The following is a 56257-nucleotide window of genomic DNA, read 5'->3' as shown; positions in this document are numbered from 1 at the left end:
CCCGCCCCCGGCCGCGTCCCGCCCGCACCGCTCCCCCGGGCCGGGCACCCCGGCTCCTGGGCGAGGATCGCCGCTTGTCCCCGCCCGAACCCGGCTGCCGGAGGCCGAGCCCGGCCAGGACGCGGCTGACGTGCGTCTCGGCGGTGTGCGCCCGGGCGGCGGCCTCGGCGTTGGACAGGCCCGCCCCCGAGGCAGCCCAGCACCTCCCGCTCCCGGGGCGCCGGCTCCGCAGCACCCGCCGGAGCCGCCGGGGGCCGCACGGGGCGAGCACCCCGCCGCCACGGGCCACCGCCCGGACGCCGTCGGCCAGCGCCTCGGCCGCCAGGTCCTTGAGCAGGGACCCGGCGGCGCCGACCCGCAGCGCGCCCCACCGGCACTCGTCCAGGTCGAAGGTGGTGAGCAGCAGCACCCGGATCACGCCCGCTCCCCCGCCCGCCGCCCGCCGCCCTCGCCCGCCGTCCGCCGTCCGCGGCAGCACCGGCCGGCCCGCCCCGGCCCGGTGCGCGGACTCCACCGGGATCGCCAACTCCCGCTCGCCGTACCGGATCTCCAGCCGCACCGGACCGGGCGCGGCGGGCTTGACCGCGTCGGTCAGCGGCTCCTGGACGCGGCGAGCTCCAGCGGCGCGGACAGCTCGCCGCGCCGGTCCGACTCGGCCGACAGCGGGGCCCGTTCGGCCCGCAGCCCTTCGGCCTCGGCGCGGTCCCGGCGGCGGCGCAGCGGGTCGGCCGTCCGGACCGGGGCCAGGAGGACCAGCCCGGAGAGCACCAACATGGCTGCGGCGAAGGCCGGTTGCCGCACCTCGCTCATCCGGACCGGACCCCACAGGGTCGCCGCGCACAGCAGGCCGGTGTACATCGGCAGAGTGGCCGTCAGCGAGCCCCGGTACGCCCCGGCGCCGAACAGCGCGCCGCCCTGGCAGACCGTCCGGGCCGTCCGGGCCGTCCGCCGCCTGGTCCGCTGCTGGTGGTCGGCGCCGACCTGCTGATCGCCGCCGGGCGGGTCAGCGGTTCTCGCCGGGCACCCAGAGCACGTCGCCGCGCTCCTTGTTGGCGGTGCGGGCCAGGATGAACAGCAGGTCGGACAGCCGGTTGAGGTACTTCGCGGTCAGCGGGTTGACGCCCTCGCCGTACGCCTCGATCGCCGCCCAGGTCGACCGCTCGGCCCGCCGCACCACGGTGCACGCCAGGTGCAGGTGGGCCGCGCCGGGCGTACCGCCGGGGAGGATGAAGCTGCGCAGCTTCTCCAACTCGGCGAGGAAGCGGTCGCAGTCGGCCTCCAGCCGGTCGACGTACGACTGCTCGACCCGCAGCGGCGGGTACTTCGGGTCCTCGACGACCGGGGTGGCCAGGTCCGCGCCGACGTCGAACAGGTCGTTCTGGACCCGGGTCAGCACCGTGACCAGTTCCTCGTCCAACTGCCCGGCGGCCAGCGCCACGCCGAGCGCCGCGTTGGCCTCGTTGGTGTCCGCGTACGCGATCAGCCGGGGGTCGGTCTTGGTGGTGCGGCTCATGTCGCCGAGCGCGGTCGTGCCGTCGTCCCCGGTCCGGGTGTAGATGCGCGTCAGGTTCACCATGCCCGCAGCCTAGCGCGCGGGTTCACCACCGTTAACAGCGCCTCACCAGGCCGACGTTGACCCGTCCCCCGCCAGCGGGTCCGTCGCTACGCGACGTTGACCCATCCCCCAGCCTTCGGCCGGGGGTGCCCCCACCAGCGGGCCCGTCGCTACGCGACGTTGACCCGCTGTCCGGGCGGCGCCGCCTCCAGCCAGGCCAGGAAGCCGGTCAGCGCGTCGTCGCTCATCGCCAGCTCCAGCGGGGCGCCCTTGTGCAGGCAGCGCAGCACCACCGAGCCCGAGAGCAGGGCGAGTTCCTCCTGGCCCTGCGGGTAGCGCCGGCCCAGCACCTCGATCTCGGTGCGCGGCAGCACCCGGCGCGGTCGGGGGGCGTAGGAGAAGACCCGGAACCACTCGATCGAGTCGCCGCTGTAGCGGCCGATACCAAAAACCCACCCCTTGCCGTCGGTCTGCGGGACCGGGGCGGAGGTGGGTTGGCCGTTCTCGTCGAGATCCGGCTGCGTGGAGGCGTCGGCCGGCATTTTCAACCGGTAGGAGCAGTCGAAGGTGCCGCCCACCCGCTGGATGAGGCGGCGGCGCACCGCGAAGCCGACCAGCCCGGCGATGGCCAGGACCACCACCACCGCGCACACCACAAGGGCGAGGACCACGCTCACCTACCTCCTCGCTGCTTCCCCGTGGCGGCCGACCCACGGCCGCTCATTCCTACCAACTGATACGACAGTCCCGGGGTCACGCTCCAGGCGTCCCCGGGACCGTCGCTGAGACCAGGCTCAGTGGTGCGCCTTCAACCCGCCGGCGGCGAGCAGGCGGACCTCGGCGCGGCGCTCGGCGTGCGAGTCGGCCTCGGTCTTGGCGTTCTCCAGCGCCCGCTCGGCCCGGGCGACGTCGATCTCGTCGGCCAGCTCGGCGATCTCGGCGAGGATCGACAGCTTGTTGTCGGCGAACGAGATGAAGCCGCCGTGCACCGCGGCCACGACAGTGCCCTGGTCGGCGGTGCGGATGGTGACCGGGCCGGTCTCCAGCACGCTCAGCACCGGGGTGTGGCCGGGCATGATGCCGGTGTCACCGGAGGCCGTACGGGCGACGACGATGGTGGCCGCACCGGACCACACCTTGCGGTCGGCTGCGACCAGCTCGACGTGCAGCTCAGCCAACGTGGGCTCCTTGGCTCTTGCCGGCCATCGGACGCCCGGGCGAACGGGCGGCGATCTCGGCAGTTTCGGTAAGAATAACGGTCACGCGTCCCCGGAACGAAACCAGGGGCCCGTAGATGACCGGGATCACAGCAGATCCAGCGGTGAGGGGTGGCCCCCGACGAGAGCCGGGGACCACCCCTCAACGGTTCGGTCTGCCGTGCAGCCGGCCTGCGGTTACTTCTTCAGCAGCTCGGCGGCGTTGCGCTCGAGGTCGTCGATGCCACCGCACATGAAGAACGCCTGCTCCGGGACGTGGTCGTACTTGCCGTCCGCGATCGCGTTGAAGGCCTCGATGGTCTCCGACAGCGGCACGGTCGAACCGTCCACACCGGTGAACTGCTTCGCCACGTAGGTGTTCTGCGAGAGGAAGCGCTCGATGCGGCGGGCCCGCTGCACCGTGATCTTGTCCTCCTCGGACAGCTCGTCGATGCCGAGGATCGCGATGATGTCCTGGAGGTCCTTGTACTTCTGCAGGATCCCCTTGATGCGGACGGCCGTGTCGTAGTGGAGCTGCGTGATGTACCGCGGGTCGAGGATGCGGGACGTGGAGTCCAGCGGGTCGACGGCCGGGTAGATGCCCTTCTCCGAGATCGGGCGCGACAGCACGGTGGTCGCGTCCAGGTGGGCGAAGGTGGTGGCCGGCGCCGGGTCGGTCAGGTCGTCCGCGGGGACGTAGATCGCCTGCATCGAGGTGATCGAGTGTCCGCGGGTCGAGGTGATGCGCTCCTGGAGGAGGCCCATCTCGTCGGCCAGGTTCGGCTGGTAGCCCACCGCGGAGGGCATGCGGCCGAGCAGGGTCGACACCTCGGAACCGGCCTGGGTGAACCGGAAGATGTTGTCGATGAAGAGGAGCACGTCCTGCTTCTCGACGTCGCGGAAGTACTCCGCCATGGTCAGCGCGGAGAGCGCGACCCGCAGGCGGGTGCCCGGCGGCTCGTCCATCTGGCCGAAGACCAGCGCGGTCTTGTCCAGGACGCCCGAGTCGACCATCTCGTCGATGAGGTCGTTGCCCTCACGGGTGCGCTCGCCGACACCGGCGAACACCGACACACCACCGAAGTTCTCGGCGACGCGGTAGATCATCTCCTGGATGAGCACGGTCTTGCCGACGCCGGCGCCACCGAACAGGCCGATCTTGCCACCGGTGACGTACGGGGTGAGCAGGTCGATGACCTTGATGCCGGTCTCGAACATCTCGGTCTTGGACTCGAGCTCGGAGAAGTTCGGGGCCTTGCGGTGGATCGGCCACTTGACCTCGACCTGGGCGTCGAACTCGGCCTTGTCGACGTTCAGCACCTCACCGAGGGCGTTGAACACCTTGCCCTTGGTGATCTGGCCGACCGGGACGGAGATCGCCGAACCGGTGTCGGTGACCTGCGAACCGCGGACCAGGCCGTCGGTCGGCTGCATCGAGATGCCGCGGACCAGGCCGTCGCCGAGGTGCTGGGCGACCTCGAGGGTCAGGGTCTTGCGGCCCGTGCCGTCGGGGTTGTCCACCTCGACGTGCAGGGCGTTGAACATGTCGGGAATCGCGTCGACGGGGAACTCCACGTCGACGACCGGGCCGATGACCCGGGCGACGCGGCCCGTGGCCAGTCCGGCGCCCGTCGGCTCAACAGTGGTGGTCATACTCATTCGCTCCCGCGGCTAGCGTCGGCGAGGGCGTTGGCACCGCCGACGATCTCGCTGATTTCCTGGGTGATCTCGGCCTGTCGGGCCGAGTTGGCAAGCCGCGTGAGCGACTTGATGAGCTCGCCGGCGTTGTCCGTCGCGCTCTTCATCGCGCGGCGGCGGGCGGCGTGCTCGGAAGCGGCCGACTGCAGCAGCGCGTTGTAGATCCGGCTCTCGACGTACCGCGGCAGCAGCGCGTCGAGGACGCCCTCCGCCGACGGTTCGAAGTCGTAGAGCGGGAAGATCTGGTCCTTGGCCGGCGTCGCGTCGCTGAGCTCGACCTCGTCGAGCCGCAGCGGCAGCAGGCGCCGGTCGATGGCGTTCTGCGTCAGCATCGACACGAACTCGGTCGACACCAGGTGCAGCTCGTCCACGCCGCCGGTCTCCGCGGTGAAGGCCTCGATCAGGTCCGCCGCGACCGTCTTGGCGTCCCCGTAGGTCGGCTTGTCGGAGAAGCCGGTCCAGGAGTTCGCCACCGCCAGGTTGCGGAAGCCGTAGTAGCCCACGCCCTTGCGGCCGACGATGTACGTGACCACCTCCTTGCCCTCTTCGCGGAGGCGGGCGGCGAGCGCCAGCGACTGCTTGATGGCGTTGGTCGAGTAGCCGCCCGCCAGGCCGCGGTCCGCCGTGATCAGCAGGACCGCCGCGCGCTGCGCGTTCGGGTTCTCGGTGGTCAGCGGGTGCTTCGCGGTGGACCGGGTGGCCACCGCGGTCACCGCGCGGGTGAGCTCGTCGGCGTACGGAGTGGAGGCGGCCACCGCGCGCTGCGCCTTGACGATGCGCGACGCGGAGATCATCTCCATCGCCTTGGTGATCTTCTTCGTCGCGGTGACGGAGCGGATGCGGCGCTTGTAGACCCGAAGCTGTGCTCCCATTGGGTCGTTACGTCCTTTCCCTCGCTACCGGACTCAGGCCTGCTCGGAGAGCAGCTTGCCGTCAGCCGTGGTGAAGCCCTGCTTGAAGGACGTGATCGCGGCGGTCAGCGCGTCGATCGTGCCGTCCTCGAGCTTCTGGGTCTCGGCGATGCCGGTCAGGATGCCCTTGTGCTCCAGGCGCAGGTTGTCCAGGAACTCGCGCTCGAAGCGGCGGATCTCCGCCACCGGGACGTCGTCCAGCTGACCGGTGGTGCCGGCCCAGATGGAGACGACCTGCTCCTCGACCGGGAACGGCTGGTACTGGCCCTGCTTCAGCAGCTCGACCATGCGCGCACCGCGCTCCAGCTGGGCCTTGGAGGCCGCGTCCAGGTCGGAACCGAAGGCGGCGAACGCCTCCAGCTCGCGGTACTGGGCGAGGTCCAGGCGCAGGCGGCCGGCGACCGACTTCATGGCCTTGATCTGGGCGGAGCCACCGACGCGGGAGACCGAGATGCCGACGTTCACGGCCGGGCGGATGCCGGCGTTGAACAGGTCGGACTCCAGGAAGCACTGGCCGTCGGTGATCGAGATGACGTTGGTCGGGATGTACGCCGAGACGTCGTTGGCCTTGGTCTCGATGATCGGCAGACCGGTCATCGAGCCGCCGCCGAGGGCGTCGTTCAGCTTGGCGCAGCGCTCCAGCAGGCGGGAGTGCAGGTAGAAGACGTCGCCCGGGTACGCCTCGCGGCCCGGCGGGCGGCGCAGCAGCAGGGAGACGGAGCGGTAGGCCTCGGCCTGCTTCGACAGGTCGTCGAAGACGATGAGGACGTGCTTGCCGTCGTACATCCACTCCTGGCCGATGGCCGAACCGGTGTACGGGGCGAGGTACTTGAAGCCGGCCGGGTCGGAGGCGGGAGCGGCCACGATGGTGGTGTACTCCAGCGCGCCGGCCTCCTCCAGGGCGCCGCGGACGGACGCGATGGTGGAGCCCTTCTGGCCCACGGCGACGTAGATGCAGCGGACCTGCTTCTCCGGGTCGCCCGAGCGCCAGTTGTCGCGCTGGTTGATGATCGTGTCGACGGCGACGGCGGTCTTGCCGGTCTGACGGTCACCGATGATCAGCTGGCGCTGGCCGCGGCCGATCGGGGTCATGGCGTCGATCGCCTTGATGCCGGTCTGCAGCGGCTGCTTGACCGACTTGCGGGCCATGACGCCGGGGGCCTGCAGCTCCAGGGCGCGGCGGCCGGTGGACGCGATCTCGCCCAGGCCGTCGATCGGGTTGCCCAGCGGGTCCACGACACGGCCGAGGTAGCCGTCGCCGACCGGGACGGAGAGGACCTCGCCGGTGCGCTGCACCGTCTGGCCCTCCTCGATGCCCGAGAACTCACCGAGGACGACGACACCGATCTCGCGGGTGTCGAGGTTCAGCGCGAGGCCGAGGGTGCCGTCCTCGAACTTCAGCAGCTCGTTGGCCATGACCGAGGGCAGGCCCTCGACCTTGGCGATACCGTCCATGGCCTCGGTGACCGTGCCGACCTCTTCACGCGAGGCCGCGTCCGGCTGGTACGACTGGACAAAGTCGGCCAGCGCGTCCCGGATCTCCTCCGGACGGATCGTAAGCTCCGCCATCAGGCTTCCCTGCTCTCCTAGTTTGCGATCCTCGGCCCGCCATTGAGGGCCGCAAGTGCTCGACTCTCGGCCGGGTCGGGTGAACCGGCCGTACGTTTTGCCGGCCCACCTGGTGTGGACCGACGCCCGACCGAGGGTCGGATAGTGCTGGTGCTCAGCCTTCGAGGCCCTGGCGAGCGCCTTCCAGGCGGCTCGACACGGTGCCGTCGATGATCTCGTCGCCGATCTGCACCCGGACACCGCCCTGGACCGAGGGGTCCACGTCGATGTTCAGGTGGACCTGCCGCCCGTAGAGACCGGCCAGCGCGGCGGCGAGGCGGTCCTTCTGGCGGTCGGAGAGCGGGATCGCGGTGGTGACCAGGGCCACCACGCGGCCCCGCCGGGAGGCGGCGAGCTTGGAGTAGGTCTCCAGGCCACCTTCCAGGCTACGGCCCCGGGGGGCGGTGACCAGGCTGGTGACCAGGCGGACGGTGCCCGCGTTGGCGCGGCCGCCGAGGAGCTTGCGCACCAGCGCGGCCTTGGCGGCGGCGTCGGCCTTCGGCTCGGTCAGCGCGGCGCGCAGCTCGTGCGAGCCCGCCACCACCCGGCCGAACCGGAACAGCTCGTCCTCGACGTCGTCCAGCGCGCCCGCCCGGTCGGCGGCGATGACCTCGGCGTACGCGGCGAGCTGCTCGACCGCGTCGACCAGGTCGCGCGGGCCGGACCAGCGCGAGCGGACCAGGCCGGAGACCAGGTCGACGCTCTCGCCGGAGACCTGGCCGTTCAGCAGCGAGGCGGCCAGCCGGGCCTTGTCCTGACCGGACCGGGACGGATCGGTCAGCACCCGGCGCAGCGAGACCTCGCGGTCCAGCAGCGCGGTGACGGCGGTGAGTTCCCCGGCGAGCTTGGCCGCGTCCACCGAAGTGTTGTCGGTCAGGCTCTCCAGGTTCTCGCGGCCGGCGGCGAGTGCCTCACGGCTCGCGCCGATCACTTGGACGCACCCTGGGCAGCGGTGGCCTTGGACTCCAGCTCGTCCAGGAAGCGGTCGATGACCCCGCTCTGGCGGGCGTGGTCCTCCAGGGACTCGCCGACGATGCGGGAGGCCAGCTGGGAGGCCAGCGAACCGACGTCCTGGCGCAGGACCGCGGTGGCCTGCTTCTTGTCGGCCTCGATCTGGGCGTGGCCGGCGGCGACGATGGCCTCGCGCTGGCGCTGGCCCTCCTCGCGCATCTCGTTGATCAGGGCGGCGCCCTGCTCACGGGCGTGCTCGGTGATCCGCGCGGCCTCGTGGCGCGCCTCGGCGAGCTCGGCGCGGTACTGCTCCAGCAGGGCCTGGGCCTCGGCCTGAGCGGTCTCCGCGCGCTTCATGCCGCCTTCGATGGCGTCGCGGCGCTCTCCCAGCACCTTCTCGATGCTGGGGAGGAGCTTCTTGCCGAGGATGCCGAAGACGATGAAGAAGCAGAGCAGGCCGATGATGACCTCGGGCCACGCGGGGAGAAGAGGGTTCATCTTCTCTTCTGCCGCGAGGAGAACCTCGGGGGCCATATCAGAACCTTTCGTCGGAATTGGCTACCGGAACGTCCGGCTCAGGCGCCGTAGACGAACGGCATGACGATGCCGATCAGGGCGAGGGCCTCGGTCAGCGCGAAGCCGATGAACATGTTCGAGCGGATCAGGCCGGCGGCCTCGGGCTGGCGGGCCATCGCCTGCACGCCGTTACCGAAGATCAGACCGACACCGATGCCGGGGCCGATCGCGGCGAGGCCGTAGCCGATGGAAGCGACGGAACCGGAAACCTCAGCGAGAGCGGACATCTCAGCTAATCCTTTGCGGGGATGGGATACCGGTGGGTGTTGGCCACCGGGAGTTCGGGGCGCGGCCGGGGCCGCGGGGCTCAGTGCGCCTCTTCCAGGGCACCGGCGATGTAGCTGCTGGCGAGCATCACGAAGATGTACGCCTGCAGGAACTGCACCAGCAGCTCGAAGGCGGTCAGGGCCGCGGCCACCACGAAGGACACCGAGCCGTACAGGGCGCCGATGCTGGGGCTCAGCAGGTACCAGGAGGCCACCGAGAAGACGACGATCAGCAGGTGACCGGCGAACATGTTGGCGAAGGCTCGGACCGCGAGGGTGAAGGGGCGCACGAAGATGTTCGAGAAGAACTCGATCGGCACCAGGATGAACATGACCCAGCCCGGGATGCCCGACGGCCAGCAGAGGTTCTTCATGCCGCCGACGAAGCCGTGCTTCTTGAAGGTCAGCGTCATGTAGGTGATCCACACGATCGCCGCGAGCCCGACCGGGAACGCGATCCGCGACATCACCGGGAACTGGGCGAACGGGACGATGGACATGATGTTCATGATCCATACGAAGAAGAACATCGAGACCAGCATCGGGACGTACTTCTCGCCCTTCTTGCCGATCGTCTCCAGCACGATGCTCCGCTTGACGAAGTCGTACCCGATCTCGCCGACCAGCTGGAGCTTGCCCGGGAGCAGCTTCGGCTTGGCGAACGCGGCCCAGAAGAAGCCGACCACCAGCAGCGCACAGATGATCGACAGCAGCATCGGCTTGGTGAAGTCGACGCTCCCGACCGAGAAGATCGGCTTGAACTCGAACTCGTTCAGGCCGGGGGCGGGGAAGCCGCAGCCGGAGAAAAGGTGGCAACCGGCCTCGGAGGCGAGCTGGACGTCAGCACCCACCACAGACTCCTTCGTTCTGACGCATGGTTACGGCAACCTCGGTGTGTCGGCGTGGCCGTCGGCCACGGTGCGGCACTGGGACTAGTTGGATTTCTCGCTGACCCGGCGCGGCGCATATCCCCACCGCGGGATCTTCGAAAGCTTCGTGGAGCCGGGGGGCGATCCGTCCGATTCTCGGAGGGACCTGGCCGCTTCCCGTACTCCGCCGTCGGGACGGACGATAGCAGCCCGTCAGGAGGGCATAAACACCGCCCCCCTCGCGAGGGGGACGGCATGCCCCGCTCACGGTTGACGCCCGGATTTCGGCTTGCCGTCGGGTTCCACGTAGAAGGTCTTGGCCTTGAGCCAGCCCCGCACCTGGAAGCCCATCCAGACGATCACCAGGCCGAGCAGCGAGAGGCCGAAGACCTTGTGGTCGAAGAAGGTGAGGCGCTTGGCCACCGCGAGCAGGACGCCGACCACCAGGATCTGAGTGGTGTAGACCAGCATCGCGACCGGCATCAGCATCTGCGGGTTGTTCCGGCCCAGCCGGTCGAGCGCGATCTGGCCGGCGCCGAAGAACAGGATCACGACCACCGTCGCGAGCAGGGCACCGAGCAGCCCCTTCCCCTGGGCGACGGCGAGGGCGATCGCCATGGCGACCACTCCGGCGACCGCAGTGGGGATTGCGGCGCCACGGAGGATCCGGGCGTCGTGGGACGGCATGTCGGCAACTCCGGCGGCATGTCGGAAACGGGGGGCAGAGAGAACGCGGGGGGTGCGCGGAACGCGCCGCGGACAGCCGCCTGGACGGCGCGTCCGTCGAGGGAGACCGACCAGGGACGGAAGTCCTCCACCTGTCAGGTCTTTCGGCGTGTTCTCGGTACTCGTGAACGGTATCACAAACTATTTGATGAGAGCTTTACCATGAAGGTGTGGTACCTGTCACACCAAGGGCGGACAAGTGCCTCCGAACGGGTGCCGCCGGACGGCCCAACGGGAACTGACCTGCCGTCAGGAGCGCCGCTCGCCGCGCGGCCCGGCCGCCGTGGCGCCCGTCCCGAGCCGTCCCAGCAGGGCCTTGTCCTCGGCCGACAGCTCGGCCATCGCGGCCGGCTCGGCGTCCTCGGCGTTCTGGGCGTCCTCGGCGTCCTGCCCGCGCTCCGCCGACGCGACCGACCCGGCCGACTCCGCCGCCCGGCCCGGCTCGCCGTCCCGGTAGCGGGGCGGCACGAAGGACTGGACGGCCCTGGGCGCGCGCGGCTTGAACCGCGGCATCAGCAGCACCGCGAGGCCGACCAGGCACAGGCCGGCCATGGTGAGCACCACCGCGCGGCCGGTGTGGGTGATCGACACCGCGACGGTGCCGAAGGCGATCAGCGCGGCCCAGAAGTACATGATCAGCACGGCCCGGCTGTGCGAGTGCCCGACCTCCAGCAGCCGGTGGTGCAGGTGCTGCTTGTCCGCCGCGAACGGCGACTTGCCCGCCCAGGTGCGGCGCACCACGGCCAGCAGCAGGTCGGCCAGCGGCAGCGCGATCACGGTCAGCGGCAGCAGCAGCGGGATGTAGATCGGCACCAGGGCGTGCACGGCGGTGGTCTGCGAACCGACCTGCTCGGTGATCAGGTCGGGGTCGACCCGGCCGGTGATCGAGATCGCCGCGACGGCCAGCATCAGGCCCAGCATCATCGAGCCGGAGTCGCCCATGAAGATCCGCGCCGGGTGCAGGTTGTGCGGCAGGAAGCCCAGGCACATGCCGATCAGCACCGCGGTGAACAACGCGGCGGGCGCGGCGTCGTTGATCCCGTAGCCGAGCCAGAGCCGGTACGAGTAGAGGAAGAAGGCCATCGCGGCGATGCAGACCATGCCGGCGGCCAGGCCGTCCAGGCCGTCGATGAAGTTGACCGCGTTGACCATCACGACCACCAGCACGACCGAGATCAGCATGCCCTGGGTCGGGGTGACCGGGACCGAGCCGTAGCCGGGCACCGGGATGGCGATCACCGTGATGCCCTGCCAGACCATCACGCCGGCGGCGATCATCTGTCCGCCGAGCTTCACCAGCGCGTCCACGCCCCACTTGTCGTCCAGGACGCCCAGCACGAACATGATCCCGGCCCCGGAGAGCAGCGCCTTGATGTCCGCGCTCTGCACGAACAGCCGCCCGAGGTTGGTCAGTTGGGACGCCGCCAGCAGGCCGGCCAGCAGGCCGCCGAACATCGCGATGCCGCCGAGCCGCGGCGTGGGCTCGCGGTGCACGTCGCGCGCCCGGACGGCGGGCATCGCGCCGGCCGCGATCGCGAACTTGCGGACCGGGCTGACCAGCAGGTAGGTCACCGCCGCCGAGACGAACATGACCAGCAGATACTCACGCACCACCGGCCTCCAGGGTCGCGCTCGGACGGACGAGTACGCAGGGTACTCCCGCGCTGGTTCGGGATTCGAGGTGCGTCGCCACGGAGCACACCTTATTGACTCCGACGCCCGGGCCCCGCATCGCGGTTCTCCCCGACGGCCCCGAACCCCGTGCCGGGGGGCTCAGCGCCGCCCGGCGAAGGCCCGGGCCAGCTCCCGCACCCGGCCGCGCACCGGCTCCGGGCCGTCCCCGGCGAGCACCCGGCCGAGCAGGGCGCCGACCTCGCCGAGCTCCTCCTCGCCCATCCCCTGGGCCGCGCAGGTGCCGGTGCCCAGCCGGATGCCGGAGGTCTCGGTCGGCGGCGCCGGGTCGTACGGGACGGCGCACCGGCCGAGCAGCAACCCGGCCGCGGCGCAGCGGCGTTCGGCCTCCACGCCGGTCAGGCCGAGGGCCCGGACCGAGGCGGTCACCAGGTGGGTGTCGGTGCCGCCGGTGAGCGGCTGGGCCCCGGCGGCGGCCAGCGCGGCGGCCAGCGCCCGGGCGCCGGAGACCGCCCGCCGGACGTAGCCGGTGTGGGCGGGGGTGGCGGCCTGGGCCAGCGCGACCGCCTTGGCGGCCACCTCGTGCATCGCCGCCCCGCCCTGGGTGAACGGGAAGACCGCGCGGTCGATCCGGTCCGCCAGTTCGGCGGTGCACAGCAGCAGCCCGCCGCGCGGCCCGCGCAGCAGCTTGTGGGTGGTGGCGACGGTGACGTCCGCGTAGGGCACCGGGGAGGGGGCGGCGCCGGCCGCGACCAGGCCGGCGGTCTGTCCGGCGGCGGCGATCAGGTAGGCGTCCACCTCGTCGGCGATCTCCCGGAAGGCGGCCCAGTCGACGTGCCGCGGGTAGGAGATGCCGCCGGCCACGATCGCCTTCGGGCGGTGCTCGCGGGCCAGGGCGCGGACCTGGTCGAGGTCGATCCGGCCGTCCTGCTCGCGCACCCCGTAGCCGTGGAAGCGGAACCAGCGGCCGGAGAAGTTGGCCCGCGAGCCGGCGCTGAGGTGGCCGCCGTGCTCCAGCGACATGGCGAGCACCGCGTCGCCCGGCCGCAGCAGCGCGGCGTAGGCCGCCAGCATCGCCGAAGTCCCGGAGCGGGGCTGGACGTTGGCGTGCGGGGCGGCGAACAGTTCGCGGGCCCGGTCGATCGCCAGCAGTTCCACGGTGTCGGCGGGCGCGCAGCCGGTGTGGTGCCGGCGGCCCGGGTAGCCCTCGGCGTACTTGTCGGCCAGCGGGCCGGAGAGCGCGGCCAGGACGGCGGGGGTGGCCAGGTTCTCCCCGGCGAGCAGTTGCAGCGAGTCCGCCCGGCGCTCGGCCTCGGCGGTGAGCAGGTCGGCGACCAGCGGGTCGGCGGTGCGCAGGGCCTCCGCGGCCTCCCAGTGGACGGATGGGGCGTCGGCGACCGTCATGGTGCGGCTCCAGGCTGCGGTGCGGGCAGGTCCTTCCAGCGTAGGTCGGCCCCCACCGCCCGGCCCGCCCGAACGCGCGGGCTTGCGCCTTTCCGGTTGCCGCCATCGCCTGCGCACGCAGTCTTCACAAATCCCCCACGGAAACTTTAGTGGAGGGCGCTCAACTCAGCGGGCCACGCCCGTCAGGGCGGTCACCACCGGGTCCAGCGCGTCGAATATCTCCTCGCCGCAGTTGCGGAACATCCCGATCGGTGCCCCATAGGGGTCCCTCAGCTCGTCGAACTCGGGTGCGGAGGCCAGCAGCCAGCCGCGCAGGGCGGCGGCCGAGCGGACCAGCGCGCGGGCGCGCTCGGTCAGCCGCGCGCCGTCCCGGGGGTCCGGCAGGGTGCGCGGGTCGACCCTTTGCACCAGACGGGTGAACTCCTTGATGGTGAAGGTGCGCAGTCCCGCCGCGTGGCCCATCGAGATGACCTGCGCCCGGTGGTCCAGGGTCGCGGTCAGCACCAGGTCGGCGTCGATCACGTGCTCGTCCAGCAGCTCCCGCCCGGCGAAGTCCGCGCTGTCCGCGCCGTACTCGCCGAGCACCGTCGCCGCGTGCGCCTCCATCGGGGCGCCCTCGTGGCCCCAGGTGCCGGCGCTCTCCACCACGATCCGGCGGCCGACCCGCACCCCGAGCCGGGAGTCGAGCTCCAGCCGGGCGAGCCGCTCGGCGATCGGCGAGCGGCAGACGTTCCCGGTGCAGACGAACAGGATGCGGAAGGCGTCCAGCGGGAGCGGCCCGGGCTCCGCGAAGGGTGCCCGGGCGCTCCGCGCTCCGTACAGGGGGGCGGCGGCGGTCAACTGCCGGCCTCCACGTCCGGAACGACCTCCCTCAGCTGCTCGACGCCGATCGCGCCCGCCCGCAGCACCACCGGCACCTTGCCGGTGACGTCGACGATGGTCGAGGGCGTGCCGTAGTCCGCCGTCCCGCCGTCCAGGTAGATCGACACCGCGTCGCCGAGCTGCGCCTCGGCCTCGTCGCAGGTGGACGGGGACGGGCCGCCGGTCTTGTTGCCGGAGGAGACCGCGAGCGGGCCGGTGGCGTTCAGCAGCTCCAGCGCGACCGGGTGCAGCGGCATCCGGACCGCGACGGTGCCCCGGGTCTCGCCCAGGTCCCAGCGGAGCGAAGGCTGGTGCCGGGCCACCAGGGTCAGGCCGCCGGGCCAGAACGCGTCCACCAGTTCCCAGGCCTGCTCGGAGAAGTCGGTGACCAGCCCGTGCAGCGTGGTCGGCGAGCCGACCAGCACCGGCGAGGGCATGTTCCGGCCCCGGCCCTTGGCGTCCAGCAGGGCGGCGACCGCCTCCGGCGAGAAGGCGTCCGCGGCGATCCCGTACACCGTGTCGGTCGGCACCACCACCAACTCCCCGCGGCGGATCGCCGTGGCGGCCTCACGCAGCCCGCTCGCGCGGTCCTGGGCGTCGGAGCAGTCGTATCGGCGGCTCATCGGAGCAATCCCCTTCCGGTGGTGTCAGTTGGTACTTACAGCGAAGCGCGGCGCGCGGTCGTGCTGTGCCCGGTGCTCACAACGACGCCCTCCGGGCCGTTGTGCTGTGCCTGATGTTCACAACGACGCCCTCCGGGCGGTTGTGCTGTGCCTGATGTTCACAACGACGCCCTCCGGGCCGTTGTGAAGCGCGGCCGGTTGTTGAGGTCCCGGTGGTCGGCGGCGTCCGTCCAGCCGCCCTCCTCGCGGAAGATCCACGGGACCTGCCCGCCCTGGGTGTCGGCGTGCTCGATCACCACCGCGCCGCCGGGCCGCAGCAGCCGGGCGGCGACGCGTTCGATGCCGCGGATGGTGTCCAGGCCGTCCTCGCCGGAGAACAGCGACAGCTGCGGGTCGTGGTCGCGGGCCTCGGGGGCCACGTACTCCCACTCGGTCAGCGGGATGTACGGCGGGTTGCTGATCACCAGGTCGAACCGGCCGTCCCAGCCGCGGTCGTCGGCGAAGGCCAGGGTGGCGTCGCCCTGGTGCAGGTGGACCCGGGCGCGGTCGGGGCTGGCCTCGACGTTGCGGCGGGTGTAGGCGAGGGCGCCCTCGTCGAGTTCGAAGGCGTGCACGGTGGAGCGGGGCAGTTCCTGGGCCAGGGCCAGCGCGATCGCCCCGGAGCCGGTGCACAGGTCGACCACCAGCGGCTCGGCCACGTCCATCGCGCGGACCGCGTCTATCGCCCACTCGACCACCGACTCGGTCTCCGGCCGGGGGACGAACACCCCGGGGCCGACCTCCAGTTCGAGGTAGCGGAAGAACGCCCGTCCGGTGATGTGCTGGAGCGGCTCGCGCTGCTCGCGGCGGGAGACCGCCTCCCAGTACCGGGCGTCGAAGTCCCCGTCCGGCACGGTGTGCAGCTGGCTGCGCTTCACGCCGTGGGTGTGCGCCGCGAGTTCCTCCGCGTCGAAGCGCGGCGAGGGCACGCCGGCCGCGGCCAGGCGCTGGGTGGCCTGGGCCACCTCGGCGAGCAGCAGGTTCATACCCTCGGGCCCCTTAGCCTCGGCTCAGTTCTCCTGCGCGGCGGCCAGCTTGGCCGCGGCGTCGGCGTCCACGCAGGACTGGATCACCGCGTTGAGGTCGCCGTCCAGCACCTGGTCCAGGTTGTACGACTTGAACCCGGTGCGGTGGTCGGAGATGCGGTTCTCCGGGAAGTTGTACGTCCGGATCCGCTCGGAGCGGTCCACGGTGCGCACCTGGCTGCGGCGGGCGTCGGACGCCTCCCGCTCGGCCTCCTCCTGCGCGGCGGCCAGCAGCCGCGACCGCAGGATGCGCATCGCCTGCTCCTTGTTCTGCAGCTGGCTCTTCTCGTTCTGGCAGGACGCCACGATACCGGTCGGCAGGTGGGTGATCCGGACCGCGGAGTCGGTGGTGTTCACCGACTGCCCGCCGGGGCCGGAGGAGCGGTAGACGTCGATCCGCAGGTCGTTGGCGTGGATCTCCACCTCGACCTCCTCGGCCTCCGGGGTGACCAGCACGCCCGCGGCGGAGGTGTGGATCCGGCCCTGCGACTCGGTCGCGGGCACCCGCTGCACCCGGTGCACGCCGCCCTCGTACTTCAGCTGCGCCCAGACGCCGTGGCCCGGCTCCGGGTTGCCCTTGGTCTTGACCGCCACCGAGACGTCCTTGTAGCCGCCGAGGTCGGACTCGTTGGCGTCGATGATCTCGGTCTTCCAGCCCAGCCGCTCGGCGTAGCGCAGGTACATCCGGAGCAGGTCGCCGGCGAACAGCGCGGACTCCTCGCCGCCCTCGCCCGCCTTGACCTCCAGGATGACGTCCTTGTCGTCGTTGGGGTCGCGCGGCACCAGCAGCAGCCGCAGCTCCTCGGTCAGCTCCTCCTGGCGGGCCTCGGAGCTCTTCGCCTCGGCGATGAAGTCCGGGTCCTCCACGGCGAGCTCGCGCGCGGCGGCGATGTCCTCGCCGGCCTGCTTCCAGGCCAGGTACGTCCGGGTGATCGGGGTCAGCTCGGCGTACCGCTTGGCCAGCTTGCGGGCGTTCGCCTGGTCGGCGTGCACCGACGGGTCGGCCAGCCTCTTCTCGAGGTCGGCGTGCTCGACGAGGAGCTCTTCGACTGCCTCGAACATCGGTCTGTCCTACTTCCGTGAGTGTGCCGCAGCGGGGGTGGCGAGGGGGCGGGAGGGGGAGACGCGAACGGCGCCGGTCCGGAAGCCCCCGTGCACGAGCACGGGGACGTCCGAGACCGGCGCCGTGGAAGCGCTAGGCCTTGCCGCCGGAGAGCTTCTTGCCGAAGCGCGCCTCGAAGCGGGCCACGCGGCCACCGGTGTCCAGAATCTTCTGCTTGCCGGTGTAGAACGGGTGGCAGTTCGAGCAGACCTCGGCGCGGATCTCGCCGCTGGTCTCGGTCGAACGAGTGGTGAACTCGTTGCCGCAGGTGCAGGTCACCTTGGTGAGCACGTACTCCGGGTGAACGTTGGACTTCAAGGGATTCTCCTAGCTGATCGGGAGGGCACCGGGTCGGCGGACTGGGCAGCCGCTCGTGAACCGGGACCGACGGACCAGTGTGCCAGCACTGCCCGCTTCTTCCCAAACCGGGAGGCGGAGCCCGCTATTCCGCCCCCTCGAAGGCGTCGGCGAGGGCGTCCGCGGAGGCCTCGGCCGAGGTGCCGGCCGAGGCTCCGGTCGAGGTGCCGGCGGAGGCTCCCGCCCCGGCGCTCGCCGGGGCGGACGGGTCGGCCTGCGCCGGGTTGGCCGGCTGCTGCCGGAGCACCTGCGGCGGCACCGCCCGGTCGGCCCGCAGCGCCGCCCACAGCTGCTGGGCGGCCGGGTTGCTCGGGACCACCCGGTTGGGGTCGCTGACCGAGTACGCCACCGGCAGGGTGACCATGGTGAGCTGGTCCGGTCCGATCTTCTTGACGGTCTGCGCCATGCCGACCAGCGAGCTGACCGAGGCCAGGTCGGAGTCGGTGGTCAGCGAGCTGGTCAGCTTGTCGCCGAGCTGCCACATCGCCACCGGGTTGGAGCCCAGGCCGAGCGCGCCGACCTGCCCGAGCATCGCCCGGACCATCTCCTTCTGGAGCTCGATCCGGCCCAGGTCGCTGCCGTCGCCGACGCCGTGCCTGGTCCGGACGAAGGCCAGTGCCTGCTGCCCGCCCAGGTGGTGGGTGCCGGCGTCCAGGTGCAGGCCGCTGTCCTCGTCGTCGATCGGCACCGTGGTGGTGACGTCCACCCCGCCGATCGCGTCGATCAGCGCGGCGAAGCCGGTGAAGTCCACCTCGACGAAGTGGTCCATCCGCATCCCGGTGAGCTGCTCGGCGGTCTTCACCGCGCAGGCCGGGCCGCCGACCTCGTACGCGGAGTTGAACATGGCGCTGCGGGCCGACGCGACCTGCTTGCCGTCGCCGCCGGTGCAGGCCGGGCGGGGCACCAGGGTGTCGCGGGGTATCGAGACCACCGAGGCGGCGGTGTGCGCCTGGTTGACGTGCACCACCATCGCGGTGTCCGAGCGGGCGGTGTCGCCGGTGTCGCCGCCCGCCAGGCTCCCGTTGGTGCCGGAGCGCGAGTCGGAGCCCAGCACCAGGACGTTGAACGCCCCGCCGGTGGAGGCGGGCGGCCGGGCGGTGCCCAGCTGCCCGGAGATGTCGACGCCGTGGATGTTCCGGTTCAGCTTCCAGTAGGCGATCCCGCCCAGTCCGGCCCCGACCAGGACGAGGCCGGCCAGCGCGAACAGCGCGATCCGCAGCCCGCGGCGGCGCGGGGTGCGGTGCTTGGGTTGCTCGGCCATATCGCCTCATTTCACCCTCAGTGCGACCTATCGAGCATAAGTGACGGACCGGTACGGTGATCGGTTTCCGGGCCCGGCCCGGGAAAGCAGCGGGCCCCGCACCGCCTGGCGGCGGTGCGGGGCCCGGGTGGTGCTACCGGTGTCAGTCGCCCGAACCGGGGGTGTTCTTGGCGATCTGCATCAGGAACTCGGCGTTCGACTTGGTCTGCTTCATCTTGTCCAGCAGCAGCTCGATCGCCTGCTGCGAGTCCAGCGCGTGCAGCACCCGGCGGAGCTTCCAGGTGATGGCCAGCTCCTCGTGGCCGAGCAGGATCTCCTCCTTGCGGGTGCCGGAGGCGTCCACGTCGACGGAGGGGAAGATGCGCTTGTCCGAGAGCTTCCGGTCGAGCTTGAGCTCCATGTTGCCGGTGCCCTTGAACTCCTCGAAGATCACCTCGTCCATCCGCGAGCCGGTGTCGACCAGCGCGGTGGCCAGGATGGTCAGCGAGCCGCCGTTCTCGATGTTGCGCGCGGCGCCGAAGAACTTCTTCGGCGGGTACAGCGCGGTCGAGTCGACACCGCCGGACAGGATGCGGCCGGAGGCGGGCGCGGCCAGGTTGTAGGCGCGGCCCAGGCGGGTGATGGAGTCCAGCAGGATCACCACGTCGTGGCCCAGCTCCACCAGGCGCTTGGCGCGCTCGATGGCGAGCTCGGCGACGGTGGTGTGGTCCTCGGCCGGGCGGTCGAAGGTCGAGGAGATGACCTCGCCCTTCACCGACCGCTGCATGTCGGTGACCTCTTCCGGACGCTCGTCCACCAGGACGACCATCAGGTGGCACTCGGGGTTGTTGTGGGTGATCGCGTTGGCGATCGCCTGCATGATCATGGTCTTGCCGGTCTTCGGCGGGGCCACGATCAGACCGCGCTGGCCCTTGCCGATCGGCGACACCAGGTCGATGATCCGGGTGGTCAGCACGCCCGGGTCGGTCTCCAGGCGCAGCCGCTCCTGCGGGTACAGCGGGGTCAGCTTGCCGAACTCGGGGCGGCCGCGGCCGCTGTCCGGGTCCATGCCGTTGACGGAGTCCAGCCGCACCAGGGCGTTGAACTTCTCGCGGCGCTCGCCGTCCTTGGGCTGGCGGACCGCGCCGGTGATGGCGTCGCCCTTGCGCAGGCCGTGCTTGCGGACCTGGGCCAGCGAGACGTAGACGTCGTTCTGGCCGGGCAGGTAGCCCGAGGTCCGGACGAAGGCGTAGTTGTCGAGGATGTCCAGGATGCCGGCGACCGGGATCAGGACGTCGTCGTCGCTCAGCGGGACCTCGGGGCCGCCCGCGCCCTCGAAGCCGTCGCGGCGGCGGCCCCGGCGGTCGCGGTAGCGGCCGCGGCGGCCGCGGCGGCCGTCGCCGAACTCGTCGTCGTCGTAGCCGCCCTGCTGCTGGTTGCCGCCCTGCTGCTGGGCGCCGCCGCCCTGCTGCTGCTGGCTGCCGCCCTGCTGGCGGCCCTGGCCGCCGTCCTGCTGCTGGCCGCCGCCCTGCTGGCGGTCGGCGCGGTCGCGCTCGCGGCGGTTGCGGCGGTCCCGGCGGGACTCGCGCACCTCGTTGTCGTTGTCGGCCGCGGGGGCCTCGGCCCGCTCGGCGCGCTCGGGGCGGTCGGCCCGCTCGGGGCGGTCGCCGCGCTCGCGGCGGTCCCGGCGCTCGCGGCGCTCGGCGCGGGCCTCGCCGTCGGCGGCGGCCGGGCGCTGTGCCTCGGCCTTGGCCTCGGCGGGGGCCTGCTCGGTGGCGGTGACGGCGCCGGGCTCGGCGGTCGGGGCGCCGGCCGCCGCGGTGGCCCGGCGGCGCGGGCGCTCGGCCCGGGCGGTGGCGGCCGCGGTCTCGGCGGCGGCCTGCACCGGGATCTCGATCTGCGCCTGCGGTTCGGCGGTGGCGGCGGCGCGGGTGCGGCGGGCCGCCCGCGGCGCAGCCGCCGGTTCGCCCTGCTCCTCGGCCGGGGCGGCCGGGGCGGCCTCGGTCCCGGCGGCCGGGGCGGCGGTCTTGGCGGTCTTCTTGGCGGCCGGAGCGGCGGCGCCGGAGGCGCCCGCGAGCAGCGGGTCCCCGCCGCTCTTCTCCTTGATCGCCTCGATCAGCTGGCTCTTGCGCAGCCGTCCGGTACCGCTGATCCCGAGGGACGAGGCGAGCTTCTGGAGCTCGGCCAGCACCAGGCCGTCCAGGCCGGCGGCGGCGGTACGACGACGGCGCGCCGGAGCCGCGGGGGCGGCTGCGTCCGACGCCTCGGCGTCCGGGCGCGCGCCCATCAGATCGGTGGTGTCGCTCACTAAGGGTCCTTCCCTGGAGCGGACGTCGGCCTGTCTGGCACGGCGACCGGTTGTGCTGTCCTGGCCGGCGTCTCTTCGCGCTGGTCAGGGGCGGGATTCCCGCGGGAGGCTGGTCCTCCCGGGGAGCTGCGGAGTGCGGTGCACTGTGGTGCGAAGCGGCGCGGACGGCCGGGTTTCTGGTGCCGACCTCGCTGCGCCTTGTTCGATGCCCGGGCCCCCGTCGCGCGGCGGCGGCGCGGGCCCCGCCCGGTCTGGCCTCAGTGCGGAGGCTGGAGGGGGGAGTCCGGTGCCGTCACGGCTTCGGGATGGGCCCCACTTGCGCAGGCAGGCTGCGTACGCGGTGTGGCGAGCTCCCGGAGAATCGTGCTCCCGAGCTTCCGGCCCCCGTGCGGACGGGGGAACGGGATCGGGATGCGTCGCACCGGCGCCCGGAGGGCATCTGGTGCAGCAATGAGGTTAACACTACCTACCCCCTGACACATTCCCCAGCCCTTTGCTTGTCAATCGTGTCCGTCTCACATGTCGAGCGGCAGGACGGTCGCCCCGGTGCGGTCCAGCTCCAGCCGGTGCGCCGCGAACTGCGCACCGGCGCCGTACCCGCGGTCGCCGGCGGCGAAATCCATCACCTTGCCGACGTGGGCCTCGTCGGTGAGGGCGAGCACGGTCGGTCCGGCACCCGAGATGACGGCGGGGACGCCCTCGGTGCGCAGGGCGGCGACCAGGGCCGCGCTGTCCGGCATCGCGGAGGCCCGGTAGTCCTGGTGCAGGCGGTCCTCGGTGGCGGTGAGCAGCAGTTCCGGGCGGCGGGTGAGCGCCTCGACCAGCAGGGCCGCGCGGCCCGCGTTGACCGCGGCGTCGGACAGCGGCACGGTCTTGGGGAGCAGGCCGCGGGCGGTCTCGGTGAGCACCTCGGTGGACGGGATGAACACGAGCGGCACGACCTGGTCGGACGGGTCCAGGGTGATGGTGCGGGCGCCGTCGTCCTCGGTCCAGGCGACGGTGAAGTTGCCGCGCAGGCAGGCCGCGACGTTGTCCGGGTGGCCCTCCAGCTCGGAGGCGAGGGCGAGCAGCGCGTCGTCGCCGAGCGCGGAGGCGCCGCCGATGGTGACGGCGCGGGCGGCGACGATGCCGGCGCAGATCGCGGCGGACGAGGAGCCCAGGCCGCGGCCGTGCGGTATGCGGTTGGCGCAGACCACTTCGAGGCCGCGGGGCTGGCCGCCGAGCCGGTCGAAGGCGGCCCGCATCGCGCGGACCACCAGGTGGCGCTCGTCGCGGGCGAGGTTCTCGGAGCCCTCGCCGGCGATGTCCACGGTCAGGCCGGAGTCGGCGACCCGGACCACCACGTCGTCGTAGAGCCCCAGGGCGAGGCCGAAGGCGTCGAAGCCGGGGCCGAGGTTGGCGCTGGTCGCGGGGACGCGGACCCGGACGGCGGCGGCGCGGAACGCGGGACCGGCCATGCGGTGGACACACTCCTGAACGGTGGGGGGAGAGGCCCGGACGACGGGGCCTGCGGTGGTACGTGGCGGCGGGGTCTCGAAAGGGGCGCGCAGCATGGCGCGGCCCGCCGGGGTCAAGCGTATCGAAGAGAGGTTCCGGAGCGGTACACCCCGCCCGGCCCGGATCTTCCGTGTTGCCGCGAGCAGCGTGGAAGCGCCGGCGGGTCGACCGGAAAGCGGCGGCGAGCGGCCGCCCTCGGGGGCGGTCCGCTCGCCGGGTTGACGCTCGGTCAGGGGTGGGTCAGTCGAGCAGGCCGAGGCGGCGGGCGGCCGTCTCCGGGTCGATCGGGACGACCTGCGGCTGCGGCGCGCCGGCCACCGCCCAGTCCGGGTCCTTGAGGCCGTTGCCGGTGACGGTGCAGACGATCCGCTGGCCGGGGTCGACCAGGCCGGCCTCGGCCTTGGCGAGCAGGCCGGCCACCGAGGCGGCGGAGGCGGGCTCCACGAAGACGCCCTCCTGCGCGGCCAACAGGCGGTAGGCGGACAGGATCTGACGGTCCGTCACCTTGTCGATGAGGCCGCCGGAGTCGTCCCGGGCGGCCAGCGCGTAGTCCCAGGAGGCCGGGTTGCCGATCCGGATCGCGGTGGCGATGGTCTGCGGCTTGAGCACCGGGGCGCCGTCCACGATCGGGGCCGAGCCGGACGCCTGGAAGCCCCACATCCGGGGGGTGCGGGCGGCCAGGCCGTCCGCCGCGTACTCGCGGTAGCCCTTCCAGTAGGCGGTGATGTTGCCCGCGTTGCCGACCGGGAGGACGTGGATGTCGGGGGCGTCGCCGAGCATGTCGACGATCTCGAAGGCGGCGGTCTTCTGGCCCTCGATGCGCACCGGGTTCACCGAGTTGACCAGGGCGACCGGGTACTTCTCGGAGAGTTCGCGGGCCAGCGTCAGGCAGTCGTCGAAGTTGCCGTCGACCTGGAGGATCTTGGCGCCGTGCACCAGCGCCTGGCCCATCTTGCCGAGGGCGATCTTGCCCTGCGGGACGAGCACGGCGGAGACCATGCCGGCCCGCACCGCGTAGGCGGCGGCGGAGGCCGAGGTGTTGCCGGTGGACGCGCAGATGACGGCCTGGGCGCCGTCCTCCTTGGCCTTGGAGATGGCCATGGTCATCCCGCGGTCCTTGAAGGAGCCGGTCGGGTTGGCGCCCTCGACCTTGAGGTAGACGTCGCAGCCGGTGCGCTCGGAGAGCACCTGGGCGGGGACGAGCGGCGTGCCGCCCTCCAGCAGGGTCACCACCGGGGTGGAGCCGGTGACCGGGAGGCGGTCGCGGTACTCCTCGATGAGGCCGCGCCACTGGTGGGTGTGGCTGCCTCGGACGGTGCTTTCGGCAATGGCGTTCATGGCGGCTTTCCTATTCCCCTTCGACCCGCATGATGCTGGCCACGTCGCGCACGCTGTCCAGTGCGCGGAGCTTGTCGACCGTCGCCGACAGGGCGGCGTCGGTGGCGCGGTGGGTGACCACGACGAGCGCGGCGTCGCCGTCGCGGCCCTGCTGGCGCACGGTGTCGATGGAGACGCCGTGCTCGGCGAAGACCGAGGCGACCTGGGCGAGCACGCCCGCGCGGTCGTCCACGTCCAGGCTGACGTGGTAGCGGGTGACCACCTGGTCCATCGGCTTGGCGGGCAGCGCGGCGTACACCGAGTCGCCGGGGCCGGTGGTGCCGTTCACCTTGTTGCGGCAGACCGCGACCAGGTCGCCGAGGACCGCGGAGGCGGTCGGCGAGCCGCCGGCGCCGGGGCCGTAGAACATCAGCCGGCCGGCCGCCTCGGCCTCCACGAAGACCGCGTTGTACGCCTCGCGGACGGAGGCCAGCGGGTGGCTGAGCGGGATCATCGCCGGGTGCACCCGGGCGGTGACCGAGGCGCCGTCGGCGGCCCGCTCGCAGATCGCCAGCAGCTTGACCACGCAGCCCATCTGCTTGGCGGAGGCGATGTCGGCGGCGGTGACCTCGGTGATGCCCTCGCGGTAGACGTCCGCGGCGGTGACCTTGGTGTGGAAGGCGATCCCGGCCAGGATGGCGGCCTTGGCGGCGGCGTCGAAGCCCTCCACGTCGGCGGTCGGGTCGGCCTCGGCGTAGCCCAGCGCGGTGGCCTCCTCCAGCGCCTCGGAGTACCCGGCGCCGGTGGAGTCCATCTTGTCGAGGATGAAGTTGGTGGTGCCGTTGACGATGCCCAGCACCCGGTTCACCTTGTCGCCGGCCAGCGACTCGCGCAGCGGGCGCAGCAGCGGGATCGCGCCGGCGACGGCGGCCTCGTAGTAGAGGTCGACGCCGGCCGCGGCGGCGGCCTCGTGCAGTTCGGCGCCGTCCTTGGCGAGCAGCGCCTTGTTGGCGGAGACCACCGAGGCGCCGCCCGTGAAGGCTTTCAGGATCAGCGACCTGGACGGCTCGATGCCGCCCACCACCTCGACCACCACGTCGATGTCGTCGCGGCCGACCAGGGCCTCGGCGTCGGTGGTGAGCAGGTGCTCGGGCACCCCGGGGCGGGGGCGCCCGGCCCGGCGGACCGCGATGCCGGCGAGCTCGACCGGGGCGCCGATGCGCGCGGCGAGGTCGTCGGCCGTCGTCGTCATGATGCGCGCCACCTCGGAGCCCACCACACCACAGCCCAGCAACGCCACCTTCAGCGGGCGCGTACGCATCATCCGACTCCGCTCTGCATTCTTCGGTCCCCGTCGGGGTGTTCCGTCGCCCCCGGGGGCCTGCCTGTTTCCCACCAGTCTCCGGGACTTTCCGCACGGATCTACGGCTGGTCCACGTTCTGAGACGAAAATTTCGTCAGCCGATATCGAGCCGCAGGAGATCCTCCTCCGTCTCGCGGCGGACGATCACCCGGGCCGCTCCGTCCGCGACGGCCAGCACCGGGGGCTTGAGGGCGTGGTTGTAGTTGCTCGCCATCGAGCGGCAGTAGGCGCCGGTCGCGGGCACCGCGATCAGGTCGTCGGGGGCCAGGTCGGCGGGCAGGAAGGCGTCCTTGACCACGATGTCGCCGGACTCGCAGTGCTTGCCGACCACCCGGGCGAGCATCGGCTCGGCCTCGCTGGTGCGGGAGACCAGCGCGACCGAGTACGCGGCGTCGTACAGCGCGGTGCGGATGTTGTCGGACATGCCGCCGTCCACGCTGACGTAGGTGCGCAGGCCCTCCAACTCCTTGACGGTGCCGACCTCGTACAGCGTGAACGCGGTCGGACCGACGATCGCCCGGCCGGGCTCGACCGAGATCCGGGGGACGGCCAGCTCGGCGGCGGCGCACTCGCGCCGGACGATCTCGCTGAGCGAGGCGGCGATCTCGGCGGGCTCGCGCGGGTCGTCCTCGGGGGTGTAGGCGATGCCCAGGCCGCCGCCGAGGTCGATCTCCGGCAGCTCGACGCCGTGCTCGTCGCGGACCTCGGCGAGCAGGCCGACCACCCGGCGGGCGGCCACCTCGAACCCGGCGAAGTCGAAGATCTGCGAGCCGATGTGCGAGTGGATGCCGCGCAGTTCCAGGGACGGCCGGGCCAGCACCCGGCGGACCGCCTCGGCGGCCAGGCCGCCGGAGAGCGACAGGCCGAACTTCTGGTCCTCGTGCGCGGTGGCGATGAACTCGTGGGTGTGCGCCTCGACGCCGACGGTGATCCGGATCAGCACCGGCTGCCGGACGCCCTGGGCGTCGGCGATCTCCGCCAGCCGCTCGATCTCCTGGAAGGAGTCGACCACGATGTGGCCGACCCCGGCCTTCACCGCCTGCTCCAGCTCCGGCACCGACTTGTTGTTGCCGTGCAGCGCGATCCGCTCCCCCGGCATGCCGGCCGCCAGTGCCACGTGCAGCTCGCCCGCCGAGCAGACGTCGACGTTCAGGCCCTCCTCGTGCAGCCAGCGCACCACGGCCTTGGAGAGGAACGCCTTGCCCGCGTAGTACACGTCGGCGTCCGCGCCGAAGGCGTCCCGCCAGGCCCGGGCCCGGGCGCGGAAGTCCGCCTCGTCCATCACGTACGCGGGGGTGCCGAACTCGGCCGCCAGGGTGCGCACGTCGACGCCGCCGACGGTGGCGACGCCCTCGGCGTCGCGGGTCACGGTGCGCGACCAGACCTTGGGGTCGAGCGCGTTGAGGTCGGCCGGCGGGGCCTGGTAGTGGCCCTCGGGCAGCACGTCGCCGTGCCGGGGGCCTGCGGGGTGGGCGGAGCGACTCATCTTTGGCGACTTCCTCGACCTATGGCGAGGGGCGGCCACCGGTCTCCGTCGACCGGTCGCCGCCCCCGCTGTGCTGCGCGTTCGGGGGTGGGGTGGCTACATCCGCTCGGGCGCCGAGACGCCGAGCAGGTGGAGGCCGTTGGCCAGCGTCGTCCGGGTGGCGTCGGCCAGCCAGAGGCGGGCGTGGGTGAGGTCGGTGACCTCCTCGTCGCCCTTCGGCAGGATCTGGCAGTTGTCGTAGAACCGGTGGTAGGCGCGGGCCAGTTCCTCCAGGTACGTGGCCACGTGGTGCGGCTCGCGCAGCTCGCCGGCCTTGGCCAGCACCCGCGGGAACTCGCCGAGCTGGCCGAGCAGGGCGTTCTCCCACTCGGAGTCGAGCAGCTCCGGCGTGAAGTCCGCGCTGCGGGTGATGCCCTTCTCCACCGCGTTGCGCTGCACCGAGCACATCCGGGCGTGCGCGTACTGCACGTAGTAGACCGGGTTCTCCCGGGAGGTGCTGGTCACCAGGTCGATGTCGATGGTGATGGTGGAGTCGGTGGACTGCCGCACCAGCATGTAGCGGGCCGCGTCCACGCCGATCCAGTCGATCACGTCGTCGATCGTGATGATGTTGCCCGCGCGCTTGGAGAGCCGGACCTCCTTGCCGTCGCGCAGCATCTTCACGAACTGGCCGATCATCACCTCGATGTTGCGGTCCATGTCGTCGCCGGCGCAGGCCGCGATGGCCTTGAGGCGGTTGACGTAGCCGTGGTGGTCGGCGCCGAGCATGTAGACCGAGACCTCCGCGCCGCGGTCCCGCTTGCTCAGGTAGTAGGCGGCGTCGGCGGCGAAGTAGGTGTTCTCGCCGTCGGCCTTGATCAGGACGCGGTCCTTGTCGTCGCCGAAGTCGGTGGTGCGCAGCCAGATCGCGCCGTCCCGGTCGAAGACGTGGCCCTGCTCGCGCAGCCGCTCGATGGCCTTCTCGACGGCGCCGGAGTCGTGCAGCGTCCGCTCGGAGAACCAGGTGTCGAAGTGCACCCCGAACTCGGCCATCGAGCGCTGGATCTCGGCGACCATCAGCCGGAGGCCCTCGGTGCGGAACACCTGGAGCTGCTCGTCCTCGGGCAGGTCGAGCACGCCGGGGACGCCGTCGGTGACGGCCTTGGCGATGTCGGTGATGTACTCGCCGACGTAGCCGTCCTCGGGGGCGGGCCGCCCGTTGGCGGCGGCCCTGAGCGACGTGGCGAACTTGGTGATCTGCACGCCCGCGTCGTTCAGGTAGTACTCGGTCGACACCTCGGCGCCGGTGGCCTTGAGCACCCGGGCCAGCGAGTCGCCGACGGCGGCCCAGCGGACGCCGCCGATGTGGATCGGGCCGGTCGGGTTCGCCGAGACGAACTCCAGGTTGATCCGCAGGCCCTTGAGCGCCTCGTTGCGGCCGTACGCCTCGCCCGCCTCGACGATGGTGCGCGCCAGCTCGCCCTGGGTGGCGGCGTCCAGCGTGATGTTCAGGAAGCCCGGACCGGCGATGTCGACCTTCGCGACGCCGGGGATCTCTCGCAGCCGCCCGGCCAGGACCTCCGCGACGGCTCGCGGCGGCTTGCCGGCCGACTTCGCGAGCTGGAGGGCCACGTTGGTGGCGTAGTCGCCGTGGTCCCTGTTCTTGGGCCGCTCGACCGTGACGTGCGCGGGCACGTCGACGGTCAGCTCGCCGGCCTGGGCGGCGGCGCTGACGGCGGCCTGGACTGCCTGGGAGAGTTCTGCGGGTGTCACGGTGCCAAGCGTAGGCGAGAGGGGGGACCCGGCCGCCACCCGGTTTGCCCGCGGCGGGCCGCGCCGCGCCGCCGGGCGTGCTTCGTCTCGTCGGACGTCACCGCTGGCGGGCACATCTCACGGGTGGGGCTCCTCCGGCCGGACGAGTTCCTGCGCCTGTTCGCTCAGGGCTGAATCGCGGCAGGTTTGCGCGAGCGCCCGCGCCTGTCCCCCGAAGTCGTAGGCGAACCGCCGCCGTCCGGCCGCCGCCGCCCGCAGCCGCCGCACCAGGGCGACCAGCTCCGCCGGGTCGAAGGGCTTGGCCAGGTAGCCGTCCACCCCGACCGACTCGCCGCGCTCCAGGTCGGCCGGCGTGCAGGCGCTCACGATCGCTATCGGCAGGTGCGCGGTCTCCCGCGCCGCGCGCAGCCGGGCCGCGGTGCGCAGGCCGTCCAGCCGGGGCATCACCACGTCCAGCGTGACCACGTCCGGCGCGACCCGGCCGACCACCTCCAGGCACTCGGCACCGTCGGCGGCGGTCACCACCTCGAAGCCCTCCAGCTCCAGGTTGACCCTGATCAACTGGCGGATCACCTCGCTGTCGTCCACCACGAGGACCCGCCCCGACGTCGCCGCCACCTCACCGAGGGTAGCCGCGCCCCGCCCTTCGCGTCCGGCCTTTCGGCCACTTGCCGGCCACCCGCCGACGGGGCGTCGGAGCGGCGCCCGACCGGGCCGGGGAAACCCGTGCACGGAGCACGGAGTTTCCCTGGTAGTGTTTTCCCCGTCAGGCCGGGCAGCACCGCGAGGTCAGCCCAAGGCCCCCGTAGCTCAGGGGATAGAGCACCGCCCTCCGGAGGCGGGTGCGTAGGTTCGAATCCTACCGGGGGCACTTCGCAGGAAGTGTCGAACAAGGCCCAAGTCCAACGGACTTGGGCCTTTCCGCTGTCCCCGGGCTGTCCCGGCGCCCCCGGACGGCGGGCGCCGGGCTGCCCGCCACCGCGGCCGCGCGAGCGTGCGGCCGGAGAGCGAGGGGGTGGCGCGGTGGCCAGGACGGAGCCCGTCCCGCGCCGGCCGGACGGACCGCCGGGCCGACCGGCCGTCCGGGGCGAGTCGGGCCGGACGCACGCGTGCGCCTTCACCGGGGACGGCGCGGTCGCGCGGCTCACCGCCGGGGAGCGGGCGCGCCCGCGCGCCACCGGCGGAGTCCCGGAGCGGTTCCCGGCCGAGGTCGGCCGGCCGGCCGGGGAGCGCGCGCGGCGCTGAACTCCCGCCCCGCCGACGGGGTTCCGGCCCGGGGCCGGCCGCCGGGGTGTGGCAGGGTACCGGGGTGATGATCTCCGCTGAGCAGGTCCGACTCGTGTCCGGGGCGTCCGCGCCGATCCTGCTGCTGGGCGGCGCCCCGGTGCACGGCGCGCTGCCGGTGCTGCGGGTCGCGGACGGCGCGGTGCCCGGGCTGGACGGCTGGTCGGTGTTCGCCAGCCTGACCATGTGCGTGCTGGACGGCCCCGGCGACGCGGGCTGCCTCTTCCCCACCCTGGGCGGCTCCTCCGGCACCGACGGCGTCGCCCGCTGGTGCGCCGAGGTCGAGCGGGCCGGCGGCGCGCTCGTCGTCTCGCTGCCCGACCCGGCCGCGCTCACCGGCCCGCTCGACTGGCCCGCCCTGCTCGACGGCGGCTCCCGCGGCGGCTTCGCCCCGGCGGCGGCGGCCTGACGGGGCGTCAGCGCGGGCCGGGTCGGCGGTGGCCGCCGCGCAGCACCAGTGCCGGGGCGCCGCGGTCGTACGCGCCGCAGGCCGTGGTCGACCACGGCGACCACTGGCGGGGGACGGCGAAGTAGGGCACCAGCACCGGTCCCCTGCGGCCCGGCGCGGCCTTCGCGGGCAGCAGCGCGGGCAGCACGTCCGGGGTCTGGCCCGCGAGGATCGCGGCCCGGCAGGAGCGGCAGGCGGGGCGGCGCTCGGCGGCGGCCTCCCGGGGCGACAGGTGCGGGCGCCGCCGCGCCTTGCCGCCCCGGCCCGGCGCGGGCGGGGTCTCGGCGGGGCCGTGCAGCGGGTTCCAGTAGCAGCGCACCTGGAGCGGGGCGGGGCGCTTCCCGGCGTGCAGCAGGTGCGCGGCGCCGAGCCGTTCGACGGCCTGCTCGGCCAGCACGATCGCGGCGGCCAGGTCCGGCAGGTCGGTGTCCGCGTCCCCGGCCCGGTCGAGCAGCCGCCCCGCGGCCTCGTACGCCTCCAGCGCCCACTGGTAGGCCAGCCGGGCGGCCGACTCCTCGCCGCCCAGCTCCAGTTCGGCGGTCCGGAAGACGGCCCCGGCGGCGGTCACCCGCTCGGCGGCGGTCTCCCGCAGGCGCTCCCGCAGCGCCTCCCACTCCCCCAGCAGCAGCGCCCGGCGGGCCCGCTCCTCGCGCCGGGTCGGCGGTGCGGCGGGGCTCGCCGGGACGGCCGCCGCGACCTTGAGAAACCACCAGCGCCGGAACACCGCGCCTCCCCCCGTGCCTGTGCGTCGACGCCCCATTGTCGCCTCCCGGGCGGGCGGCGGACAGAGCGGCGCGGCCGGGCGGCGGGCCCGGTCCGGCCGGTCCGGTCCGGCCGGTGCGATCCGCCCGGTGCGGTCCGCCCGGTCAGCTCGCCTCGGCGAGGAGTTCGGCGACGGTGTGGTCGAAGGCGGCGCTGTAGGAGGTGTCCTCGGTGTCGCCGCCCTGCTGGTAGCCGCCGATGACGCCGATGACCCGGCCGGTGGCGGTGTCGACGAAGGGGCCGCCGCTGGTGCCACCGGGGAAGGAGGGGCAGTCGATGCGGCGCTGGTAGGTGTCCTGCCGGCTGGTGGTGTTGGTGCACAGGCGGGGGAGTTCGGCGCCGGCCGGGTAGCCGTAGAGGCGGACCTGGGCGGTCCAGGAGGCGTCGGTGCCGAGCGGGTTGCCGCCGAGGACGTCCTCGATCAGGCGGCCGTCCCGGGGGGCGACGGCGAGGATCGCGAAGTCCTCGTCCGGGTCGCCGCCGTGCCGCCAGCCGTCCGCGGTGTACACCTCGGTGACCTGCCAACTGCCGTACGGGGCACGGCCGTCGCGGTAGCCGGGGACGAAGGTGACGCCGTTCGCGGAGGAGAGGCAGTGCGCGGCGGTGAGGATCAGGTCGCGGCCGGGGCTGTCGATGACGCTGGCGGTGCAGAAGTGGTGGCCGGGGCCGGTCGGGCCGGAGAACAGGGCGCCGACCCGGCGGGACTCGGCGTCGTCGGGGGCGGTCGCGGTGGTGCCGGGGGCGGTGTCCGGCGGCGCGGCGGGCGGGGCGAGCAGGGTGGGGGCGGTGACGGGGGCGGCCAGCTGCACGGTGTCGGGACCGCCGGCCGCGGGGTCGGAGGCCGCGGCGGGGGTGACCGCGGGGGTCGGCGTCGGCGTCGGGGCCGACGAGGACGCGGCGGTGGCGGCGGGCGCCGGGGCGGTCATCGCCACGGTGTCGGTGCTGGGCCGTCCGGGGTGGCGCAGGTGGACGGTGAAGACCCCGGCGGTGGCCATCGCGCCGACGACGCCGACGGCGAGGACCGAGGTGAGGGCGGCCGACCGCAGCGGGCTCCGTCCGTCCTGCCTGGTGTGTCGTCCCATCGGTGCCCCGTTTCCGGCCGGTACTGGTCATGGCGGTGCGCGTGTGCCCGCTCCGGGCTCCAATATCCGCCGCGGAGCTGGGAAAGCCGTCAGTGCCGCCTGGGAGCCCGGTGAGATTCCCGGCCCGGACGGGTGCCGGGCCGGGGCGGGCCCGCCACCCGTCCGGGGCGGGCCCGCCACCCGGCGGTGCGTCCGTGGTCCGTGCAAGCGGGTCGGCCCACGGCGGGGTCGGACCACGGCGCGGGTCAGACCACGGCGCGGGCCTCGGCCGCGGCGCCCTCGCCCTCGGCCTCGCCGGGGGCGGGGCGGTGGTTGATCAGCAGGAAGGCGATCACCGCGGCGAGCAGCAGGATGCCCATGGCGACGGTGGTGGCGACGGCGTAGCCGTGCACCGCGCCCTGGGCCTGGACCAGCGGGTCGGTGGGGTTGCGGGCGGCCAGGTAGGTGGCGGTGACGCTGGCGGCGATGGTGTTGAGCAGTGCGGTGCCGATCGAGCCGCCGACCTGCTGGGCGCTGTTGATGATGGCGGCCGCGGCACCGGTCTCCTGCGGGGCGACGCCCAGGGTGGCCAGGCTCATGGTGGGCATGAAGACCAGGCCCATGCCGAAGCCGAGCAGCAGCTCGGCGGGCAGCACCATGGAGGCGTACGGGCTGTCGACCTTGATCTGGGTGAGCCAGGCCATGCCGGCGGCGCCGAGCAGCAGGCCGGGGACGACCAGGTTGCGGGTGGGGATGCGGGTCATCAGCCGGGAGGCGATGCCGGCCGCGCTGATCACGATGGCGGCGGTCATCGGCAGGAAGGAGACGCCGGCCTTGATCGGCGAGTAGCCCTTGATCACCTGGAGGTAGTAGGTGAGGAAGAGGAACAGGCCGAACATGCCGATCACGGCGAGTCCGACCGCGAGCGCGCCGCCGGCCCGGTTGCGGTCGCTGATCAGGTGGATGGGCAGCAGCGCGTGCTCGGTGCGCCGCTCGACCGCGGCGAAGACGGCGAGCAGGGCGACGCCGACGCAGAGCGCGGTGAGCACCAGCCAGTCGTCCCAGCCGCGGGAGACCGCCTCGGAGGTGCCGTACACGATGGCCAGCAGGCCGCCGCAGCCGAGCACCGCGCCGGGCAGGTCGAGCCGGACCCGGCGGGAGCGGTCGACGTGGTCGCGGACCAGCAGGTAGTACGCGCCGATGCCGGTGACGATCGCGATCGGCACGTTGACGTACAGGCACCAGCGCCAGGACAGGTACTCGGTGAGCAGTCCGCCGGTGATCAGTCCGATCGCCGCGCCGCCGCCGGCCAGGGCACCGAAGATGCCGAACGCGGTGGCGCGTTCGCGCGGGTCGCGGAAGGTGACGGAGAGCAGGGAGAGCGCGGAGGGGGCGAGCAGCGCGCCGAAGGCGCCCTGGAGGGCGCGGGCGGCGAACAGCATCCCGCCGGTGGTGGAGAAGCCGCCGAGGCCGGAGGCCAGGGCGAAGCCGAGCAGGCCGACCATGAAGGTCCGCTTGCGGCCGAACAGGTCGCCGATCCGGCCGCCGAGCAGCAGCAGTCCGCCGAAGGCCAGCGTGTAGGCGGTGATCACCCACTGCCGGTTGGCGTCGGAGATGTCGAGCGCCCTCTGCGCGGACGGGAGGGCGATGTTCACGATCGTCGCGTCGAGGACGATCATCAGCTGGGCGATGGCGATGACCGCCAGGGCCCACCAGCGGCGCGGGTCCGCCGCGGGGGTTTCGGGGGCGTTCCGGGAGGTCACCGTGGGCCGCCTTCCGCCGATCGGGAGTGGGGCTGGGCGCGTACGGCGCTCTTCCCAGGGAAACCCCGCGACGGGACGGCGGCAAGGCGAATTGTCGTGCTTGTCAAGATTTGGGACGGCCTGGGAGGGGACGGCGTCCCGGGTGCCCGGCCGCATCGGCCACCCGGGACACGGCTCCCGTCCGTGCGTCGGCGCGTCGGCGCTACAGCGCGCCCAGCTCGGTGACCAGGTCGTCCAGGCCCAGCGAGCCCTGGGACAGCGCCGCCATGTGCCAGCCCTTGAGGTCGAACTCCGCGCCGCGCGCCTCGGCGGCCGCCCGGGCCGCGGCCCGGCCGCGCAGCCAGGCCCGCTCGCCGAGCTTGTAGCCGATCGCCTGGCCGGGCAGGCCGAGGTAGCGCACCAGCTCGCTGTCCAGGAAGTCCGCGGACAGGCCGCAGTACGCGCCGAAGAACTCCCGGGCCCGCTCGGGCCGCATCGGCTCGCCCGGGGCGAACGGCGAGTCGGCGGGGAAGTCCAGCTCGGCGTGCATGCCGATGTCGACGATCACCCGCAGCGCCCGCATCATCTGGGCGTTCAGGTAGCCCAGGCGGTGGCCCGGGTCGGTCAGGTAGCCGAGCTCGTCCATCAGGCGCTCGGCGTACAGCGCCCAGCCCTCCATGTTGGCGCTGACCCCGCCCAGGGTGACCTGGTAGGTGGAGAGCCGGTCCGCGACGTACGTCCACTGCGCGAGCTGCAGGTGGTGGCCCGGGACGCCCTCGTGGTACCAGGTGGAGATCAGGTCCCACTCCGGGAACGCCTCCCGGCCCAGGGTGGGCAGCCAGGTCCGGCCGGGGCGGGAGAAGTCCAGCGAGGGCTGGGTGTAGTACGGGGCGGCGGCGCTGCCGGACGGGGCGATCCGCGCCTCCACCTTCAGCAGCGGCTCGGCCAGGTCGAAGTGCACGCCCTGGAGGTCCTCGATCGCCCGGTCCATCAGGTCCTGGAGGTACTCCTGCACCTGCTGCTCGCCGCGGATCGCCGGGCCCTCGGTCTCCAGCCACTTCATGGCCCGCATCGGGGTCTGCCCGGGGCGGACCTTCTCCGCCTCGACCCGCATCTGGGCGTCCAGGTCGTGGAACTGCTCCCAGGCCCAGCGGTACGCCTCGTCCAGGTCGAGCTCGGCGCCCGTCCAGTACCGCACCCAGCGGGTGTAGCGCTCCCGGCCGACCGCGTCGGGGGTGCCCTGGGCGGCCGGGCCGTACACGTCGCGCATCCAGTCGCGCAGGCCGGCGAGCGAGGCGGTGGCCTCGACGGCGGTGGCGGTCAGCGGCTCGCGCAGGTGGGCGGGGGCGGTGGAGACCAGTTCGCCGAACCAGCCGCCGGGCAGCTCGCCCCCGATCCACTCGCCGAGCTGGCCGACCAGCGTCTCGACCTGGCGCGGCGCCGACAGCAGGCCGCGCCGGACGCCCTCCTCCAGGCTCTGCCGGTACTGGGCCATCGCCAGCGGGAAGCGGGCCAGCCGGCGGCCCAGCCGCTGCCAGTCCTCGTCGGTGTCGGTGGGCAGCAGGGTGAAGACCTCGCGGGTGTTGTGCACCGGCGAGCCCAGGTTGCGGACGCTGCGGTAGCCCTCCCCCGCGTCGTGGACGGCCAGTTCGGCGGTCAGTCGCTCGCGCAGCAGCCGGGCGCAGCGGCGTTCGGCCTCGTCCTCGACCGGGCCGGACGCCTCCAGCGCGTCCAGGGCGGCCAGGGTGCGGCGGGCGAGTTCGGCGGTCGCCTCGATGCCCTCGGAGGACAGGTCGGTCAGCCGGTCGTCCTCCGGGTTGAGGCCGAGGTACACCGCGGTCAGCGGGTCGGCCTCGGCGAGCGCGTGGACGTAGGAGTCGGCGAGTCGGCGCGGGGTGGGGCCACTCGGGTGAGGGGTGTTCAGTTCATGAGCCATCCGGCCATCCTGTCGTAGCCGCAGGCGAATTCAACCCCTGTCAGGTATCGGCGTCGTCACCCCCGGACGGGGTCCGGGCGCCGGACGCCGCGCCGCGGGTCCCAGGTCGGCCGGCCCCGGGTGATCGGGCGGAAGGCGAGGCCGATCAGCACCGAGCAGAAGTGCCCCAGGTCGGTGAACGTGTGCGAGACCAGCAGCGGCACCAGGTAGAAGGCGACCAGCCCGCACCCGTACACCCAGCGCCACGCCCCGGCCAGCGCGTACGTCAGCACGCCCTCCACGCCGGCCAGCGCGTACGACACGCCGACGTCCACCGTGGTCGACATGTTCGCCGGCAGCACGTGGTGGCGCACGCCCCAGGCCACCGCGCCCTCGCTGACGAAGGTCGCCAGCACGTGCGCGGTCAGCGCGACGGTCAGCCAGCGGCGGGTGCCGAGCCAGCGCTCGGCCGGCACGTGGAAGACGTGGAAGACCACGAAGTAGAACAGGAAGTTCGCCTGCTCGGTCCAGATCAGGCTGGCCAGCAGGGCGTGCACCGGGTGCGAGGAGAGCTGGTGCAGGTTGGTGGAGCGTTTCTGCAGGAAGTAGTCCAGCGTCGCCGGGTCCATCCGGGCCACCACGAAACTGGTGAACGCGAGCAGCAGCAGCCACACGTACGTCCCCGGGGACTTCCCGACCCACCGACCCGCCGCCCGCACCCACCGCACCGGCCGCTCCTCGCCGCGCTCCACCGACACCTGGTCACAGTCTGCGGCCGCGCCCCGCGCCGCGCCCGGCGGGAACCGGCCGGTCGCGGCCGTGCGGAGGGGGTCCGCCGACCCGCCCGAGGTCTACCCTGGCACGCATGGCAGCGACCCCCTCCCCCGTCGAGGAGCCCGTCGACGACTCCCCCGCCGCGGAGCGGCCCCGCCGCGCCGCCTACCGGCGACTGCCCGTCCAGCAGCGGCGCGACCAGCTCATCGCCGTCGCCCTCGAACTCTTCGCCGCCCGCCCGCCTGAGGAGGTCTCCCTCGACGACGTCGCCGAGGCCGCGGGCGCCTCCCGGCCGCTCGTCTACCGGTACTTCGCCGGCGGCAAGCAGCAGCTGTACGAGGCGGCGCTGCGCAGCGCCGCCGCCGAACTCACCACCCGCTTCACGGTCGAGACCGCCGACGGCACCCCCACCCGGCAGCTCGGCGCCGTCCTGCACCGCTACTTCGACTTCGTCGACCAGCACGCCGCCGGCTACGGCGCGCTGCTGCGCGGCGGCTCGGTCGTGGAGACCGCGCGCACCTCGGCGATCGTCGACGACGTCCGCCGCGCGGCGCTGCGGCGCACCCTGCGCCACCTGGGCGTCCGGGAGGCCGGGCCCCGGCTCACCCTGCTGGTGCGCTCCTGGATCTCGGTGGTCGAGGCCTCCGCGATCAGCCGGCTGGACGAGGGCCGGCAGATCCCGGTCGACTCGCTCTGCGCCTGGCTGGTCGACCAGTTCGTGGTGATGGCCGCGGCCACCGCGATCCGGGACGACCAGACCGCGGAGGTGCTGCACGGCTGGCTGGAGCTGGAGACGGCGGACAGCCCGGCGGGCGTGCTGATCGCGCGCCTGCGCGACCTGGGGCTGTAGGGGGGCGCCGGGGCCCCGGTGGGGCCCCTACGCCCGGCCCAGGGTGGTCTCCTGGCGGCCCAGGCCGGTGACTTCGAGGGCGAGCCGGTCGCCGGGGCGCAGGAAGGGGGTGCCGGGGCGGCCGAGGGCGACGCCGGCGGGGGTGCCGGTGAGGACGACGTCGCCGGGGTCGAGGCGCATGAAGTGGGTGAGGTAGCGGACCGTCTCGTGGACCGGGAAGATCATGTCGGCGGTGCTGCCGTCCTGGCGGAGCTCGCCGTTGACCCAGAGCCGCAGGCCGAGCGCCTGGGGGTCGCCGAGTTCGTCGGGGGTGACCAGCCAAGGGCCCAGCGGGGTGAAGGTCTCGGCGGACTTGCCCTTGTCCCACTGGCCGCCGCGGTCGAGCTGGAAGGCGCGCTCGGTGACGTCGTTGGCGGCGGCGTAGCCGGCGATGATCGCGGCGGCGTCCGCCGCGGAGTCGAGGTAGCGGCCGGTGCGGCCGATGACGACGGCGAGTTCGACCTCGTAGTCGGTCTTCCGGCTGCCGCGCGGGACGAGCACCTGGTCGTGCGGGCCGACCAGGGTGTTGGCGGGCTTGAGGAAGACCACCGGCTCGGCCGGTACCGCGGCGCCGGCCTCGGCCGCGTGGTCGCGGTAGTTGAGGCCGATGCCGACGATCTTGCCGGGGCGGGCGACCGGCGGGCCGGTCCGTTCGCCGGTGAGGTCGGTGACGGGGAGGTCGGCGGGGTCGAGCGCCGCCGGGTCGAACCGGGCGAGGAACGCGCCGTCGAGGTCGGGGGTGAGGGGGCGGAGGTCGCGGGCGGTGCCGTCGGGGGCGAGGACGACCGGTCGTTCCGCGCCCGCAGGGCCCACACGGAGGAGCTTCACTGCCTGTCACCACCTGATTCGTCTCGGGGGCGGGTGGTCCCCCGCCCCGGGACATCGAGGTATACCAGCGGCGCTCACCTGCGGAACAGTGGTTCCGGTTCGGCGAATTCCTCCCGATCGGAGGGCCCGGACGGGGACCGGCTCGGCGGCCCGCACCCTTGACAGCGGCCCGCCGACGGCCCCGGCGGCGGCCCGCCCACAGCCGTGACGGCGCCCGGCGGCCCCGTGGCCGGTCAGGTCCCGCAGCCGGTCAGGTCTCGCGCTGCGGGCGGTACTCGGCCTCCTCGACGCCGAACGTCCAGGCGACGCCGGCCCGCGCGGTGCGGGTGGCGGGCGGGACGCGCAGGTAGTAGGTGCGGTGGGTGCCGTCCGGCTCGGGGGTGGAGTTGAGCACCTCGACCATCACCACCGGCTCGTCGTTCGGGAGCTGGATCCGCCACAGGGTGCCGGTCTCGTCCCGGTGCAGCGGTTCGGCGCCGGACTCGGCCAGGTAGCGGTCGTAGCCGAAGTGCTCCAGCATGACGCGGCGCAGCTCGGCGTTGTCCTCGGCGCGGACGCGCTCGGGGGTGAGGCCGGCCAGCCGGTCGAGGAAGTCGGCGGGGACGGGCATGCCGCGCCAGGCGTGCAGCGCGAAGCCGTCGGCGTAGGCGAGGGCGGGGCCGTCGGCGCGGTCGAGCCGGCCGGCCTCGTCGCGGTGCAGGGCGACGGGGCGCTCGCTGAGCAGCACGGTGCGCTCGTACGGCCACCACCAGCCGGTCTGGCGGGCGATGCCGGCCAGCGCGGCCAGCGCCGGGTCCCCGGTGCCGGCGGTGTCGAAGGCGGCGAGCCAGGCGGCGTCGTGCTGGCCGGCCACCGCGTCCAGCAGGAGCAGCCGGACCCGGCCGCGCTGTTCGGCGGCGGCCAGCCGGGCCGCCCGGTTCTCGGGCTTGCGGGCCTCGGTCCAGTCGTCGATCGGCTCGGGCTCGGGGGCGAAGTGGTCGAGCAGCGCGGCCCGGACGCGTTCGGCGGGCAGCGCGGTGGTGGCGGCGAGTTCGGCGCCGGTGGTGGCCCACAGCTCGCCCCAGCCGCCGGGGCCGAGCGCGGCGAGGGTGGCGGTGCGGGCCCGCTCCCAGGCGGCGGTGCGCACCTGCTCGCGCACGCTCGCCCCGAACTCCTCGCGGCGCGCCAGGAGTTCGGTGACGGCGGCGCGCGGCGAGGGGCACCAGCGGAACTCGGCGGGCTCGGCGAGGCCGGCGGCCCGGTAGGCGTCCCGGACGGCCTGCTCGACGGTGGCCCGGTCGGCGGGGCCGGTCGCGGCGGCGACGGCCCGCCAGTGGGCCACCGAGAGGTCGGCCGGTCGGCCCGTCAGCTGGCTGCTCATCGGTTTCCTGTCCTCGTGCGGTGCGGGTGGCGGGTCGGGTGCGGTGGTGGGGCAGGTGCGGCGGCGGGTGCGCGCGGGCGGGGGCCCCGGGGGGTCAGTCGGCGACCACCCGGACCGCGTTCGGCGTGTACTCGCGCTGGCGGACCACCCGGAACCAGCCGCCGGGCAGGGCGATCGCGGCGTGCTCCTCGTGGACCACCCGGCCGCCCTCCGGCAGGTGCAGCCAGGAGAAGCCGAACGGGCCGCCCTCGCGGACGAGTTCGCCCGGGCCGACCACCGCGTGGGCGTGCCCGGTGACCTCGCCGAGGGCCAGCACCAGCCGCCCGCGGGCGTCCCTCGGCTGCCGGGCCATGTGCGCGACGGCGGCCGGCACGGCGCCCTGCGCGACCGGCACGATCAGTACGTCTCCCTGGCGGTACACGGGGCCTCCCGGTAGTCGGGTCCGGCCCGCTGCCGAACGCCACGTCCGGAAAACTAGGCCGCGCCACCGACAACCCCGCTCCCGCCGGGTCCTTCGTGCGGGTGAACGTCACGGGCGGCTGGTAGACAGGTCTCGGCCATCACGCGCACGAGCACCACCGGCACGGCGGCCGAGCCCACGGACGACGAGCAGCGACCAGCGACGAGGAGCAGCGCATGACCATCAACGAGCACGCCGAGGAGTTCCACGGCCTCCCGGTGACCGACTTCCGGGCGGCCGCGGCGGAGGGGAAGCTACCGGCGGCGGACGCCACCGCCTGGCGGATCGCCCTGGACTGGGACGACGAGCAGGGCTTCGACGAGCTCTGGCAGAAGTTCCTGGAGACCGTCGAGCCGGAGCGGGTCACCGCGCTGGTGCTCGGCCGCTGGTTCCCGGAGGAGCCGGAGCCGCTCTCCAAGGCGCTGCCGCAGATCCTCGCCGCCGCCGACCGGCTGCCCGCGCTGCGCGGCCTGTTCCTGGGCGACATCACCTTCGAGGAGTGCGAGATCTCCTGGATCCAGATGTGCGACATCACCCCGGTGTTCGCGGCGTTCCCGCTCCTGGAGGAACTCGTGGTGCGCGGCGCGAGCGAGGACTACGAGGACAACGAGCGGCTCGGCCTCCGGCCGGTGGAGCACGCGGCGCTGAAGGCGCTGCGCTTCGAGTCCGGCGGCCTGCCCGCGAGCGTCGTCCGCGCGGTCGGCGCCTGCGACTTCCCGGCGCTGGAGCGGCTGGAGCTGTGGCTCGGCGTGGACAACTACGGCGGCGACTGGACGCTGGACGACCTCGCCCCGTTCCTGTCCGGCACCAAGCTGCCCGCGCTGACGTACCTGGGCCTGCAGGACTCGGTGCTCCAGGACCAGATCGCCGGGCTGGTCGCCCGGGCCCCCGTGGTGCCCCGGCTGACCGGCCTGTCGCTGTCCATGGGCGCGTTCACCGACGAGGGCGCGGCGGCGCTGCTGGAGGGCCAGCCGCTCACCCACCTGAAGACCCTGGACCTGCACCACCACTACCTCACCGAGGGCGTGCAGCAGCGCCTGCGGGACGCCCTGCCCGGCGTCGAGATCGACCTCTCCGGCGCCGAGGACCCGGGCGACAACTGGCGCTACGTCGCCATCTCCGAGTAGGCGGGACGGCGCACGTGACCTCGCACCAGCTGGTCGTCCTGGGCTCCCCCGGGCACCGCCGGACCACCCTGTTCGCCGCCGCGGCCCGCGCCGCCGGCCGGCCGGAGCCCGCCGTGCTGCCCTGGTCCGCCGTGCTGCGCGGCCGGTACGGGCTGCCGCCCGGCGCGGTGGTCCGGATCGACTCGCCCGGGGAGGACCCGGAGGCCGACCGGCTGCTGCGCGGTCCCGTGCTCGGCGCGGGCTACGCCCCGACCCGGGTCGAGGGCGGCCCCGCCTGGTACGCGGGCGTCACCGCGGCGCTGCGCGCCCTGGCCGAGCGGCCCGGGGTGCGGCTGCTGGGCGACCCGGAGGAGATCGCCGTGATGTTCGACAAGCGGCGCGCGCACGCCCGGCTGGCCGCCGCCGGGGTGCCGGTGCCGCCCGCGCTGCCGGGCGGACTCCCGGGCTCCTGGCGGGAGTTGCGGGAGCGGCTGGCGGACGCCGGGATGCGCCGGGTGTTCCTCAAGCCGGTGCACGGCTCGTCCGCCTCCGGGGTGGTGGCCCTGGAGCTCGGCCCGCACGGCCGGGTCCAGGCGACCACCTCGGTGGAGCTCGCCCCGGACGGGCTGCACAACTCGCTCGCGGTGCGCCGCTACCGCTCCGCGGCGGAGGTCGCCGAGCTGGTCGACCGGCTCGCCCCCGAGGGGCTGCACGTCGAGCGGTGGGTCCCGAAGTCCGCGCAGGGCGGCCGGGCGGCGGACCTGCGGGTGCTGGTGGTCGGCGGCCGGGCCACCCACGTGGTGGTCCGCACCAGCCGGCACCCGATGACCAACCTGCACCTCGGCGGCGCCCGCGGCGAGCCGGCGGCGGTGCGGGCCGCCGCCGGGGAGCGCTGGCCCGAGCTGCTCGCCACCGCGGAGGCCGCCGCGCGCTGCTTCCCCCGCTCCCCGATGGTCGGCGTCGACCTGCTCCCGCACGCCCGCTGGCGGCGCGCCCTGGTCGGCGAGGTCAACGCCTTCGGCGACCTGCTCCCGAACCTCCCCGGCCTGCCCGACGGGCCGGCCCCGGGGCTCGACACCTACGCGGCCCAACTCGCCTCCCCGGCGTACGCGTTCGGCCCTCCGGCGGGCGAAGGGGAGCCCGCCGTCCTGCCCCGCATCCTGGAGGCGCGGTGATCCCCGACATGAACGAGGTCGTCGGCTCGCACGACCTGCTGCTGGTCACCCTCGACACGCTGCGCTTCGACGTCGCCGCGGAGCTGCTCGCGGCCGGCCGGCTGCCCCACCTGGCGAAGGTGCTCCCGCCCACCGGCTGGGAGCGCCGGCACTCGCCGGGGAGTTTCACGTACGCCGCGCACCAGGCGATCCTGGCCGGGTTCCTGCCGACGCCCGCCTCGCCGGACGGGCCGCACCCGCGGCTGTTCGCGGCGCGGTTCGCGGGGTCGGAGAGCACCGAGCCGCGCACCTGGGTGTTCGACGCGCCCGACCTGCCGACGGGGCTGGCGCGGGCCGGGTACCGGACGGTCTGCGTCGGCGGGGTGGGGTTCTTCAACAAGCGGGGCCCGCTCGGCTCCGTCCTGCCGGGCCTGTTCCAGGAGAGCCACTGGGCGCCGGAGCTGGGCGTCCCGTCACCGACCTCCTTCGAGTCGCAGGTGGCCGTGGCCGAGCGGGTGGCGGCCGAGCAGCCGCCCGGGCAGCCGCTGTTCCTGTTCGTCAACGTCTCGGCGCTGCACCAGCCGAACTGGTTCCACCTGCCGGGGGCGACCCGCGCGGACGGGGACAGCCGGGCCACCCACGCCGCCGCGCTGGAGTACGTGGACGCGCACGTCGGGCGGCTGTTCGCGGCGATGACCGCCCGGCGCCCGTGCTTCGCGATCGTCTGCTCGGACCACGGCACCGCGTACGGCGAGGACGGGTACACCGGCCACCGGATCGGCCACGAGGTGGTCTGGACCGTCCCCTACGCGCACTTCACCCTCCCGGCCACCCCGCAGGAGCCCCGATGACCACGACCGCTCTCCCGGCCACCACCGAGTCCCCGTACCAGAGTTACGTCTACGCGTACCCGCACAAGACGGCCTACCGCCCGCTGCCGGAGCGCCCGCGGCTCGCGGAGCTGTGGCGGGGCGAGAAGCAGGACGCGCTCTCGCTCTACCTGCACGTGCCGTTCTGCGAGGTGCGGTGCGGGTTCTGCAACCTGTTCACCCGGATCGGCAGCCCGGAGGGGCTGACCACCGCCTACCTGGACGCGCTGGAGCGGCAGGCCCGGCAGGTGCGGGAGGCGCTGGCGCCGGAGGCCCGGTTCGCGCTGGCTGCCTTCGGCGGCGGGACGCCGACCTACCTGACCGCGGCCGAGCTGGAACGGCTCTGCGACATCGCCGAGTCGGGGACGGGCGCGGACCTGCGGGCGGTCCCGCTGTCGGTGGAGGCGTCGCCGGACACCGCGACGGCCGACCGGCTGCGGGTGCTGGCCGAGCGCGGGACGACCCGGCTGAGCCTGGGCGTGCAGTCCTTCCTGGACGGCGAGGCGCGGGCGGCGGTGCGCCCGCAGAAGCGGGCGGCGGTGGAGGCGGCGCTGGGCCGGGTGCGGGACGCCGGGTTCCCGGTGCTGAACATCGACCTGATCTACGGCATCGACGGCCAGACGCCGGCCAGCTGGATCGCCTCCCTGGACGCGGCGCTGGCCTGGCGGCCGGAGGAGCTGTACCTGTACCCGCTGTACGTCCGCCCGCTGACCGGCCTGGGCCGGCACGCGGGGACCGCGGCGGACCCCGCCTGGGACGCCCAGCGGCTGGCGCTGTACCGGGCGGGCCGCGACCACCTGCTGGCCGAGGGGTACCAGCAGGTGTCGATGCGGATGTTCCGCCGGACCGGCGCGGCGAGCGCGAGCGCGGGCGAGTACGCCTGCCAGACCGACGGCATGGTGGGCCTGGGCTGCGGGGCCCGCTCGTACACCTCGCGGCTGCACTACTCCTTCGACTACGCGGTGGACGCCCGCGAGGTGCGCCGGATCATCGACGACTACGTGGCCGCGCCGGACTTCTCCCGGGCCGAGCTGGGCTGGGTGATGACGGACGAGGAGACCCGCCGCCGCCACCTGGCGCAGTCGCTGCTCCAGGGCGAGGGCGTCGACCGGGCGGCCTACCGGGAGCGCTTCGGCAGCACCCCGGAGCTGGACTTCCCGGCCGAGCTGGCCGGGTTCGCCGCCCGGGGCTGGCTGGCGGCGGACGACCCGGCGCGGCTGCTGCTGAGCCCGGAGGGCCTGGCCTGGTCGGACGCGGTGGGGCCGCGGCTGTTCTCGGCCGCGGTGCGGGCCAGCATGGCGGAGTACGAAGCCAAGTGAACGAACTGACCGTCCTGTACCGCGGCCCGCTGTCCTCCTGCGACTACGACTGCCCGTACTGCCCGTTCGCCAAGCGGCGCGACACCCCGGAGCTGCTGCGCGCCGACCGGGCGGCGCTGGAGCGGTTCACGGCCTGGGCGGCGGCGTACCGGCACGGCCGGCTGTCGGTGCTGTTCACGCCGTGGGGCGAGGGGCTGGTGCGCAGCTGGTACCGGCGGGCGATGGTGGAGCTGAGCCGGCTGCCGCACCTGGAGCGGGTGGCGATCCAGACCAACGCGAGCTGCCGGACGGGCTGGCTGGCCGAGGCGGACCGGGCGAAGCTGGCGCTCTGGGTGACGTACCACCCGGGGCAGGTGAGCGAGCAGCGCTTCCTCGCCAAGTGCGCCGAACTCACCGCGCTGGGCGTGCGGTTCAGCGTCGGCGTGGTCGGGCAGCCGGAGCACCTGGCGGCGGCCCGGCGGCTGCGCGCGGCGCTGCCGCCGGATGTCTACCTGTGGGTGAACGCGGCCGACGGGCTGACGTACACCGACGCCGAGGCGGCCGGGTGGGCGGAGCTGGACCCGCTGTTCGGCTACAGCCGCCACCCGCACCGCAGCGCGGGGCTGCCGTGCCGGACCGGGGAGAGCGTGGTGTCGGTGGACGGGGACGGCACGGTGCGCCGCTGCCACTTCGTCCGGCCGCCGCTGGGCAACCTGTACGACGACTCGTACCGGGAGCAACTGCGGCCGCGCGCCTGCCCGTTGGGGAGCTGCGACTGCCACATCGGCTACGTGCACCTGGAGTCGCTGCCGCTGTACGACGTGTTCGCGGGCGGCGTGCTGGAGCGCATCCCGCACGGGTGGTGAGGGATGCGCTCCGGGGGGTGCCGGGGAGGCGTCAGCTGTCGGTCTTGGGCAGGCCGGGCGGGTTGATCTCGGAGGTCGGGACGGCCTCGTTCTCCAGGCCCCAGCGCTTGAGGACCTCGGTGTAGGTGCCGTTCTTGATGACCTCGTTGAGGGCCTCGTTGAACGCCTTGACCAGGCCGTTGTCCTTCTTGGTGGTGGCGGCGATCTTGCCGAGGACGGTGTCGCCGGCGCCGGAGTAGGTGCCGATGACCTCGGTCTCGCCGGTCTGCGCGGCGTGGAAGGCGCTGGCCGGGTTGGGGCCGAGCCAGGCGTCGATCCGGCCGGAGCCGAGGGCCAGGTAGTAGTCGGAGGCGTTCTGGTAGTACTTCACGTCCACCGGCTTGAGGCCGTTCTTGACGTCCTGGGCGCTCCAGTCGAGCAGCAGCTTCTCCTGGTTGGTGCCGGAGGCGACGCCGATGGTGCGGCCGGCCACGTCGGCCGGGCCCTTGACCTTCCAGCTGCCGCCCTTCTTGGCCTCGAAGCCGAGGATGTCGAGGCGGTAGGTGGCGAAGTCGTACTTCTCCTTGCGGGCCTCGGTGACGGTGACGTTGGTGATGCCCGCGTCGTACTTGCCGCTGTCCAGGCCGACGAAGACGTTCTCCCAGGAGACCGGGTTGATGTCGACCTTGAGGCCGAGCACGTCGCCGATCAGGTAGGCGATGTCGGGTTCGGTGCCGATCACCGTCTTGTCGTCGGTGGCGTAGAAGCCCAGCGGCGGGACGGTGCTGACGTTGGCCGCGACCTTCAGGGTGCCTCTTCGGCGGATCTCGTCCGGGACGAGGGCGGCGATCGCGTCGACCTTCGGGGTGGTGACCCGGTTCTGGTCGGGCGTCAGGTTGACCTTGACCCCGTTGGGCGCGGTGCCCTCCTTCTTGGCGCCGAGGTCCGCGGAGGCGTTGTCGGAGGAGCCGCAGGAGGAGAGCAGCAGGGCGGCGGCGAGGGCGGCGGCGGCCGGGACGAAGGTGCGGCGGGTCACGGACATGGGGCGACTCCTTTTGTTTCGTGAGGTGGTTCAGAGGACCTTGGCGAGGAAGGCGCGGGTCCGCTCGTGCTGCGGGTCGTCCAGCACCCGGGCGGGCGGGCCCTGTTCGACCACCACACCGCCGTCCATGAACACCACGGTGTCGGCGACCTCGCGGGCGAAGCCGATCTCGTGGGTGACCACGATCATGGTGGTGCCGGTGCGGGCCAGGTCCTTGATCACGTCGAGGACCTCGCCGACCAGCTCGGGGTCGAGCGCGGAGGTCGGCTCGTCGAACAGCAGCACCTTGGGTTCCAGGGCGAGCGCCCGGGCGATGGCGACGCGCTGCTGCTGGCCGCCGGAGAGCCGGCGCGGGTACTCGTCGGCCTTGTCGGCGAGGCCGACCCGCTCCAGCAGTTCGCGGGCCCGGGTCCGGGCCTCGGCCCTGGGGACGCCGAGCGCGCCGACCGGGGCCTCGACCAGGTTCTCCAGCACGGTCAGGTGCGGGAACAGGTTGAAGTTCTGGAACACGAAGCCGAGCTTGGTGCGCTGCTTGAGCACCTCGCGCTCGGGCAGTTCGCGCAGCTTGTCGCCGACCCGCCGGTAGCCGATCAGCTCGCCGTCCACCCGGACGTGGCCCCGGTCGAGCTTCTCCAGGTGGTTGACCGCCCGCAGCAGGGTGGACTTGCCGGAGCCGGACGGGCCGAGCACCACCGTGACGGTGCCGGGGCGGACGTCGAGGTCGATGCCGCGCAGCACCTCCAGCCGCCCGAACCGCTTGTGCACGCCGCGTACTTCGACCATGGCCGTGGCGCCGTCGCCGCTCATGCCCGCTTCTCCTTGATCTCGGTGGCGGCGGCCCGCAGCCGCTGCCAGGGGGTGGGCGGCGCGGCGCGTCCGCTGCCGCGGGCGAAGTAGCGCTCGACCCAGTACTGGACGAGCGAGAGCCCGGTGGTCAGCAGCACGTACCAGACGGTGGCGACCAGCAGCAGCGGCACCACCCGGCCGGTGCGGCCGTAGATCACCTGCACCTGGTAGAAGAGCTCGCCGATCGCCATCACGTAGACGATCGAAGTGCCCTTGAACAGCGAGATGACCTCGTTGGCGGCGTTCGGCAGGATGCCGCGCATGGCCTGCGGCAGCACGATCCGCCAGGCCTGCCGGAACCTCGGGATGCCGAGCGCGGCGGCGGCCTCCAGCTGTCCGGCGTCCACCGCGAGCACGCCGCCGCGGATGATCTCGGCGGCGTACGCGGCCTGGTGCAGGGCCAGGCCGAGGACGGCCGCGCCGAGCGCGCCGAGCAGGTCCATGGTGCCGAAGGAGACGAAGCTCGGGCCGAACGGGATGCCGATGCCGATCCGCTTGTACAGGTAGGCCAGGTTGAACCAGAAGACCAGCTGCACGATCAGCGGGATCGAGCGGAACGCCCAGACGTACGTCCAGGCGATGGTGCGCAGGATCGGGCTGCCGGACAGCCGCAGCGCGGCGATCACCGCGCCCAGCGCGAAGCCCAGGACCGTTCCGTAGAGGGTGAGTTGGAGGGTGACGCCGACCGCGCGCAGGATGCTGTCGGAGAACACGAAGGCGCGGAAGGTCGGCCAGTCCCAGCCGGGGTTGACGGCCAGTCCGTGCAGGAACTGGGCGGTCAGCACCAGCGCGGCCAGGCCGGCCACCAGCCGCCACGGCCGGCGGTGCGGGACGATCGGCAACTCGGCGGTTTCGTCCACGGGTTGTCGGTCGGCGAGGGGGGTTTCGGGGGTCACGGCGGTCATCGGGGGCTCCGCGGTCAGGAGTGCTCGGGCGGGTTGATCTTCGACTCGGTGATGGCCGAGTCGGTGGTGCCCCACTTGGCGAGGATCTTCTGGTACGAGCCGTCCTTGATCAGCTCGTTGACGGCGGCCTGGAAGGCCGGGGTGAGCGGCGAACCCTTCTTGAACGCGAAGCCGACGTCGAGCCGGTGGTACTCGCCGAGGAAGCGGGTCTTGGATCCGGGCTGGGCGGCCTGGTAGCGCAGGCCGTTGATGGTGGACATCACCACGTCCAGCCGGCCCTGCTGGAGGCCGGTGATCACGGCGCCGTTGTCGGAGAACGACTTGACCTCGTACGGCTTCTTGCCGGCCTGGGCGCAGACGTCCTTCTTGGCGTTCAGGGTGGCCTCGAAGGTGGTGCCCGCGCCGGTGCCGACGGTCAGGCCGCAGAGCTGGACCAGGTCGGTGACGCCGGTCAGCGCGGTGTTGTCGGAGCGCACCGCGAAGCCCTGGCCGTCGTCGATGTAGGTGACGAAGTCGGTGGTCTTCAGCCGGGCCTCGGTGACGCCGAAGTTGCCGGTGCCGACGTCGTACTTGCCGCTGCCGAGCGCGGGCAGGATGCTCTCGAACGCGGCGTCCTCGCGCTGCACGGTGATCCCGAGCACCTTGGCGACGCCGTTGACCAGGTCGACGTCCACCCCGGCGGGCTCGTGCCGGCCTTCCGGGTAGTACGCCGCGGGCGGGGCGGCGACCGTGCCGCCGAGCTTGACGGTGCCCGAGGCGCGGACCTCGGGGGGCAGCAGCGCGGCGATGGCCTCGTTCTTCGTCACCCCCGCCAGCGCGTCCTGGTTCGGCTGGACGCCGACCGGCGAGGCCTTCGCGGGGGCCGCCGGGTCGGAGCCGCAGCCCGCCAGCGCCAGGACGGCGACGGCGGCCAGTGCGGTGGCGGGGAGGTGGCGCTTCATCTGGAGGGTGCCTTTCCGGCCGCCGCGGCGGCGGCCAGGTCTTGCGCGAACGTGGTTCGTGCGTGCGGGAGTTGCAGGTGCTTCTCGAACGGCAGCGGCTTCAGCTCCGGGCGCGGCGCCCGGAGGTCGAACAGCGGGGTGTAGCCGGTCGCCAGGTAGAGCGCCTCGGCCTCGGGCTGGCGCGGTCCGGTGGTGAGGAAGATCCGCCGGTAGCCGGCCTGCCCGGCGGCGGCCTCCAGTTCGGCCAGGACCCGGCGGCCCAGGCCCTGGCGGCGGTGCGCGGCGGAGGTCCACATCCGCTTCAGCTCGGCGGTGCCCTCGTCCTGGTGCCGGCGGTAGGCGCCGCCGGCCACCGGTTCGCCGTCGCGCAGCAGCAGGAGCAGCAGGCCGTCCGGCGGGGTGAACTCCGCGGCGCCGTGCCGGTCCATCTCCTGCCGGCCCTCGGGGCCGTAGCGGGTGACGTACTCGTGGGTGAGTTCGCGGATCAGGGGGGCGGTGAGCGGGTCGCCGAGCACGGCCCGCGCCACGGTCAGCTCGCTCATGCCGCCGCGGCCCCGGCCGCCTTGGCGGCGTCGCGCTTGGCGACCTCCTCGCGGACGATCGGGATGACGTACCGGCCGAAGTCGATCGCGTCGTCGACGTGGTCGTAGCCGCGGGCGGAGAGGATGTCCACGCCGAGGTCGTAGTAGTCGAGCAGCGCCTGGGCGACCGTCTCGGGCGTGCCGACCAGGGCGTTGGAGTTGCCCGCGCCGCCGGTGGCGGCGGCGGTCGGGGTCCACAGCGCGCGGTCGTAGCGCTCGCCCGCCTCGGCGATCTCCAGCAGCCGCTGGGAGCCGGAGTTCTCCGGCCGGGCGCCGCCGGCCAGGCGGCGGCGGACCAGCTCGCCGCCCTCCCGGCGGGCCTTGATCGCGGCGACCGTGCGGTGCGCCTTCTCCCAGGCGAGTTCCTCGGTGGGCGCGATGATCGGCCGGAAGGCGACCTGGATGCGCGGGGTGTCGGTGCGCCCGGCGGCCGCGGCGGCGGCCTTGACCAGCTCGATCTGCTCGGCGGTGCGGGCCAGCGGCTCGCCCCAGAGCGCGTAGATGTCGGCCTCGGCGCCGCCGGCGGCGAACGCGGCGGGCGAGGAGCCGCCGAAGGAGACGTCCGGCCGGGGCTGCTGGACCGGGAAGACGTCCGAGACGAAGTCGTTGAAGCGGTAGAACTCGCCCGCGTGGTCGAAGGGTTCGCGGCTGGTCCAGGCCTTCTTGACGATGCCGATGTACTCGCGGGTGCGGTCGTAGCGGCGGTCCTTGGGCAGGAAGTCGCCCTCGCGCTGCTGCTCGTGGTCGCTGCCGCCGGTGATGAAGTGCACGGTGAGCCGGCCGTCGCTGATCCGGTCCAGGGTGGCGAAGGTCTTGGCCGCGAAGGTCGGGTAGGAGACGTTCGGGCGGTGCGCCAGCAGGATCTGCAGCCTGTCGAGTTTGGCGGCGAGGTACGCGGCGGCGGCGGCGGGCTCGGGCGAGCCGGCGCCGTAGGCGAACAGCACCCGGTCCCAGCCGTGGTCCTCGTGGGCGCGGGCCAGGCGCAGCGTGTAGTCGCGGTCGAAGGCGTGGGTGGTGCGGGCGGTGGTCTCCGAACCGTCGCCGGTGGCGGCGATTCCGAGGAACTCGACGGGCATGGCAGGGCTCTTCCGGTCGGGTGGGAGCCGCGTCCGGGCAGGCCGGGGGACGCCCTGGCGGGCGGGGGCGGACGCGGGCGGCGGGCGGACGGACGGGGCGTGCGGCGCGTGACGGGACGCCGGCTCAGGAGCGAGCGGGAACGCGGAGGAGGCGGCAGCGTGCGCCTGTTGGTCCGTCCGGACGGACGGCTTCCCGGACCGGTACTGGGCGACCGAGGGAGGACTCCCGGAGGGGAGGAGGGCCGGTCAGGCGGCCCGCTGCCGGGTCAGCCGCGACACGCCGCGGACCACACCCGACCGAAGTCGATGTGGCCGCGCGTCACCAGGGCGGGCTGTCCGGCTCTCATGTCGAACAGTTGAGCAGTGCCGCCGAGGGTCCGTCAACCTTTCCGCACGGGACGAAACACCGGCGTCACACCCGCGTCCTTGACAGCCTCCGGACGCACACCCGTACGATCGAAGTGGAGCGAGTACTGCCCGGGCCCGGTCGAACTGCCGCCAGGCCCAGCCGCGTTGAGGGACGCGGCGCGCGTGAGTGACGGCATGCGGACACCGCCTGCCCCGCCGCCCGATGGAGCCCTCATGGCCTCGCCCGCCGTCCCGTCCGCCCGCGCCCGGTCCGCCGCGCCGCCGGACCCGACCGACCAGCCCCCCACCGGGACCGTCCCCGCCGAGCTGCCGATCGTGCCCCGCCGCCGCCCCGGGCGGTACCTGAGCGGCGGGCTGGCGCTGCTGGCCGCCGCCCTGCTGCTGCGCTCGCTGGCCGGCAACGCGGCCTTCGAGTGGTCGGTGGTCGGCAGCTACCTGACCGCGCCGTCGATCCTGCGCGGCCTGCTGCTGACGCTCTGGCTGACCGGCGCGGTGACCGCCCTCGGCTTCGCCCTGGGCACCGCCCTGGCGGTGGCCCGGCTGTCGGGCAACCCGGTTCTCCAGGCGCTGAGTTGGGGCTTCGTCTGGATCTTCCGGGCCACCCCGCTGCTGGTCCAGCTGCTGCTCTGGTTCAACATCGGGGCGCTGTACCCGAAGCTGTCGCTGAGCCTGCCGTTCGGCGGCGAGCTGTTCGCGGTGAAGACCGTCGACCTGCTCGGCCCGGTGCTCACCGCCCTGATCGGACTGACCCTGCACGAGGCCGCGTTCGCCGCCGAGGTGGTCCGCTCCGGCGTCCTGTCGGTCGACCAGGGCCAGCTGGAGGCGGCCGCCTCGCTGGGCCTGGGCCGCGGCCGGGTGCTGCGCCGGATCGTGCTGCCGCAGGCGATGCGGGCGATCCTGCCGCCCGCCGGGAACATGCTGATCGGCACCCTCAAGGGCACCTCGATCATCAGCGTGCTGGCCGTCCACGACCTGCTGTTCTCCACCCAGCTGGTCTACAACCAGACCTACCAGGTGATCCCGCTGCTGATGGTGGCCACCCTCTGGTACATCGCGGTGACCAGCGTGCTGTCCGTCGGCCAGTACTACCTGGAGCGGCACTTCGCCCGCGGCGCCACCCGGGCCGGGCTGCCGCCGACCCCGTGGCAGCGGGCCCGGGCCGTCCTGCGCCGCGCGGCCGGGCGGTGAGCGCGGTGCCCGTGCTGGTCGTCGTGGGAGCCGGTCCGCGGGGCACCGGCCTGCTGGAGCGGATCGCCGCCAACGCACCCGAACTACTGGGCCCCGGCGTGCGGTTGGACGTCCACCTGGTCGATCCGCACCCGCCCGGCGGGGGCCGGATCTGGCGCAACGCCCAGTCCCCGCTGCTGCGGATGAACTCGATGGCGGAGGACGTCACCATGTTCACCGACGAGCGCACCACCATGGACGGCCCGGTCCGCCCCGGCCCCTCGCTCGCCGAGTGGGCCACCGACCCGGCCGCCCACCCGCCGTACCTGCCGGAGGCCGATCCCGACATCGCCGACGAACTGCGCACCCTGCTGCCCACCGACTTCCCGACCCGGCGCGCCCAGTCCGCCTACCTGGACTGGACGCTGCGCCGCGCCGCCGCCGAACTCCCGGAGAACGTAAGGCTGTTCGTCCACCAGGACACCGCGCTGCGGATCACCGGCGACCCTGACGGCCCGCAGCGCGTCCACCTCTCCGACACCGTGCTGCTCGCCGACCGGGTGGTGCTCGCGCTCGGTCACCTCGACTCCGCGCCCGGCCCCGACACCGCCGGGGCCCGCGGCTTCGCCGACCGGCACGGCCGCACCTACCTGCCGCCCGCGTTCACCGCCGACGCCGACCTGTCCGGCCTCGCCCCCGGCGAGCGGGTGGTGGTCCGCGGCCTCGGCCTGGCCTTCGTCGACCTGGTCGCGCTGCTCACCGAGGGCCGCGGCGGCCGCTTCACCCCGCGCCCGGGCGGCGGCCTGCGCTACCACCCCTCCGGCCGCGAACCCGTGCTGTACGCGGGCTCCCGGCGCGGCGTCCCGTACCACGCCAAGACCGGCTACCGGCTCCGCGGCCCGATCCCGCCGCTGCCCCGCTACTTCGGCCCCGACCTCGAACTCCCGGACGGGCCGGCCGAGTTCGGGCGCGACCTGTGGCCCGCCATGGCCAAGGAGATCGGCTTCGGCTACTACCACGAACTCTTCCACGGCCACCCCGGGCGCACCGCCCTGCCCTGGGCCGAGTTCCTGGCCGGCTACGACCGCCACCCCTGGGACAGCCCCGAACGCGCCGCCCTGGTCGCCGCCGCCGTCCCCGACCCGGCCGACCGCCTCGACCTGGAACGGCTCGACCGCCCGCTGGCCGGCCTGCGCGTCGGCAGCCCCGCCGAACTCCAGCAGCACCTGCGCGCCCACCTGCGCGCCGACCTGGCCCGCCGCTCCGACCAGCGGCACAGCGCCGACCTCGGCGCCTTCTACGCCCTGCTCTCGCTGTACGGCCAGCTCGTCCACCTGCTGCCCGCCCACCCGCTCACCGCCCGCTCCACCGCCGCCGAACTCGACGGCTGGTGGACCGGCTTCTTCTCCTTCTACGCCTCCGGCCCGCCCGGCTTCCGCCTGGAGCAGCTGCTCGCCCTCTCCGACGCCGGGCTGCTGCACTTCCTCGGCCCCGACCTGCGGGTCGACCTCGACGAGCAGCACGGCACCTTCCGCGCCTCCTCCCCCGCCCTGCCCGGCCACCGGGTCCACGGCACCGCCCTGGTCGACGCCTTCCTCCCCCGGCACGCCCTCGACCGCAGCAACGACCCGCTGCTGCGCCGGCTCCTGCACGAGGGCCGGATCGACGAGGAGCGGCTGGCCGATCCCGACGGCCACACCTACCGCTCCGGCCTGGTCCGCACCGACCCCGAGTCCCGGCTGCTCGACCCCGCCCTCGGCGGCCCGCACCCGCGCCGCACCGCGCTCGGCGCCCCCACCACCACCCGCGCCCCGGCCGCCTTCGCCCGCCCGCGCACCGACGCCCCGTCCTTCCGGCAGAACGACGCCGTCGCCCGCCGCCTGCTCACCGAACTCCAGAAGGAGGACTGAGGCCCGCGCCGCCGGACGCCCGCAGCCGTCCCCGCAGCCACCGGACACCCGCAGCCGTCCCGCACCCGCACCCGCACCCGCACCCGCACCCGCCGAACGCCCGCCGCACGCCCGCGCCGCCGGACCCCCGCACCGGATACGCTCGGAAGCACCCCGAGCCCTCCGGAGAGCCCGCCATGGCCAAGCAGCCCCCGCACCGCGACCCCGCCCAGGACGCGCCGCAGACCTCCCCGCCGGCCCACGCCGCCGCCGGGCTGCCCGCGATCGGGCACACCCTGCGGATGGCCGCCGACCAGATGTCGCCGGGGCGGGTGCTCGCCACCCTGCGCCGGGTCAACCAGCCGGGCGGCTTCGACTGCCCCGGCTGCGCCTGGCCCGAGCCGGACAAGCCGCACCTGGCCGAGTTCTGCGAGAACGGCGCCAAGGCCGTCGCCGAGGAGGCCACCGAACGCCGGATCACCCCGGCCTTCTTCGCCGAGCACCCGGTCGCCGAACTCGCCGAGCGCTCCGGCTACTGGCTCGGCCAGCAGGGCCGGCTCACCACCCCGATGCTGCTGGACGCGGGCGCCGCCCACTACGCCCCGATCGGCTGGGACGACGCCTTCGCCCTGATCGCCGAGGAGCTGACCGCGCTCGGCTCGCCGGACGAGGCCGCCTTCTACACCTCCGGCCGCACCTCCAACGAGGCCGCCTTCGCGTACCAGCTGTTCGCCCGCCGGCTGGGCACCAACAACCTGCCCGACTGCTCCAACATGTGCCACGAGTCCTCGGGTTCGGCGCTCACCGAGACGCTCGGCGTCGGCAAGGGCAGCGTCTCGCTCAAGGACCTCTACCAGGCCGACCTGATCATCGTCGCGGGCCAGAACCCCGGCACCAACCACCCCCGGATGCTCTCCGCCCTGGAGCGCGCCAAGCGGGCCGGGGCGAAGATCGTCAGCGTCAACCCGCTGCCCGAGGCCGGGCTGGAGCGCTTCAAGAACCCGCAGACCCCGCGCGGCCTGGTCGGCGGCGGCACCAGGCTCACCGACCTGTTCCTCCAGATCCGGCTCGGCGGCGACCTCGCCCTGTTCCGCGCCCTCAACCACCTGCTGCTCACCACCCCCGGCGCGGTGGACGACGCCTTCGTCGCCGAACACTGCGCCGGCTACCCGGAGTTCGCCGCCGAGGCCGCCGAGCTCGACCGGGACGCCACGCTGCGCGCCACCGGGCTGCCCTGGGAGCAGGTCGAGGAGCTGCACCGCCTGGTGCTCTCCTCGAAGAAGGTCGTCGTCTGCTGGGCGATGGGCCTCACCCAGCACAAGCACTCCGTGCCGACCATCCGCGAGGTGGTCAACTTCCTGCTGCTGCGCGGCAACGTGGGCCGCCCCGGGGCCGGCGTCTGCCCGGTCCGCGGCCACAGCAACGTCCAGGGCGACCGCACCATGGGCATCTTCGAACGCCCCTCCGCCGCCTTCCTGGACGCCCTAGGCAAGGAGTTCTCCTTCGAGCCCCCGCGCCACCACGGCTTCGACACCGTCGACACCATCCGGGCCATGCGCGACGGCCGGGTCAAGGTGTTCTTCGCGATGGGCGGCAACTTCGTCTCGGCCGGCCCGGACACCGGCACCACCGAGGCCGCGATGCGCCGCTGCCGGCTGACCGTGCACGTCTCCACCAAGCTGAACCGCTCGCACCTGGTCACCGGCGCCCGCGCCCTGATCCTGCCCACCCTGGGCCGCACCGACCGCGACCTCACCGCCGCCGGGCAGCAGTTCGTCAGCGTCGAGGACTCCATGGGCATGGTGCACGCCTCCCGCGGCGGCCTGCGCCCGCCCGCGCCCGGCCTGCTCTCCGAGGTCGCCATCGTGGCCCGGCTGGCCCGCGCCGCCCTCGGCCCCCAGGACCCCACCCCCTGGGAGGAGTTCGCCCTCGACTACGACCGCGTCCGCGAGCGGATCGCCCGGGTCGTCCCCGGCTTCGACGACTACAACACCAGGGTCCGCCGCCCCGGCGGCTTCGCCCTCCCGCACGCCCCGCGCGACACCCGCACCTTCCCCACCGCCACCGGGAAGGCCAACTTCACCGTCAACCCGCTGACCGCCCCCGAGGTCCCGCCGGGCCGGCTGCTGCTCCAGACCCTGCGCTCGCACGACCAGTACAACACCACCGTCTACGGCCTGGACGACCGCTACCGGGGCATCACCGGCGGGCGCCGGGTGGTCCTGGTCAACCCGGCCGACGCCGCCGGACTCGGCCTGGCCGACGGGCAGTACGTCGACCTGGT

General features: G+C 73.6%; 52 protein-coding genes and 1 tRNA gene (1 of these 53 only partly in view). 12 read left to right on the top strand and 41 right to left on the bottom strand.

The window, feature by feature from the left end; translation table 11 throughout:
• Positions 1-591 precede the first annotated feature (591 nt).
• Positions 592-858 carry a hypothetical protein gene (locus K353_RS16040; RefSeq protein ID WP_111554261.1) on the bottom strand — a complete coding sequence of 89 codons (267 nt, stop codon included), beginning with the start codon at positions 856-858 and terminating at the stop codon, positions 592-594.
• Here K353_RS16040 and K353_RS34370 point away from each other — a divergent pair.
• Positions 851-988, top strand: coding sequence for a hypothetical protein (locus K353_RS34370; RefSeq protein WP_158585416.1), 138 nt, complete (start codon positions 851-853; stop codon positions 986-988). The genes K353_RS16040 and K353_RS34370 overlap by 8 nt on opposite strands.
• Before the next feature lie 15 nt (positions 989-1003).
• On the opposite strand, the gene K353_RS16035 is transcribed toward K353_RS34370, so the two are convergent.
• The 26 genes from K353_RS16035 to K353_RS15910 all read right to left on the bottom strand — a co-directional run bounded on the left by K353_RS16035 (position 1004) and on the right by K353_RS15910 (position 28980).
• The gene (locus tag K353_RS16035) at positions 1004-1576 is read right to left on the bottom strand and encodes a cob(I)yrinic acid a,c-diamide adenosyltransferase (protein ID WP_111554260.1); all 573 of its coding nucleotides are present in this window, start codon (positions 1574-1576) and stop codon (positions 1004-1006) included.
• Positions 1577-1725: 149 nt separating this feature from the next.
• Positions 1726-2226, bottom strand: a complete 501-nt coding sequence (locus K353_RS16030; protein ID WP_199528111.1) for a DUF2550 domain-containing protein — start codon at positions 2224-2226, stop codon at positions 1726-1728.
• A 123-nt stretch (positions 2227-2349) separates the two neighbouring features.
• Positions 2350-2733 carry a F0F1 ATP synthase subunit epsilon gene (locus tag K353_RS16025; protein WP_100836339.1) on the bottom strand — a complete coding sequence of 128 codons (384 nt, stop codon included), beginning with the start codon at positions 2731-2733 and terminating at the stop codon, positions 2350-2352.
• Positions 2734-2949: 216 nt separating this feature from the next.
• Entirely contained in the window at positions 2950-4404 is a 1455-nt protein-coding gene (gene atpD, locus K353_RS16020) for a F0F1 ATP synthase subunit beta (RefSeq protein WP_111554259.1), read from the bottom strand.
• Positions 4405-4406: 2 nt separating this feature from the next.
• Entirely contained in the window at positions 4407-5321 is a 915-nt protein-coding gene (locus tag K353_RS16015) for a F0F1 ATP synthase subunit gamma (RefSeq protein ID WP_111554258.1), read from the bottom strand.
• A 33-nt stretch (positions 5322-5354) separates the two neighbouring features.
• The gene (gene atpA / locus K353_RS16010) at positions 5355-6929 is read right to left on the bottom strand and encodes a F0F1 ATP synthase subunit alpha (protein WP_111554257.1); all 1575 of its coding nucleotides are present in this window, start codon (positions 6927-6929) and stop codon (positions 5355-5357) included.
• A 154-nt stretch (positions 6930-7083) separates the two neighbouring features.
• On the bottom strand, positions 7084-7899 hold the full coding sequence (locus tag K353_RS16005) for a F0F1 ATP synthase subunit delta (protein ID WP_111554256.1): 816 nt from the start codon (positions 7897-7899) through the stop codon (positions 7084-7086).
• Entirely contained in the window at positions 7896-8453 is a 558-nt protein-coding gene (locus K353_RS16000) for a F0F1 ATP synthase subunit B (RefSeq protein WP_100836344.1), read from the bottom strand. The genes K353_RS16005 and K353_RS16000 overlap by 4 nt, the downstream gene beginning before the upstream one ends.
• 41 nt (positions 8454-8494) lie before the next feature.
• Positions 8495-8722 carry an ATP synthase F0 subunit C gene (gene atpE / locus K353_RS15995; protein WP_100836345.1) on the bottom strand — a complete coding sequence of 76 codons (228 nt, stop codon included), beginning with the start codon at positions 8720-8722 and terminating at the stop codon, positions 8495-8497.
• Between the two features lie 80 nt (positions 8723-8802).
• Positions 8803-9615: a F0F1 ATP synthase subunit A gene (gene atpB, locus K353_RS15990; RefSeq protein WP_370447609.1), complete on the bottom strand. Its 813-nt coding sequence runs from the start codon at positions 9613-9615 to the stop codon at positions 8803-8805.
• 279 nt (positions 9616-9894) lie between these two features.
• Positions 9895-10248 (bottom strand): hypothetical protein, encoded by a 354-nt coding sequence (locus K353_RS15985; RefSeq protein ID WP_233533614.1) that lies wholly within the window; start codon positions 10246-10248, stop codon positions 9895-9897.
• A 357-nt stretch (positions 10249-10605) separates the two neighbouring features.
• Positions 10606-11967, bottom strand: coding sequence for an MraY family glycosyltransferase (locus K353_RS15980; protein ID WP_111554299.1), 1362 nt, complete (start codon positions 11965-11967; stop codon positions 10606-10608).
• A gap of 162 nt (positions 11968-12129) precedes the next feature.
• The gene (gene glyA, locus K353_RS15975; protein ID WP_111554254.1) at positions 12130-13392 is read right to left on the bottom strand and encodes a serine hydroxymethyltransferase; all 1263 of its coding nucleotides are present in this window, start codon (positions 13390-13392) and stop codon (positions 12130-12132) included.
• Positions 13393-13557: 165 nt separating this feature from the next.
• Entirely contained in the window at positions 13558-14232 is a 675-nt protein-coding gene (locus K353_RS15970) for a protein-tyrosine-phosphatase (protein ID WP_111554253.1), read from the bottom strand.
• Positions 14229-14876 (bottom strand): L-threonylcarbamoyladenylate synthase, encoded by a 648-nt coding sequence (locus K353_RS15965; RefSeq protein ID WP_100836350.1) that lies wholly within the window; start codon positions 14874-14876, stop codon positions 14229-14231. Before K353_RS15965 ends, K353_RS15970 begins: the two co-directional genes overlap by 4 nt.
• Before the next feature lie 158 nt (positions 14877-15034).
• The gene (prmC, locus tag K353_RS15960) at positions 15035-15901 is read right to left on the bottom strand and encodes a peptide chain release factor N(5)-glutamine methyltransferase (protein ID WP_111554252.1); all 867 of its coding nucleotides are present in this window, start codon (positions 15899-15901) and stop codon (positions 15035-15037) included.
• Positions 15902-15925: 24 nt separating this feature from the next.
• Positions 15926-17002, bottom strand: coding sequence for a peptide chain release factor 1 (gene prfA / locus K353_RS15955; protein ID WP_100836352.1), 1077 nt, complete (start codon positions 17000-17002; stop codon positions 15926-15928).
• Positions 17003-17135: 133 nt separating this feature from the next.
• Positions 17136-17360 (bottom strand): 50S ribosomal protein L31, encoded by a 225-nt coding sequence (rpmE, locus tag K353_RS15950; protein ID WP_033214688.1) that lies wholly within the window; start codon positions 17358-17360, stop codon positions 17136-17138.
• A gap of 124 nt (positions 17361-17484) precedes the next feature.
• Positions 17485-18660 (bottom strand): LCP family protein, encoded by a 1176-nt coding sequence (locus K353_RS15945; RefSeq protein WP_111554251.1) that lies wholly within the window; start codon positions 18658-18660, stop codon positions 17485-17487.
• A 142-nt stretch (positions 18661-18802) separates the two neighbouring features.
• The gene (rho, locus tag K353_RS15940) at positions 18803-20947 is read right to left on the bottom strand and encodes a transcription termination factor Rho (RefSeq protein ID WP_111554250.1); all 2145 of its coding nucleotides are present in this window, start codon (positions 20945-20947) and stop codon (positions 18803-18805) included.
• A 515-nt stretch (positions 20948-21462) separates the two neighbouring features.
• Positions 21463-22404, bottom strand: coding sequence for a homoserine kinase (gene thrB / locus K353_RS15935; RefSeq protein WP_111554249.1), 942 nt, complete (start codon positions 22402-22404; stop codon positions 21463-21465).
• 280 nt (positions 22405-22684) lie between these two features.
• Positions 22685-23782, bottom strand: a complete 1098-nt coding sequence (thrC, locus tag K353_RS15930) for a threonine synthase (RefSeq protein WP_111554248.1) — start codon at positions 23780-23782, stop codon at positions 22685-22687.
• A 10-nt stretch (positions 23783-23792) separates the two neighbouring features.
• Positions 23793-25085 (bottom strand): homoserine dehydrogenase, encoded by a 1293-nt coding sequence (locus K353_RS15925; RefSeq protein ID WP_111554247.1) that lies wholly within the window; start codon positions 25083-25085, stop codon positions 23793-23795.
• Between the two features lie 133 nt (positions 25086-25218).
• Complete coding sequence (gene lysA, locus K353_RS15920; RefSeq protein WP_111554246.1) at positions 25219-26610, bottom strand: diaminopimelate decarboxylase; 1392 nt, start codon at positions 26608-26610, stop codon at positions 25219-25221.
• 96 nt (positions 26611-26706) lie between these two features.
• Positions 26707-28362 (bottom strand): arginine--tRNA ligase, encoded by a 1656-nt coding sequence (gene argS / locus K353_RS15915; protein ID WP_111554245.1) that lies wholly within the window; start codon positions 28360-28362, stop codon positions 26707-26709.
• Between the two features lie 117 nt (positions 28363-28479).
• The gene (locus K353_RS15910) at positions 28480-28980 is read right to left on the bottom strand and encodes a response regulator (protein WP_111554244.1); all 501 of its coding nucleotides are present in this window, start codon (positions 28978-28980) and stop codon (positions 28480-28482) included.
• Positions 28981-29161: 181 nt separating this feature from the next.
• Between K353_RS15910 and K353_RS15905 the strand changes: the two genes are divergently transcribed.
• Together K353_RS15905 and K353_RS15895 are read left to right on the top strand one after the other, a co-directional pair.
• A tRNA-Arg gene (locus K353_RS15905) sits at positions 29162-29233 on the top strand.
• Between the two features lie 441 nt (positions 29234-29674).
• The gene (locus K353_RS15895; protein ID WP_233533613.1) at positions 29675-30055 is read left to right on the top strand and encodes a hypothetical protein; all 381 of its coding nucleotides are present in this window, start codon (positions 29675-29677) and stop codon (positions 30053-30055) included.
• A 7-nt stretch (positions 30056-30062) separates the two neighbouring features.
• Here the strand turns inward: K353_RS15895 and K353_RS15890 are convergent, their stop codons facing one another.
• From K353_RS15890 to K353_RS15870, 5 genes are all read right to left on the bottom strand, one after another.
• Positions 30063-30818, bottom strand: a complete 756-nt coding sequence (locus K353_RS15890) for a hypothetical protein (RefSeq protein ID WP_111554241.1) — start codon at positions 30816-30818, stop codon at positions 30063-30065.
• Positions 30819-30960: 142 nt separating this feature from the next.
• Entirely contained in the window at positions 30961-31938 is a 978-nt protein-coding gene (locus K353_RS15885) for a serine protease (RefSeq protein WP_111554240.1), read from the bottom strand.
• Between the two features lie 245 nt (positions 31939-32183).
• Positions 32184-33680 carry an MFS transporter gene (locus K353_RS15880; protein ID WP_233533612.1) on the bottom strand — a complete coding sequence of 499 codons (1497 nt, stop codon included), beginning with the start codon at positions 33678-33680 and terminating at the stop codon, positions 32184-32186.
• Between the two features lie 202 nt (positions 33681-33882).
• Positions 33883-35595, bottom strand: a complete 1713-nt coding sequence (locus tag K353_RS15875; RefSeq protein ID WP_111554238.1) for a DUF885 domain-containing protein — start codon at positions 35593-35595, stop codon at positions 33883-33885.
• Positions 35596-35651: 56 nt separating this feature from the next.
• Positions 35652-36332, bottom strand: coding sequence for a rhomboid-like protein (locus K353_RS15870; RefSeq protein ID WP_233533611.1), 681 nt, complete (start codon positions 36330-36332; stop codon positions 35652-35654).
• A 107-nt stretch (positions 36333-36439) separates the two neighbouring features.
• On the opposite strand from K353_RS15870, the gene K353_RS15865 reads away from it, so the two are divergent.
• Positions 36440-37198, top strand: coding sequence for a TetR/AcrR family transcriptional regulator (locus K353_RS15865; RefSeq protein WP_111554237.1), 759 nt, complete (start codon positions 36440-36442; stop codon positions 37196-37198).
• Positions 37199-37225: 27 nt separating this feature from the next.
• Here K353_RS15865 and K353_RS15860 read toward each other — a convergent pair whose 3' ends face one another.
• The 3 genes from K353_RS15860 to K353_RS15850 form a co-directional block, all read right to left on the bottom strand.
• Positions 37226-38065 carry a fumarylacetoacetate hydrolase family protein gene (locus tag K353_RS15860; protein WP_111554236.1) on the bottom strand — a complete coding sequence of 280 codons (840 nt, stop codon included), beginning with the start codon at positions 38063-38065 and terminating at the stop codon, positions 37226-37228.
• 250 nt (positions 38066-38315) lie between these two features.
• On the bottom strand, positions 38316-39425 hold the full coding sequence (locus K353_RS15855; protein ID WP_111554235.1) for a DUF6745 domain-containing protein: 1110 nt from the start codon (positions 39423-39425) through the stop codon (positions 38316-38318).
• Between the two features lie 94 nt (positions 39426-39519).
• Positions 39520-39846 (bottom strand): hypothetical protein, encoded by a 327-nt coding sequence (locus K353_RS15850; protein WP_111554234.1) that lies wholly within the window; start codon positions 39844-39846, stop codon positions 39520-39522.
• Between the two features lie 215 nt (positions 39847-40061).
• Here K353_RS15850 and K353_RS15845 point away from each other — a divergent pair, with 215 nt between their 5' ends.
• The 5 genes from K353_RS15845 to K353_RS15825 are packed head-to-tail and all read left to right on the top strand — an operon-like array spanning position 40062 to position 45178.
• Complete coding sequence (locus tag K353_RS15845; RefSeq protein ID WP_111554233.1) at positions 40062-41012, top strand: STM4015 family protein; 951 nt, start codon at positions 40062-40064, stop codon at positions 41010-41012.
• Positions 41013-41026: 14 nt separating this feature from the next.
• Positions 41027-42166: an STM4014 family protein gene (locus K353_RS15840; protein ID WP_111554232.1), complete on the top strand. Its 1140-nt coding sequence runs from the start codon at positions 41027-41029 to the stop codon at positions 42164-42166.
• Between the two features lie 8 nt (positions 42167-42174).
• Positions 42175-42996, top strand: coding sequence for an STM4013/SEN3800 family hydrolase (locus K353_RS15835; RefSeq protein ID WP_111554297.1), 822 nt, complete (start codon positions 42175-42177; stop codon positions 42994-42996).
• The gene (locus K353_RS15830) at positions 42993-44333 is read left to right on the top strand and encodes an STM4012 family radical SAM protein (protein ID WP_111554231.1); all 1341 of its coding nucleotides are present in this window, start codon (positions 42993-42995) and stop codon (positions 44331-44333) included. The genes K353_RS15835 and K353_RS15830 overlap by 4 nt, the downstream gene beginning before the upstream one ends.
• A complete protein-coding gene (locus K353_RS15825; protein ID WP_111554230.1) occupies positions 44330-45178 on the top strand; it encodes an STM4011 family radical SAM protein in 849 nt (282 codons plus the stop codon). The genes K353_RS15830 and K353_RS15825 overlap by 4 nt, the downstream gene beginning before the upstream one ends.
• Before the next feature lie 31 nt (positions 45179-45209).
• Here the strand turns inward: K353_RS15825 and K353_RS15820 are convergent, their stop codons facing one another.
• Genes K353_RS15820 through K353_RS15795 form a run of 6 tightly spaced genes read right to left on the bottom strand, consistent with a single transcriptional unit; the run spans position 45210 to position 50548 of the window.
• Complete coding sequence (locus tag K353_RS15820; RefSeq protein WP_111554229.1) at positions 45210-46199, bottom strand: ABC transporter substrate-binding protein; 990 nt, start codon at positions 46197-46199, stop codon at positions 45210-45212.
• Between the two features lie 30 nt (positions 46200-46229).
• Entirely contained in the window at positions 46230-47006 is a 777-nt protein-coding gene (locus K353_RS15815; RefSeq protein ID WP_111554228.1) for an amino acid ABC transporter ATP-binding protein, read from the bottom strand.
• Complete coding sequence (locus K353_RS15810; RefSeq protein WP_111554227.1) at positions 47003-47950, bottom strand: amino acid ABC transporter permease; 948 nt, start codon at positions 47948-47950, stop codon at positions 47003-47005. Before K353_RS15810 ends, K353_RS15815 begins: the two co-directional genes overlap by 4 nt.
• A gap of 14 nt (positions 47951-47964) precedes the next feature.
• A complete protein-coding gene (locus tag K353_RS15805) occupies positions 47965-48891 on the bottom strand; it encodes an ABC transporter substrate-binding protein (RefSeq protein ID WP_111554226.1) in 927 nt (308 codons plus the stop codon).
• A complete protein-coding gene (locus tag K353_RS15800) occupies positions 48888-49433 on the bottom strand; it encodes a GNAT family N-acetyltransferase (RefSeq protein WP_111554225.1) in 546 nt (181 codons plus the stop codon). The genes K353_RS15805 and K353_RS15800 overlap by 4 nt, the downstream gene beginning before the upstream one ends.
• Positions 49430-50548: an LLM class flavin-dependent oxidoreductase gene (locus K353_RS15795; RefSeq protein ID WP_111554224.1), complete on the bottom strand. Its 1119-nt coding sequence runs from the start codon at positions 50546-50548 to the stop codon at positions 49430-49432. Before K353_RS15795 ends, K353_RS15800 begins: the two co-directional genes overlap by 4 nt.
• A 582-nt stretch (positions 50549-51130) precedes the next feature.
• Between K353_RS15795 and K353_RS15790 the strand changes: the two genes are divergently transcribed.
• From K353_RS15790 to K353_RS15780, 3 genes are all read left to right on the top strand, one after another.
• Positions 51131-52105, top strand: coding sequence for an amino acid ABC transporter permease (locus K353_RS15790; RefSeq protein WP_111554223.1), 975 nt, complete (start codon positions 51131-51133; stop codon positions 52103-52105).
• A gap of 11 nt (positions 52106-52116) precedes the next feature.
• The gene (locus K353_RS15785) at positions 52117-53994 is read left to right on the top strand and encodes an FAD/NAD(P)-binding protein (RefSeq protein ID WP_370447608.1); all 1878 of its coding nucleotides are present in this window, start codon (positions 52117-52119) and stop codon (positions 53992-53994) included.
• Positions 53995-54170: 176 nt separating this feature from the next.
• Positions 54171-56257, top strand: partial view of an FdhF/YdeP family oxidoreductase gene (locus tag K353_RS15780; protein WP_111554222.1) — the 5' portion only. The gene runs 211 nt beyond the window's last position; the window shows 2087 of its 2298 coding nt (coding positions 1-2087); the start codon lies at positions 54171-54173; the stop codon falls past the right edge of the window.

The organism is Kitasatospora sp. SolWspMP-SS2h, from assembly GCF_003259315.1.
Taxonomy (GTDB): Bacteria; Actinomycetota; Actinomycetes; order Streptomycetales; family Streptomycetaceae; genus Kitasatospora; species Kitasatospora fiedleri.
This window is presented reverse-complemented; position numbering and strand designations above follow the sequence as displayed.

What these genes read in the sequence shown, in the direction of transcription:
- atpE (WP_100836345.1), bottom strand. Translation starts at nt 8,722, where the DNA reads ATGTCCGCTCTCGCTGAGGTTTCCGGTTCCGTCGCTTCCATCGGCTAC.
- K353_RS15790 (WP_111554223.1), top strand. Translation starts at nt 51,131, where the DNA reads ATGGCCTCGCCCGCCGTCCCGTCCGCCCGCGCCCGGTCCGCCGCGCCG.
- prfA (WP_100836352.1), bottom strand. Translation starts at nt 17,002, where the DNA reads ATGTTCGAGGCAGTCGAAGAGCTCCTCGTCGAGCACGCCGACCTCGAG.
- K353_RS15965 (WP_100836350.1), bottom strand. Translation starts at nt 14,876, where the DNA reads ATGAGCCGCCGATACGACTGCTCCGACGCCCAGGACCGCGCGAGCGGG.
- atpA (WP_111554257.1), bottom strand. Translation starts at nt 6,929, where the DNA reads ATGGCGGAGCTTACGATCCGTCCGGAGGAGATCCGGGACGCGCTGGCC.
- K353_RS15810 (WP_111554227.1), bottom strand. Translation starts at nt 47,950, where the DNA reads ATGACCGCCGTGACCCCCGAAACCCCCCTCGCCGACCGACAACCCGTG.
- K353_RS15820 (WP_111554229.1), bottom strand. Translation starts at nt 46,199, where the DNA reads ATGTCCGTGACCCGCCGCACCTTCGTCCCGGCCGCCGCCGCCCTCGCC.
- lysA (WP_111554246.1), bottom strand. Translation starts at nt 26,610, where the DNA reads ATGAGTCGCTCCGCCCACCCCGCAGGCCCCCGGCACGGCGACGTGCTG.
- K353_RS16000 (WP_100836344.1), bottom strand. Translation starts at nt 8,453, where the DNA reads ATGGCCCCCGAGGTTCTCCTCGCGGCAGAAGAGAAGATGAACCCTCTT.
- K353_RS15795 (WP_111554224.1), bottom strand. Translation starts at nt 50,548, where the DNA reads ATGCCCGTCGAGTTCCTCGGAATCGCCGCCACCGGCGACGGTTCGGAG.
- K353_RS15895 (WP_233533613.1), top strand. Translation starts at nt 29,675, where the DNA reads ATGATCTCCGCTGAGCAGGTCCGACTCGTGTCCGGGGCGTCCGCGCCG.
- glyA (WP_111554254.1), bottom strand. Translation starts at nt 13,392, where the DNA reads ATGACGGTCGCCGACGCCCCATCCGTCCACTGGGAGGCCGCGGAGGCC.
- thrB (WP_111554249.1), bottom strand. Translation starts at nt 22,404, where the DNA reads ATGGCCGGTCCCGCGTTCCGCGCCGCCGCCGTCCGGGTCCGCGTCCCC.
- K353_RS16035 (WP_111554260.1), bottom strand. Translation starts at nt 1,576, where the DNA reads ATGGTGAACCTGACGCGCATCTACACCCGGACCGGGGACGACGGCACG.
- K353_RS15865 (WP_111554237.1), top strand. Translation starts at nt 36,440, where the DNA reads ATGGCAGCGACCCCCTCCCCCGTCGAGGAGCCCGTCGACGACTCCCCC.
- K353_RS15835 (WP_111554297.1), top strand. Translation starts at nt 42,175, where the DNA reads ATGAACGAGGTCGTCGGCTCGCACGACCTGCTGCTGGTCACCCTCGAC.
- K353_RS15845 (WP_111554233.1), top strand. Translation starts at nt 40,062, where the DNA reads ATGACCATCAACGAGCACGCCGAGGAGTTCCACGGCCTCCCGGTGACC.
- K353_RS15855 (WP_111554235.1), bottom strand. Translation starts at nt 39,425, where the DNA reads ATGAGCAGCCAGCTGACGGGCCGACCGGCCGACCTCTCGGTGGCCCAC.
- K353_RS15985 (WP_233533614.1), bottom strand. Translation starts at nt 10,248, where the DNA reads ATGGCGATCGCCCTCGCCGTCGCCCAGGGGAAGGGGCTGCTCGGTGCC.
- K353_RS15805 (WP_111554226.1), bottom strand. Translation starts at nt 48,891, where the DNA reads ATGAAGCGCCACCTCCCCGCCACCGCACTGGCCGCCGTCGCCGTCCTG.
- K353_RS15885 (WP_111554240.1), bottom strand. Translation starts at nt 31,938, where the DNA reads ATGGGACGACACACCAGGCAGGACGGACGGAGCCCGCTGCGGTCGGCC.
- K353_RS15925 (WP_111554247.1), bottom strand. Translation starts at nt 25,085, where the DNA reads ATGATGCGTACGCGCCCGCTGAAGGTGGCGTTGCTGGGCTGTGGTGTG.
- K353_RS15815 (WP_111554228.1), bottom strand. Translation starts at nt 47,006, where the DNA reads ATGAGCGGCGACGGCGCCACGGCCATGGTCGAAGTACGCGGCGTGCAC.
- K353_RS16015 (WP_111554258.1), bottom strand. Translation starts at nt 5,321, where the DNA reads ATGGGAGCACAGCTTCGGGTCTACAAGCGCCGCATCCGCTCCGTCACC.
- K353_RS16040 (WP_111554261.1), bottom strand. Translation starts at nt 858, where the DNA reads ATGTACACCGGCCTGCTGTGCGCGGCGACCCTGTGGGGTCCGGTCCGG.
- K353_RS15830 (WP_111554231.1), top strand. Translation starts at nt 42,993, where the DNA reads ATGACCACGACCGCTCTCCCGGCCACCACCGAGTCCCCGTACCAGAGT.
- thrC (WP_111554248.1), bottom strand. Translation starts at nt 23,782, where the DNA reads ATGAACGCCATTGCCGAAAGCACCGTCCGAGGCAGCCACACCCACCAG.
- K353_RS15875 (WP_111554238.1), bottom strand. Translation starts at nt 35,595, where the DNA reads ATGGCTCATGAACTGAACACCCCTCACCCGAGTGGCCCCACCCCGCGC.
- prmC (WP_111554252.1), bottom strand. Translation starts at nt 15,901, where the DNA reads ATGAACCTGCTGCTCGCCGAGGTGGCCCAGGCCACCCAGCGCCTGGCC.
- K353_RS15945 (WP_111554251.1), bottom strand. Translation starts at nt 18,660, where the DNA reads ATGGCCGAGCAACCCAAGCACCGCACCCCGCGCCGCCGCGGGCTGCGG.
- atpD (WP_111554259.1), bottom strand. Translation starts at nt 4,404, where the DNA reads ATGACCACCACTGTTGAGCCGACGGGCGCCGGACTGGCCACGGGCCGC.
- K353_RS15800 (WP_111554225.1), bottom strand. Translation starts at nt 49,433, where the DNA reads ATGAGCGAGCTGACCGTGGCGCGGGCCGTGCTCGGCGACCCGCTCACC.